Raw genomic sequence first — 57,671 nt, 5'->3', positions numbered from 1 at the left:
TCCAGCCCCACGGGGGCATGATCAGGTTGCCGTGGCTGTGGACCGTGATCATGACGCCCTTGGTCGTCACCGGCGCGGGGTCGGTGTCACCCGGGCCCCGCTGGTCGGGGAACAGCCGCGTGAACCACGCCTCGACCGCCTTGGTCTCCGGCTCCGAACCGGCCGCCGTGCCCTGGTAGGTCTCGCCGCACCGGCTGGTGCCCGCCTTGCCCCACTTGAACGTGGAGTTGCGGTTGAGGTCCACGCCGTAGGACGGTGCCGAGCACGACGCGCCGGTGTTGTTCGCGTTCTTGCGCTGCATCAGCGGCCGGTTGCCGCCGGACGCGACGATGTCCACGCCGTCGGGGTTGACGATCGGCACCACCCACAGCTCCGTGGTGTCCAGGATGGACGTCACCTCGGCGTCCGTGCCGTACCCCTGGGTGACGTGGTCGATCCACCGCCACGCGAGCTCGCCGGTGGCCAGCTCCCGCGCGTGGAGCTGCGCCATCAACGCGAACCGGGGCTTGGGTGAGTTGGGGTCCAGCGCGCAGTCACCGGCCTGCTTCTTGGTGATGCAGATGGCTTTGATGTCGTGCCCGCCCTGGCCGCGCGTCTTGCGCCAGCTATCGCCGATGTCATACACCCGCGTCAACGCCGGGTACGCCGCCGCGACGTCGTTCAGGTGCTTGTCGTGCTCGGCCACCGTCCGGTAGCCGCCGTAGAACGTCCGCACGCCGACGTCGGCGGTCCGGCCGGGCGTCAGCGGCTTGTACACCGTGTCGACCTTCTCCGGCCGGTAGCCGAGGGCGGCCAGCCGATCGGCGACGCGCGGGTCACCGACGACCTGGACAGCGCCGTCGACGCCGTGGTCGACGTCGAACCCGGCCGCTTGCAACGTGCGCTCATCCGCGCCGGGCACCTGCCAGTAGTACGGCGCGGTGTCCGGCTGCGCGGCCAACGAATCAGTCCCCAGCAGCAACAACGCCACTGTGACGAGACCTGTCCACACCTTCATCGACAAGACCTCCAGACGAGCCGGCGGCCGAGGCAGGGGGACAGCGGACCGCCGCGCCGAACGCGAGTATGGAGCACCGCACCGGTGATCAGAACCTACGAACGGTGGTCACCTGAACGCGAAGCGTAATTCTCGCGCCGGAGTCCGGCAACGTGGAGTGACGTCCGAGGCGTCGCGCCACCGGAGCTGACCGGGTGGTCGGCGAAGGTGGTCAGGGGCGGAATCCCGGCACTGCGGCATCCGGCCCGAGCGACCCCGCGCGCCGGAGCGGACCGGCCTGCGACCACCCCGTGAACCCGCCGCACCCGTCCTGATCAACCGACAGGTGTGGCGCACCCCGGTTCAGGGAAACCACCCCGTGTGAACACGAGGAAGCGTGCGACGCTGGAGGCGTTGGAGAGAAGGATGCCGCTGACCTGGCAAGGCATCCTCATGGTGCTCTGCGCCGTGGCGCTCCTGGGGATCGGCGTGTACGACCTGTCCGGTGGCGAGGCCGGCAATGGCGTCGTGCTGATCCTGTGCGGTGTCTTCAGCGTCCTGCTGGCGGTGTTCTTCTTTCGCGGTGCCCGCCGACTCCGGTCCCTGCGCGGCGACTGACCGCTGCGCTTCCGTCGAGGGTGAGCACAGTCCTACCGCCTGCTCAGGCGGATTCCGGGTTGAACAAACAGCCCTTCGACCGACCACCTGATCCCGCGCGGCTCACCGCCGTGGTGCGGGAATGGAAGTGGAGGGCCCGTTGAAGGTCGCGCTGGTGGTGGAACAGCCAGAAGTGTTCGACATCTCCGCGTCGGCGGCCGGTTTGGCCCGGCGCGGTCACGAGGTCGTCGTCTACACCCGGCCCGACGATCGCCGCACGCCCGACGGGGGTACCGCCTTCCGGGTCGTGCGCGGACCGGACCGGACCGACGACGACAACCACCTGGGCGGTTTCGCCGACTTCGTCACCGGACGATTGCGGGTGCTGCGGCCGGACGTGGTGCACGCCCACCACTGGACGTCCGGACTCGCCGCGCTGGCGGCTGTCAACGGCACCGCGGTGCCGGTGGTCCACTCGTTCCACTCGTTGGGCACGGTGACGCGCAGGCTCGGCCGCTGGGACGCGAGCCCGCCCGAGCGCGTGGACGCCGAGCGCCTCATCGGACGCCGTGCGGCGCACGTGATCGCGGCCTCCCAGGCCGAACTGCGCGAGCTGCTGGCGATGGGGGTCGCCCGCACGAAGGTGACCGTGGTACCGCACGCGGTCGACACCCGGAGGTTTCGCCCCCGGGGCACGGTCTCCGCGCGCCGCCTCGCCAGACGGGTGGTCGCCGTCGGCTCGTTGGTGCCGCACGAGGGACTGGGTGACGTCGTCACGGCGTTGAGCGCGCTGCCGGACACCGAACTGGTCATCGCCGGGCGCACGGACGCCGATCCCCGGCGGTGGCTGCGCGACCACGCGAAGGCGTGCGGTGTCCTGCACCGCGTGCGCTTCGCGGGCCCGGTGTCGCAGGCCGCGCTGCCCACCCTGCTGCGCTCGGCGGACGTCGTGGTGTGCGCACCGTGGGACAGCCTCGACTACACGGTGGCGCTGGAAGCGATGGCGTGCGGCACGGCGGTGGTCGCCACCGAGGTCGGTGGCCTCGCCGAGGCGGTCGTGGACGGCGTGGCCGGCCTCCTGGTCCCGCCGCGTGAGCCGAGGGCCCTGGCCAGGGCGCTCCGCACGCTGCTCGCCGACGACGCCCGCAGGTTCGCCCACGGCGTCGCGGGCGTCGATCGCGTCGAGTCCTGCTACTCGCCGGAACAGGAGATCGGGGAGGTCGAGCGGGTGCACCACCTCGTCACCGGGCGCACGCCGCCCGACCGCCCGGTCGTGCCGCGTCCCGCGTCGCCCCCGGCGGTGCGCCTCATGCGGAAGCTCAGCGCCCTGCCGGCCCAGAAGTAGGACCCGGTCGCGGCACCCGAGGGGACGTTCAGGCGACGCGGCGGGCGCGGTCGGAAGCGGGCCACACGTAGGGCAGGTCGGGCGGCACGTCGGGGAACTCCGGCCGGTAGTGCGCCGGATCTTTGCGCACCAGAGCCGACTGGTGGCTGCGGTGCAGTTCCTCGTCGCCCAGCCACGGCGGCAGTTCGCCCGCCCGACCCAACTCCGCTTGGCCGCGCACCTCGATCTCGCCCAACGCCCCGGTCAGGTCGGCGCGCAGCGTCACCGCGCAGGTGTCGGCGTGCCCGAGCGCGCACCACGCGCCGCAGATCTCCAGGCCGTACCGCACCAGCGCCTCCTCGTACCCGGCCCACATCCCCACGGCCGGGTGGTGCCGCCAGCCGTAGCCCGGCACGATCAGGCCGCGCAACACCTGGATCGCCTCGACCCGTTGCTTGCCCAGCCTCCGGTTGTCCAGCGTGCGGGCGGTCGCGGCGAAGTCGGCGTGCGGCAGGAACGTCTGCATGGCCCCCGGATACCCGGAGGGGCAGGCGTTGTAGACCTCACGCCAGGGTGATGTCACGGGGCGTGTGCGCCCTGGTAGCTCAGCCGCACCCACGCGGCAACGGCGAGAGGTTCCTCTGCTGGGTGCCCATGGGCGGCGGGTCGGGGGTGGCTCACACGTGAGGGTGAGTCCGTTAGGCCGATTGTGTCTTCTTTCCTCCTCCTGAACACTTCGTTGACCCAAGTGGGCGGCATTCAGCCAGGAGGAAATCTGTGGGATCGACATCCCGGGTGCTCGGTGGCCTGGCCACCGTGATCGCGCTCGTCGCGGGGACCGCCCCGGCGGCGTCGGCCGCACCGGAGAACGACTTCCGGCCCGCCGCCGTCGACTGGGCCCCGTGCCCCGAACTGCCCGAGGTCGAGTGCGGCACGCTGCGGCTGCCCGTCGACTGGTCCCGGCCACGCGGCGAGAAGTTCGACCTCGCGCTGGCCAGGCGCAAGGCCTCGGACCCGGCCAAGCGCATCGGCAGCCTGGTGATCCACCCCGGCGGCCCCGGCCCCTCCGGCGTGGAGTTCGCCTTCGCCGCGCCCTACTGGTTCAGCCCGCAGGTCCAGGAGCGGTTCGACATCGTCGGGTTCGACCCGCGCGGTGTGGGGCGCAGCAGCCCGATCACCTGTTCCGCCGACCTGCTGGCCCGCCGCCCCTCGACCTACCCCACCACCCAGGCCGGTTTCGCGGCGCTGGGCCGCTACAACCGCGACCTCGCCGCCGACTGCCGCGCGCGCAGCGGCCCGATCTACGACCACAGCGACTCCCTGGCGGTGGTCGAGGACGTCGACGCCATCCGACAGGCGCTGGGCGAGCGGAAGATCAGCTACTACGGCCTGTCCTACGGCACGCTGGTCGGCATGCAGTACGCCGAGCGCTACGGCCGCAACCTGCGCGCGATGGTCAACGACTCCAACCTCGACCACAGCCTCGACGCGCGGAGCTTCGTCGAGGGCACCGCGATCGCCGCCGAGGACTCGTTCCGCGAGTTCGTGGAGTGGTGCGGCACCACGCCGTCCTGTGCGCTGCACGGCCGGGACGTGGGGGCGTTCTGGGACGACCTGATCGCCCGCGCCGATCGCGGCGAGATCTCCGAGCCGGGCGACCCCTCGCGGCCGGTGTCGGCGAACCAGATCATCGACTACGCGCTGCTGTCCTTCTACGACCCGAGCTGGACCCAGCTCGCGCAGTGGCTGGTCGCCCGCGCCGAGACCGCGCCGACGACGACCCGGGCGGCCACGGCCGACGAGGTGGTCGCCGATCCGTTCCTGCCGGTGTTCTGCCAGGACTGGCAGATCCGCCCGCGCTCGCTGCGCGAGTACACCGGCCTGCTGCGCCGCGCCGACGAACTCGCGCCGCACATGTCCCGCGCCTTCCTCGGCCACCAGGTCACCCACGGCTGCGTCGGCCTGCCGGACGCGACCAACCCGCAGCAACGGCCGCGTCTGGACAACGCGCCGAAGATCCTGCTGCTCAACAACCTGCACGACCCGTCGACCGGCTACGGCTGGGCGAAGTCCCTGCACCGCCAGACCCGGGACAAGACCGTCCTGCTCACCTACGAGGGTTGGGGCCACGGCTCCTACATCCGCACCGACTGCGTGCGCGACACGGCGGACCGCTACCTGATCTCCCTGCGCACCCCCGCGAACGGCACCCGCTGCGCACCCGCCGAATCACCCGAGGTCCCCATCCCGACAGCGGCGAGGAGCGCGACGCCCCGGCCTGCGGCCACCGGCTGGTAGTTCCTCCACCACCGTGCGGTCACGGCGGCAGGGCGGTAGTCCGCTTCTGCCGCCGTGACCGCACGACCGGTGGGAAAGCGAGTCGTGCCACCGCACCCCCTTCGGCGTGGATCGGGTCATTCGTCCGTAATGCGGGTTAAGCGGGCTGGATTGCGCGTTACTGCGGCTTGTCTGGTTCGTATTCCAACGGAATTAAAATAAGAGGAGTACTCGATCGCGGACGCGCCGCATCGGCCGGTCGGCGGGCGATGCGAAGTTTTCGTCCTGGATAAATCGACTTATCCGGATTGCCCGGTTCGCGGGATGCGGGTTCGCCGGTTTTGTCGGGTATCGTTGCGTGTTGGTCCATTGCCGTGAAACGTTTGGCAATTCGTGGACAACTCGTCGCCTGCGCCGGATGCTGGGGTCGTCGCGGAGGTGTACGCAATGAGCGGACGAGTTGACGCGGTGACTTCGACGGAAACCCATTGCCCTTATTGTGCGTTGCAGTGCGGGATGGTCGTCGACGGCGACCGGCACAACGCACGGGTGCGGCCGAGGGCTTTTCCCGCCAGCGGCGGCGGCCTGTGCCAGAAGGGGTGGACGGCGGCGGCGGTGCTGACCACGCCGGGGCGGTTGACCACGCCGTGGGTGCGCGCCCGCGCGGACGCCGGGCAGGAGCCCGCCGGGTGGGACGACGCCCTGGACTTCGCGGCCGGGCGGCTGGCCGCCATCCGGGCCGAGCACGGGCCGGGCGCGATCGGGGTGCTCGGCGGCGGCGGGTTGACCAACGAGAAGGTCTACCTGCTGGGCAAGCTGGCCCGGGTCGCGCTGCGCACCCCGCACATCGACTACAACGGCCGGTTCTGCATGTCGGCCGCCGCAGCGGCGACGATCCGCGCGTTCGGCGCTGATCGCGGCCTGCCGTTCCCGCTCACCGACCTGGCCTCGGCGGACGCGGTGCTGCTCGTGGGGGCCAACGTGGCGGTCACCATGCCGCCGTTCGTCCAGCACCTCCGGCGCGCCGTGGACGCCGGCGGCCTGGTGGTGGTCGATCCCCGGCGCTCGGCCACGACGCAGCAGGCCGGCCTGCACCTCCGACCCCGGCCGGGAACCGACCTGGCGCTGGCGTCGGGTCTGCTGCACATCGCCGTGGCCGAGGGGTACCTCGACGAGACCTACGTGCGCGAGCGGACCTCCGGGTTCGACCAGGCGTGGCGGATCGCCGCGCGCTGGTGGCCGGAGCGGGTGGAGCGGGTCACCGGCGTCGCGGCGGCCGACCAGCGGTTGGCGGTGCGCCTGCTCGCCCAGGCGGCCAACGCCTACGTGCTCACCGCGCGCGGCACCGAGCAGCACTCCAACGGCACGGCGATGGTCTCGGCGTGGATCAACCTCGCGCTGGCGCTCGGCCTGCCCGGCACGCCGGGCTCCGGCTACGGCACCATCACCGGCCAGGGCAACGGCCAGGGCGGCCGGGAGCACGGGCAGAAGGCCGACCAGCTACCGGGCTACCGCAAGGTCGACGACCCCGCCGGCCGCCGGCACGTCGCCGAGGTGTGGGGCATCCCGGAACCCGAGCTGCCCGGCAAGGGGCGCTCGGCCTACGAGATCCTCGACGCCGCCGGCCGACCCGGCGGCATCCGGGCGCTGCTGGTGTTCGGCACCAACCCGGTCGTCTCCGCGCCGGGCGCGGGCCGGATCACCGAGCGGCTCGCCGCGCTGGACCTGCTGGTGGTGGCGGACTTCGTCGGTTCGGAGACCGCCGCGCTCGCCGACGTGGTGCTGCCGGTGACCCAGTGGGCCGAGGAGACCGGCACGATGACCAACCTCGAAGGACGGGTGCTGCTGCGCCAGCGCGCGGTGGACCCGCCGGACGGGGTGCGCGGCGACCTCGACGTGATCAGCGGTCTCGCGGTGCGCCTCGGGCAGGCACCGGGGGACTACCCGACCGACGCCGAAGCGGCCTTCGCGGAACTGGGCCGCGCCAGCGCGGGCGGGCCCGCCGACTACTCGGGCATCAGCCACCAACGGCTGCGCGCCGGGGAGAGCCTGTACTGGCCGTGCCCCGCACCCGGCCACCCCGGGACGCCCCGGATGTTCCTCGACGGCTTCCTCCACCCCGACCGGCGGGCCCGGTTCGCGGCGGTCGACCACCGGGAGCCGGCGGAGGTGCCCGGGGCGCGATTCCCGTTGTGGGCCACCACCGGGCGGTTGCTCCAGCACTACCAGACCGGGACCCAGACCCGCCGGATCGCGGAGCTCGACGACGCCGAACCGGAGGTGTTCGTCGAGGTCCACCCCGACACCGCCGCCCGGTTCGGGCTCGCCGACGACACCCTGGCGACGGTGACCTCCGCGCGGGGCAGCACCTCGGCGCGGGTGCGGTTCGTGCCGTCCATGAGGCTGGACACGGTCTTCCTGCCGTTCCACTTCCCGGGCGCGCAGCGGGCGAACCTGATCACCAACCCGGCGCTGGACCCGACCAGCCACATCCCCGGCTTCAAGGCGTGCGCGGTCCGGTTGGACCCGGTGCGGGAGGTGGCCCGGTGAGCGCGGCGGGTCCGTCGAGGACGGTGGAGGCCCGGCGGGTCGTCGTCGTGGGCTACGGCATGGCGGGCGCGCGCCTGGCCGAGGAGATCCGCGACCGCGATCCCGACGGCGTCCGGGTCGCGCTGACCGTGGTCGGCGCGGAACCGCACCCCGCCTACAACCGGGTGCTGCTGTCCAACGTCCTGGCCGGCGGTGTGGACGTGGACGCCGTCCGGCTGCACGAGCCCGACTGGGGCCACCGGAGCGGGGTCGACCTGCGGATCGGCACCGCCGCCGTGCGCGTCGACCGCGCGGCCCGGGTGGTGGAGCTCGCCGACGGCCAGGCGCTGCCCTACGACGCCCTGGTGCTCGCGACGGGCAGCGTCCCCCGGCTGCCGCCCGTGCCGGGGCTGTTCGGGCCGGACGGTGGGCTCTCCGACGGCGTGGCGGTGTTCCGCGACCTGGACGACTGCCTCCGGATACTCGCGGCGGCCCGCCCGGGAGCCCCGGTCGCCGTGCTCGGCGGCGGACTGCTGGGCCTGGAGGCGGCGCGCGGCCTGGTCGGCCGGGGCAACCTGGTCACCGTCGTGCACCCGCTGGGACACCCGATGGAACGGCAGCTCGACCCCGGCGCGGGCCGGGTGCTGGCGGACGCGCTCGGCCGGACGGGTGTGGAGTTCCGCTTCGGCCGGTCCGCTCGGGGTTACACCCCCGGCGTCGGGCTGGAGCTGGACGACGGCACGGCGGTACCGGCCGAACTGCTCGTCGTGGCGACCGGCGTGCGCCCCGAAGCGGGGCTGGCCCGCGCCTGCGGACTGGCGGTGGAGCAGGGGATCGTCGTCGACGACGCCCTGCGCACCACGGACCCGAGGATTCACGCGCTCGGCGACTGCGCGCAGCACCGGGGGACGGTCAACGGCCTGGTCCAGCCGGCGTGGGAGCAGGCCACGGTGCTGGCCGCGCTGCTGACCGGGGCCGACCCCGGCATCAGGTACCGGGGAACTCCCGTGGTCACCCGGCTCAAGGCTCGCGGCATCGACCTGACCTCGCTCGGCGAGGTGCACGTCGAGCCGGACGAACCGGGGGTCGAGGTGCTACGGGTGGAAGACCCCACGCGCGGCCGGTACGCCAAGATCGTGCTGCGGGACAACCTGGTCGTCGGTGCCGTGCTGCTCGGCGTCCCGGACGCCGCCGCCACCGTGACCCAGCTCTTCGACCAGGGGATGCCCGCGCCCGACGACCGCCTCGCACTGCTGCTCGGCCGCGCGCTGGTCACCGGGCCCACGGGGTCGACCGCCCCGGCGGACCTGCCCGGCACGACCCTCGTCTGCCGCTGCAACACCGTGCGGAAGGAGCAGTTGGTCACGGCCTGGAACACCGGGGCGCGGGCGGTCGGCGCGCTCGCCCTCGCCACGAGGGCGACGACCGGCTGCGGCACCTGCCTGGACGTGGTGACCGCGATCGCCGACTGGCTCGCCACCCGCAAACCCGCCCCGGACCTCGCGTCCTGACCGGACCGCGCGGGTCCGCCGGCCGGCGCGGTCCGGTCGATCCGGTGGTCCACGTCGCGGGGCCGAGGGGGAGCGCATTGTTTTCCCTTCGGCGGGAGGTCGCCGAAAGCGTCGGTTGTAGACCGTTGGACCGACCCCGGACGGAGTGCGATCCTCACCTCGGGTAGTGCGCGCCGGAAATCGATGATCCGGGTTCGACGCGCTGTTCCCGGTCGTGTCCGGCCACGGTGGACCGCGCGACGCGGCACCGTCCACTGTGGCCATACGGAGCGGTGAACGCCCCCTGGTAGGCTGATCTTCCGGGTGGGTGGCGTCGACCGGACAGCCGGCGGGTGCGGCGGTGCGCGTCACCGCAATTCGCGTGGTGAATTATTCGACGACCACGGGAATTCCCGGTAGCGGCCCCCCTTTCGAGTGAACGGATGCGCTTTCGGCGCGCCCGGCCGGCTACGGTCGGCGGTGTTGTCAGACAGGTACCGGGAAGGGTTGGTTCGGGTATGCGGGATGCTGCGGTCGAACGCGTGTCGGTGGTGTTCTCCCTGTTCGACGCGGACGGCAGCGGGAGCTTGACGGCCGCGGACTTCGAATTCATGGCGCGACGGGTCGTGGCGGTGGCCGACGGCTCCGACGCGGCGGCCACGCGGGCGATGACGGCGGCGTTCCGGCGCTTCTGGGAGACGCTGGCCGCCGAACTGGACGCCGACGGCGACGGGGCGGTCACCTGGGCGGAGTTCCGGTCCTGCGTGCTCTCGCCGGAGCGGTTCGACGCGACCGTGGCGCAGTTCGCCGACGCCCTGGTCGAACTGGGGGACCCGGACCGCGACGGGCTGATCGCGAGGCCCCGCTTCCGCGCGCTGATGACGGCCATCGGGTTCGAGGTGGCGAACGTCCACGCGCTGTTCGACGCGTTCGAGCCCTCCGACGAGGACCTGGTCGAGGTCGACACCTGGCGGCGGGCCATCGTCGACTTCTACTCCCCGGACCAGGCGGGCATTCCCGGCGACCTGCTGGTCGGCGAGAGGCCCCGCTGACGCCGCAGGGCGTGGCCGAAGCCGGCGCGGACGGTCGCCGGCGATCCGTGCGAGAGCTGTGCCCGAACCCGTGGAGCGCCCGCGCGCCGACGGGTTCGTTTCGACGTGGTGCCGGTCGGCCGAACCGACCGCGCACGGGTACCCGGGGAGTGGGAGTAGTGGAGTTGGACGGGATCGAGCACGGCGTGGGGGTGACGGCGTTGATGGTCGCCGCCGCACGGGCCATCGAGCACCACCGGCCCGACGCGCTGGCGCACGACGGGTTCGCCGAGCACTTCGTGCGGGCCGCCGAGGTGTCCCGGACGTGGCCGGTCCGCCCGCAGGACGTGCCCGACGGCGACGCCCACCCCGTGTGGGGGAGGCTGGCCCGCTACTTCGGGCTGCGGACCAGGGTCCTGGACGACTTCACCGAGGCGTCGGCCGACGCGGGCGCGCACCAGGTCGTGCTGCTGGGGGCGGGGCTGGACTCGCGCGCCTACCGGCTGCGCTGGCCGGCCGGCAGCACCGTGTTCGAAGTGGACCGGGCCGCCGTCCTGGAGTTCAAACAGGGCGTGCTCCGTGAGATGCGCGCCACACCGGAACCGGTGCGCACGCCGGTCGCGGCCGACCTGCGCCTGGACTGGGCTCGCGCCCTGCTCGACGCGGGCTTCGACCCGGCCCGTCCCACCACCTGGCTCGCCGAAGGGCTGCTGCTGTACCTGCCCGCCGCCGCCGAGGAGGCGCTGATCGCCCGGGTGGACCGGCTCAGCGCGCCGGGCAGCCGCTGCGCCTACGAGATCAAGTCGGTCCGGGAGGTGCGGGAGTTCACCGAGAGCCCCGTGTACCGGCTGGCCAAGGAGGAGATCGGGGTGGACCTGCTCGCCCTGTTCGACGACGACGCCCGGCCCGACTCGGCCGCCGCGCTCGCCGCGCGCGGCTGGACCACGACCACCCGCACGCCGTTCCACTACACGGCGCTGCACGGTCGGGGACCGCTCCCGCAACCGTGCGACGCCCTCGCCACCAACCTCTGGGTGTTCGCCGTCAAGGACGTCTGACAGACTCCGGCGCGGCCGGTGCCGACACCGCCACCCGCCGGCGACGGTGACCGGGCGGGGGAGAAGGCGGTGCGGAAACGGCGACACACGCCGGTGGCCAACCGGTACGAACCGAAAGGACACCGCGACGCCGTGACCAACCCCGAGCGGATCACCGACGGGCAGCTCGACAGCGGCTGGGCCGCCGCCGAGAACACCCGCATCCGCGCCGCCACCGCCGCCGACATCGACGCCATCGGACCACTGGCCGACCTCGCCGGCGCGCCGTTCGAACCGGAGCTGCAAGCCGGGATCGCCCGCGGTACCGCCGGCGGCGGACTGCGGATCTGCCTGCGCGACGGCCACCGCGCCTACACCGAGCACATGGCCGCCCGGTTCGCCGAGCACCAGCGCGACGACAACCCGATCCTCGCCTACCTGTCCGCCGCCCTCGTCCTGGTCGCCGAGCACCGCGACCACGGCGTGGTCGGCGCGCTGCTCGCCTACCCGCCGCTCACCGCTGCCTCGCAGATCATCGACCGGATGGCGGAGGTCGGTTTCGACGACCACGAGCAGTACAAGACGGTCCTCGGCATCGGCATGTTCCTCGTCCGGGTCAAGGTCGTCGCCGTCGCCGAGCACGCCCGGGGCGACAACCTCGGCGGCTCGATGCTCAAGATCGCGACCCGGATCTACGACCAGTGCAACTACGAGATCATCTACGGGGCGATGCCCGACGACCGGGGGCTGGACGTCTTCTACCGCCGCGCGGGGTTCACCGTGCACGGTCCGGCCGACGCGCTCGACCTGTTCGTGATGTTCGGTCGCGACACCAAGATCTGGCCGGGTGCCGGCGAGCGCCTCTTCTCCCGCCTGCGCCCCCACTGAGGCGGCCGTCGGTGGAACTTCGCCGAAGGTGTTCCCGCTGTCGTGCCCGCCGCCTACGATCCGCAGCGTGATCACCGGACCACCACTGCCCGACGACCTCCGGACGCTGTTCGCCGGGGGTGCCGACGCGGGCCGGACGCTGTCGGTCCCGCTGCCGCCCGGTCGCGCGGTCGCTCCCGAGGGGGGAGGCGGCGACCGGCCGGCGTTCTGGCTGGGCGACGGGCCCGCGCCCGAGGGCCTGTGGGCGCGGCTGCGCGCCGAGCACGCCAGGTCGGGGCTGTGGCCGTTGCTGCTCGACGCGCTGGACGACGAGGACGCGGCGTACCGGCCGTGGGGCAGCGGGGAGGTGGTGCCCGGCGGGATGTCCTCGCCCGCCGAGCACGATCCCGCCCGGCTGCTCGCGACCTGGTGGGCGGAGCACACCGAGGAGGACCCCGACGACCCGCTGACGCCGGCGGAGCGGGCCGCCGTGACCGCTCCCCACGGCCGCCGGTGGCCGGGGCTCGCACCCGCGCGCCCGGTACCCGCCGACCCCGGTCGCACCGCCGACGACCTGGCCGAGCACCTCCGGGCCGGGCACCCGTCGGTGCGGCTGGGCCTGGTCGCGGCGGATCGGGCCGCCGACACCGTGGCGGTCGTCGGGTGGACGGGGCCGGTGGACCACACCGGCGACACCGCCGAGCTCTCGGCGGTGCTGCGGAGCTGGGAGGAGCGCTTCGGCGCGCGGGTCGTCGCGGTCGGGTTCGACACGCTCGTGCTCGGCGTCGCCGCGCCGCCCGCCACGCGCGAGGAGGCCCTGGTGATCGCCGCCGAGCACTTCGCGTTCTGCCCGGACAACATCTGGCAGGACGACGGGCCGCAGGCGCTCCAGGACTACGCGGGCCGTCTCGTCGGTGACAACTCGTGGACGTTCTGGTGGGACCAGGGCCTGGGCGAGGGGTCACCGGAGCACGGCGAGGAGGGGACACTTCCGGGGTGACCCCGGATGTGCCCGCCTGGGGGCGCTCGTCCGGGCGGTCCTGCCGTCAGCGCCGCCTGCGGCGTCGGGCGAGCAGGTCGACGCCGAGGGGGAGCAGCAGGGTGAGGGCCAGCAGGGCCACCACGACGGCCATGGCGAGTCCCGCCGGGCTCTCGCACACCAGCCGTCCGGTGCTGCTGGTCATGCACCGGTCCGTCGCGATGATCGACTCGGCGAACGTCGGCACTGGTGCCTCCTCACGGCGGGGCCCTTTCCCACTCTGATGCCGTCCGGCGTTCGACGGTTCCACGAAGTCCGCGTATGCGGCGGGATCGCGCACCGGGCTTGAACGCCGGAGGACGGCACCGGCCCGGACGGTCCACAGAGGACTCCCGGCTGCCCGCCGTCAGGGCCCGCGTCCTACCCGGGCCAGGACGCCGCTCAGTCGGCGAGGAACCGCACCAGCAGGCCGGAGATCTCGTCCGCGTGGGTCCAGAGCAACCCGTGCGGCGCGCCCTCGATCTCGACGTACTCGGCGGCGGGCAGGCGCTTGGCGAACTCGCGGCCACAGGCGTCGACGGGCAGGATGCGGTCGGCGGTGCCGTGCACGATCAGCACGGGCACGCCGGTCTCGGCGACCTTGGCGACGTCGTCGCGGAAGTCGGTCAGCCAGCTCGGCACCACGGCCCAGGACGCCTTGGCCCCCGCGCCGGCGGCGACCGCGTAGCCGGTCCGCACGGCCGCTTCGCCGATCCGGGTGCCCAGGTTCTCGTCGAGGTTGTAGAAGTCGCCGTAGAACTGGTCGAACCAGGCGTAGCGGTCGGCCTTGGCGGCGGCCTGGATGCCGTCGAACACGCTCGCGTCCACGCCGGTGGGGTTGTCCTCGGTCTTGAGCAGGAAGGGTTCCAGCGAGGCCAGGAACACCGCCTTGGCCACGCGGGCGGCACCGTGGCGGGCGAGGTGGCGGCCCACCTCGCCGGTGCCCATGGAGAAGCCGACCAGCGCGACGTCGGTCAGGTCGAGCGCGGTGAGCACCTTGTCGAGGTCGTCGGTGAAGGTGTCGTAGTCGTAGCCGGTGCTGGGCTGGTCGGACTTGCCGAAGCCCCGCCGGTCGTAGGTGATCACGCGGTGGCCGGCGTCCAGCAACGCCTGCTCCTGCTTCTCCCAGGACGCGCCGGACAGCGGGTAGCCGTGGATGAGCACCACGGGTCGGCCGGTGCCGCGATCGGTGTAGTGCAGGGTGATGTCGGCGCTGTTCTCGCGTCCCACGGTGAGGTAAGGCATCTCTCGTCCTTTTCGGCGGTGGTCGGGTCGTCCTGCCGGCGACGCTATTACCGAACGATCGGTAAAGCAACGTGACGGGGTCGACACCACCCGGACGGGAAGCGTCCTTGTCAGTTGACCGTACGTTCGGTATTGATGGGGGATGGCGCGATCCCCGTCCCTGCGCGACGACGAGCTGAGCGACCGGCTGGCCGAGGTGTTCCGGAGCGCCGGCTACGGCGGTGCGTCGCTGGGAGCCCTGTCCGAGGCCGCCGGGCTGCGCCGGGCGAGCCTCTACCACCGCTTCCCGGACGGCAAGGTCCAGATGGCCGAGGCGGTGCTGGAGCGGGTGGAACGGCTCTTCGTCCACGCCCTGCGGCCCATGGGCGAGGAGCCGGACGTGCGGACCGGGATCACCCGGTCGGCGCTGCTGATCGGCGAGCTCTACGGCGGCGGCCTGCTGTCGTGCGTGATGGACAGCATGACGCTCGGCGGCGTGCCGGAGCCGGTGCGGCGGCGGGCGGCCGAGATCGCCGAGGTGTGGATCTCGACCATGGCCGACGCGGCGACCCGGGAGGGCCGGGCACCGGCCTCCGCGCGGGCGGCGGCCGAGGACGCCTTCGCGCTGATGGAGGGCGGCCTGGTGCACGGCCGGCTGTTCGGCGACAGCGGCCCGTTCCGGCGCGCGCTCACCCGCCTCCCGGACCTGCTGCTCGACCGGCGCACCGACTGACACCCCGCACCGCCCCCCGGCGCGCGGCCCGAGGCGTCCACGCCGGCGGACGGCCGCTCCGTCCGGCCCCGCGAGCGCGGAGCCGGACGGACGTCGGGGCCGCGCGGGCTAGCCCAGTTCCGCGCAGGTCTTCGCGTCCGGGTCCTGGGCCGCCTTCGGCACCCAGCGGACGTTCGCGAACGACGCCTGGAACGGGCCGTCGGTGAACACCAGGAACGGGATGTTGACCTTCTCCGCGTCCAGGCCCGCCGCCACCAGGCAGGAGACCGGGATCTTCACCGTCGACCGCTGACCCACCGGCAGGTCGGTGAACACCTTGGTGGTGTCCACCTCCGCGAGGCACGGCCACGAGCAGTGCGCGCCCAGGGCCGTCCGGTTGGTCGGCGGTTGGTGCACGACCACGTCGAACACCACGGCGGCGTCGGCGTTGGCGTAGCCGCGCAGGTCCGTGCCACCGGCCGGGTTCGCGAGGTAGATCTGGCCGGGACCGGTGCCCGTCCACGTGGTCTTGAGCCCGTCACCGGTCCCGTTCACGTCCGCCGGCGCGACGGAGATCGAGCTGTGCGCCGCCGTGCCGTCCGGGCCGATCTCGGTGCCGTCCCAGTTGTCCGGCGACGAGAGGTAGCCCCGGTGCGGCGCGACGTCCCCGCCCACGAACAGCTCCAGCTCCTCGGTCGCCGTGCCGCCGCCGTCGTCGTCGGCGCACCCGCCCACCGGCGAGGTCTCGTCGAGCTGCCCGATGGTGGTGCGCTGCCACGACTTCAGGCCGTAACCCGGCTTGAACAGCGGGTCGTAGCCCTCCTGCCCGGGGTGGAGCACGGTCTGGCAGGCGCTGCGCGGCCAGGAGTACGACAACTGCCCGGAGAAGCCCGGGTAGGTGTGCCGACCGCGCACCAGCAGGTCCGCGACACCGCCGCCCTCGGTGCCGGGCAGCCACGACGCCACGAACGCGTCCGAGCGGTTGAGCTCCTTGTTGACGTGCAACGGCCGGCCCGACAGGTAGACCGTCACGACCGGCGCGCCGCGACCGCGCACCTTGTCCAGCACGGCCAGGTCCTCCGGGTACAGCTTCGCCGCCTCCAGGGTGCGCCGGCCGAGGTCGCCGATGCCCTCGGCGTACGGGGTCTCGCCCAGCACCGCGACGACCGCGTCGAACCCGGCCGGGTCCACGTCGCCGGTTTCGCTGAACACCACGTTCGCCGCGCCCAGCGCTTCGCGCAGACCACCGAGCACGGTGGTGCCGCCGGGGAAGTCCGCGTTGGTGTTCCCGGTGCCCTGCCAGGACAACGTCCAGCCGCCGGTCTGGTTCTGGAGGCTGTCCGCGCTCTTGCCGACCACCAGCACCTTGGCCCGCGACTTCAACGGCAGCACGCCGCCGTCGTTCTTCAGCAGCACCTGGGATTCGCGCACCGCTTCACGCGCGACCTTGCGCGCCTGCAACGCCTTCGCGGACCCCGCGCCCGCCCGCGCGGAGGGCTTCTCGCCGTCCAGCACGCCCGCGCGCAGCTTGACGCGCAGGACCCGGGTCACCGCGTCGTCGATGCGCCCCAACGGGATCTGCCCGCCCTCGACCTGGGCGACGGTGTTGGCGATGAACGCCTTCCAGTCGGTCGGCACCATCACCACGTCGATGCCCGCGTTGATCGCCTGCGGGCACGAGTAGTTCGAGCACCCGGGCACCTGGCCGATGCCGTTCCAGTCGGACACGACGAGCCCGTCGAAGCCCAGCTTGCCCTTGAGGACGTCGTTCACGGCCGACTTGCTGCCGTGCAACCTGCCCTCGTCGATGCCCAGTTCCGCGTTGGTCCAACTGTTGTACGACACCATCACCGCTTGCGCGCCCGCCGCCAGCGCCCCGTAGAAGCCCTGGCCGTGCGTGTTGATCATCTCGGCGACCGAGGACGGGTTGACGCCCTGGTCCCGACCGCGCAGCGTGCCGCCGTCGCCGATGAAGTGCTTGGCGGTGGCCAGCACGTCCACCCGCCGGCGGTCCGAGCCCTGGATGCCCTTCACGGCCTCGTAGCCGTACGCGCGGGTGATGCGCGGGTCTTCCGAGTAGCCCTCGTACGTGCGTCCCCAGCGGTCGTCGCGCGGCACGGCCAGCGTCGGCGCGTAGGTCAAGTCCTGCCCCGTGGCGCGGAGTTGTGCCGCGGTGGCCTTGCCGATCTCGCGGACCAGGCACGGGTCGTGCGCCGCGCCCAGGCCGATGTTGTGCGGGAAGAGCGTTGTGCCGTAGACGTTGTTGCTGCCGTGCACCGCGTGGGTGCCCCAGATCAACGGCACGCGGGTGCGCGAGGTGGTGGACGCGGTCCAGAACGCGTCGGCGAGGTCGAGCCACGCCTCGGGCGGCGCGTGCTTGTCCATGCCCGGCGTCGAACCCGCGCCGTTGAGGACCGAGCCGATGCCGTACGCGCGCACCTCGTCGGGCGTGATCGCGTTGATCTCGGGCTGGGTCATCTGGCCGACCTTCTCGGCCAACGTCATCGTGCCGAGGAGCTTCTTGATCCTCCGCTCGTCGGCCGCGCTCGACCCGACCCGGCTGTCCACCTTCGGCCAGTCGGACAGCGTCGGCAACGTCTTCTCGATCCGGGCGCACCCGTTCTCGGTGCGCGGCTCACCCACCACCGGTTGCTTCGGCGCGGCTAGAGCACCACCGGTGGTGATGAGCCCGGCGGCGAGCACCGCGGCGAGCACGGCACCCAGGTGTCTGCGTGACATCGGCAAGTCCGTTCCTCGAAATGCGGCGGCACGGCCAGATCCTCACCCCTGCCCGAGGGGTGGTCAAGATCGGCTGGGAGCGTTCCCTCGCAGGGGTTAGGACGAATGGCGGCACGCCGGGGGCGCTGCGGACCCGTCTCGCCCCGGGCAGGGCGCGACAACGGTGTCGGCGAGGCGGATGTGCGCTGGTGGCGGGCGGTGGGAGCGCCGGAGCGCGCGCGTCTCCGCGTGCCGGGCGAACCTTCGGTTTCACGCCAGTGGGGTGATCGGCGCGATCAGCGACCACGGGCCACCGCTACGAGCGGATCACGGCCACGTGGCCCGGTCGTCCTCGGGCCGGCAGTTCGTCACGGCCCGGTTCGTGCGCTCACCGGCAAGGCGGGCGGTACCGGTTGACGTCGAGGCCGCGGAATTCGAGCTTGTTGGGGGTCTTGCCGACGAAGACCAGGCCGCGCGCCTCGCTCAACGCCGACGCGAACGTGTGCGCCGGCTTGCCCAGTTCGGGCAGCCAGGTCCACTTGTCCGGGGAGAAGCTGAAGAACTTGCGCACGGTCTTCCCGCGCGTCGAGGGCACCAGCGTGAGCCACTTGTCGCCGCCGCTCCACTGCGAGCCCGGACGGAGCTGGACGTAGAGGTCGTCGGTGGCGCTGTAGGTCAGCCAGAAGCCGGACGACCGGGTGAGGTCCGCCTGGGCTTCGAACTCGTTGCCGAGCCAGACGACGATCACGTGCCACTCGGCGCTGAGGAACGCCACCTTGGCCGCGTACCCGTGGCGCTCGCGCACCAGCAGGCTGCCGGTCGCCGGCACGGTCGTGCCCTCGCCCGAGGCGAGCCACTGCTGGTAGCGGTCGATCGACGGGGTCCGGCACTCGCAGCCGCGCCCGGACTGCCCACCGGACACCGCGCTCGCCGGCGCGACCTCCGCGTGGGCGACCGTGGTCGAACCGACGAGGGACAGCACCAGCGCGGCGATCACCGCCGCGAACGCCTTGACGAACGCGACCGGTGTACGACCGTGCCTGGAGCCTCCGCGCATTCCCGGAAGCTAGCACAGCGACCGGCGCGTCGGTGATCTCCCGCCGGGCCCCGCTTCGGGGTCACCGCCGGGGTGTCACGGGCTGTGGACGGTGAGGGTGGTCGGGCCGGTCACGCTCGGCACGCCGCCGGCCAGGCACTGGAGCAGGTTCGGGGTGACGAGGGTGATCACCTGTTCCGCGCCGGCCGGTGCGAACCCGCCGGCCGTGAGCACGCCGGTGTTGGTCACGACGACCTGGCCCGCGACGGCGTTGGAGGTGACGTTGTACTCGAACGTGCTCGGTGCCGTCGTCCCGCCCCAGGTGAACGTGCGCAGCGCCGAGCCCGAGTCGAACAGCGCCAGGCAGGACGCGGTGAGCGTGAACGTCTCGGCGTAGGTGGCGGTGCCGGCGGCGGCGTTCGTGCAGGTGGGGTAGACGCCGCTGACGGTGACGGTGGTCGGCCGCGCGGCGAGGGTCAGCGGCGGGTCGAAGGTGGTGACCTCGGTGCCCGCGCACACCTGGTCCACACCGGCCGCGTGGGCGGGCACGGCGACCAGTGTGGCGGCGGCGGCGAGCAGGACCGTTGCGGCGCAACGGAACAGGCGTGACGACGTCATGGGTTCGTCCTCTTCGGCGGTCGGCGGGTGCCGGCGGAAATCGGAGCGGCACCCCGTGGGTTCGCCGCCACCGCGCGGTCGTTAGCCGGTTCGACGACCTGTCACCCGTTCGGCGGCAGGAGTCGGTTCGCCGCCTACCCCCGAACCTCCGGGGGGTCGCCCGCCGGGTCGTCCGGCCCGGCGCGCAGTGCCGCGATCGCCTTCTCGAAGTCCTCCACGGAGGAGAACGAGCGGTACACGCTGGCGAAGCGGAGGTAGGCGACCTGGTCCAGCTCGCTGAGCGGCCCCAGGATGGACAGGCCCACCTCGTGGCTGGGGATCTCGGCGCAGCCGGTGGCGCGGATGGACTCCTCGACGCGCTGGGCGAGCAGGTGCAGGGCGTCGTCGTCCACCTGGCGGCCCTGGCACGCGCGGCGGACGCCGTCGACCACCTTGTCCCGGCTGAAGGGTTCGGTCGCGCCGGAGCGCTTGACCACGGCCAGCACGGCTTCCTCGACGGTGGTGAACCTGCGCCCGCAACCGGAGCAGGACCGCCGGCGGCGGATCACCTGGCCTTCGTCGACTTCGCGCGAGTCGACCACGCGGGAATCCGCGTTGCGGCAGAACGGGCAGCGCACTGCTGGTCGCCTTTCCACTCCGGTGTCGCGGCGGGATCGGGTGTGCCGGGCGCGGGGCCGGGGCGGCGGCCCCGGCCCCCGGGAGGATCAGTCCCAGTCGAGCGACGAGCCCGAGGCGTACTCGGTGACGCGCGTCTCGAAGAAGTTCTTCTCCTTCTTCAGGTCGATGGCCTCCGACATCCACGGGAACGGGTTGTCGGACGGGCCGAAGACCGGGGCCAGGCCGAGCTGCGCGCAGCGCCGGTTGGTGATGAAGTGCATGTACTGCTCGCACTGCTCGGCGTTGAGCCCGAGCAGGCCGTTGGGCATGGTGTCGCGGCCGTAGGCGATCTCCAGCTCGCACGCCTCGCCCAGCATGGTGCGGACCTCGGCCTGGAAGGCGTCGTTCCACAGGTGCGGGTTCTCGATCTTGATCTGGTTGATCGAGTCGATGCCGAAGTTCAGGTGGATCGACTCGTCGCGCAGGATGTACTGGTACTGCTCGGCGATGCCGATCATCTTGTTGCGCCGCCCGAACGACAGGATCTGGGCGAAGCCGGTGTAGAACCACATGCCCTCGAACACGACGTAGAACGCCACCAGGTCGCGCAGGAACGCCTGGTCGGTCTCCGGCGTGCCGGTGCGGAACTCGGGGTCTTCGAGGTGCTGGGTGTAGTTCAGCGCCCACGCGGCCTTGTCGGTGATCGACGGGACCTCGCGGTACATGTTGAACAGCTCGCCCTCGTCCAGGCCGAGCGATTCGCAGATGTACTGGAACGTGTGGGTGTGCACGGCCTCCTCGAACGCCTGGCGCAGCAGGTACTGGCGGCACTCGGGGTTGGTCAGGTGGCGGTACACGGCGAGCACGATGTTGTTCGCCACCAACGACTCCGAGGTGGCGAAGAAGCCGAGGTTGCGCTTGATCGCGTGCCGCTCGTCGTCGGTGAGGCCGGTGGGGGAGCGCCACAGGGCGATGTCGGCCTGCATGGAGACCTCGGTCGGCATCCAGTGGTTGGCGCAGCCGTCCAGGTACTTCTCCCACGCCCAGTGGTACTTCAGCGGCAGGAGCTGGTTGACGTCGGCGCGCGCGTTGATCATGGACTTGTCGTCCACGTGCACGCGGTCCGCGCCCCGGGCGATGGAACCGAGGCCGGAGGTGTCGGGGAGGTCGGTGGTCACTGGCAGGCCTCGCAGTCGGGGTCGGTGACGGAGCAGACGAGCGCGTCGTCCGACGTCGTGGTCGGGATCGACGGGGGCCCGGCCGGTGCGGGCGGCGCGGCGGGCGTCGGCGCGGGTGCGACGGCGGGCACGGGCGTCGGCGCGGGCGCGGAGCCCGGACGGACGGCGTTGAGCTTGCCGTCGGTGCCGCGCAACGTGGACTTCTCCACGCTGGTGGCCGCGGTGGACCGCAGGTAGTAGGTCGTCTTGAGACCCTTGTGCCAGGCCAGCCGGTACAGGTTGTCCAGCTTGCGGCCGTTGGGCGCGGCGATGTAGAGGTTGAGCGACTGCGCCTGGTCGATCCACTTCTGGCGGCGCGACCCGGCCTCGATCAGCCACTCGGACGGGACCTCGAACGCGGTGGCGTAGAGGGCCTTGAGCTCCTCGGGCACCCGGTCGATCGGCGCGAGCGAGCCGTCGAAGTACTTCAGGTCCGACACCATCGCCTCGTCCCACAGGCCCAGCGCCTTGAGGTCGTCGACCAGGAAGCGGTTGAGGACGGTGAAGTCGCCGGACATGTTCGACTTCACGTACAGGTTGCGGAACAGCGGCTCGATGGACTGGCCGACGCCGCAGATGTTGGAGATCGTCGCGGTCGGGGCGATCGCCATGGTGTTGGAGTTGCGCATCCCGCCGCGCACCCTGGTGCGCAGCGCGTCCCAGTCCAGGGTGGACGAGGTGTCCATGTCCAGCGCCCCGCCCCGGGCGTCGGCGAGCAGCGCGATCGAGTCGATCGGCAGCACGCCCCGGCTCCACAGCGAGCCCTCGAACGACTCGTAGCTGCCGCGCTCGCGGGCCAGGTCCGCCGACGCCGACAGCGCGTGGTAGCCGATGTGCTCCATGCTGCGGTCGGCGAACTCCACCGCCTCGGGCGAGCCGGGCACGAGCCGCAGGGTGAACAGCGCGTCGCTGAAACCCATCAGGCCCAGGCCGATCGGCCGGTGCCGCAGGTTGGACCGGCGGGCCTCGGGGATCGTGTAGAAGTTGATGTCGATCACGTTGTCCAACATGCGCACGGCGGTGTGGACGGTGCGGTGCAGCCGCTCGGCGTCCAGGCCCTGGGCCGTCACGTGGTTGGCCAGGTTGACCGAGCCGAGGTTGCACACCGCGACCTCGTCGGCGCTGGTGTTCAGGGTGATCTCGGTGCACAGGTTGGACGAGTGCACGACACCGGTGTGCTGCTGCGGGGAGCGCAGGTTGCACGGGTCCTTGAAGGTGATCCACGGGTGGCCGGTCTCGAACAGCATGGTCAGCATCCGCCGCCACAGGTCCGTCGCGCGGACGCGCTTGAACACGCGGATCTCGCCCCGGTCGGCCGCCTCCTCGTAGGCGCGGTAGCGGGTGGCGAAGTCCAGGCCGTAGGAGTCGTGCAGGTCCGGCGTCTCGTCCGGGGAGAACAGGGTCCACTCGGCGTCCGCCTCGACCCGGCGCAGGAACTCGTCGGGCACCCAGTTCGCGGTGTTCATGTCGTGCGTGCGCCGCCGGTCGTCGCCGGTGTTCTTGCGCAGGTCGAGGAACTCCTCGACGTCGACGTGCCAGGTCTCCAGGTACGCGCAGGCCGCGCCCTTGCGCTTGCCGCCCTGGTTCACCGCGACCGCCGTGTCGTTGGCGATCTTGAGGAACGGCACGACGCCCTGCGACTGGCCGTTGGTGCCCTTGATGTGCGCGCCCATGCCGCGCACCGGGGTCCAGTCGTTGCCCAGCCCGCCGGAGAACTTCGCCAGCAGCGCGTTGTTCTGGTAGCCCTGGAAGATGCTCGCCAGGTCGTCGTCGACCGTGGTCAGGAAGCACGACGAGAGCTGGGCCCGGGTGGTGCCCGAGTTGAACAGCGTCGGGGTGGAGCACATGAAGTCGAACGTGGAGAGCAGCTCGTAGAACTCGATCGCCCGCGCCTCGCGGTCGTCCTCGCGCAGCGCCAGGCCCATCGCGACCCGCATGAAGAACGCCTGGGGCAGCTCGTACCGGACGCCGTGGTCGTGCAGGAAGTAGCGGTCGTACAACGTCTGCATGCCCAGGAAGTCGAACTTCGCGTCGCGCTCCGGGCGGATCGCCGCCGCGATGCGCGCCACGTCGAACGACTCCAGCGCGGGGTCCAGCCGGTCCAGCTCGATGCCCAGCCGGACGTAGTCCGGGAAGTAGTCCAGGTAGGACATCTGCTCGCCGGTCGCCTCGACCGGGCGGCCCGCGACCCTGGTCAGCACCTCGCGGCGCAACTGGTCGAGCAGCAGGCGGGCGGCGACGAAGGAGTAGTTCGGCTCGGTCTCCACCAGCGTGCGCGCCGACATCACCAGCGCGACGGCCAGTTCGTCCACCGAGATGCCGTCGTAGAGCGCGCGCCGGACCTCGGAGAGCACCGGGTCCGCCGACACGTCGGCCAGGCCGGCGCACGCCTCGCCGACCACGACCGCGATCCGCGCCCAGTCCACCGGGACGAGGTCGCCGTCCGCGCCCTTGACCCGGAACTGCACCGGCGCGGGTACGACCTGCCGGGCCTTGGCGTGCTCGTCGCGGTACAGCACGTAGGCGCGCGCGACCTTGTGGTGGCCGCCGCGCATCAGCACCAGTTCGACCTGGTCCTGGATCTGCTCGATGTGCAGGGTGGTTTCCGGGCGGGCGTGCTTGAGCAGGGCGCTCTCCACCTGGGCGGTCAACTCCGCCACGAGCGGGTGCAGGTGGGACGCCGCCGCCGCGACGTCACCCTCCACCGCCAGGAACGCCTTGGTCATGGCCACCTGGATCTTGGTGGGGTCGAAGGCCGAGACGGTGCCGTCGCGGCGGATCACTCGAACCTGCGCGACACCGGTGCCCGTGGTTGTGGTCGACAAAGCCCTCTCCTCGCGAGCCTCAACGGCCCGGAGCACGCGGCGACCGCACAGAGCGCGCGCAACGGCGCGACCATCCGTGTCGGCCCGCCCACGAGGCCCCGGACACGCGCGCGCCGGCCGGCGCGCGCATCGACGGCAGGTCTTCGGACTCGCGGACACCCGGCTGTCCAGCCGGACCTACTGGCCGTCGCTTCCCGGGAGCACGCGCTCCCAGTGCTGTCTGACGGCGGTTGTTTCCGCTCACCGCTGCGGGGCAGTCCCGGATTCGCACCGGGTTCCCTCTTGCCTCCTCGGCCCTCGGGGAGGGCGTCGGAACCTTCGACGGGCGAGACACTACATGTTGTAGATCCGTTCGCAACCGGGCCCCACATGGGCGTGTCGCGGGGCGATGTGCATCGCGTGACACGCGTCTCCGGGCCCAGGTCGGCACCTCACCCGCGCCACGCCGCGGTCGGTGGGCCGCGCCGTCGTCGACCGCGAAACGGTTGCGCGGCAGGGAGTTGTGGAGAAGGCGGAACGCGGCTCGCCGGAAACCGGTGCCGGCCGGCGGGAAACGGCCGCATCGCCGACCTCGGAGGCAGCGGGGGGACCGGGCCGGGCTCCCGGACGACTCGGTGACATCCCGCACCGGCACCCGAAGGCGATCGCGGCGGCGGTTCCCGTTCCTCGGGAGAGGTCCCCGCGCTGCGCTACGCTCGCGGGTGCTGGTGGTTCGCCCTGGTCGATCGTCGGTCGGGGCGAGGCAAGAGGGAACCCGGTGGGAGTCCGGGACTGCCCCGCAGCGGTGAGCGGGAACGAAAGCCGTCAACCAAGCACTGCGCGTGAGCGTGGGAAGCGACGGCCGGTAGGCGTGAGGTGTGCGCCCGCGAGTCCGAAGACCTGCCACCCGCCCGCGCGCCCACCGGGTGCGCGGTGTCCGGTGACCTCTCGGGCGGGTCGCGGCGGACGCGGCCTCGCGCCGCCCGCGAAGCGCGCCCCGGGAAGCTCCGGCGTTCACGCACGCTCGCGAGGAGAGAGCTAGTGACCAGTGGAATCGGCACCACCGTCCTGGGCTACCCCCGGATCGGTCCCCGACGGGAGCTCAAGCGGGCCGTCGAGCGGTACTGGGCCGGGCGCATCGACCACGCGGCCCTCTCGGCCGTCGCGGCCGAACTGCGCGCGGCCACCTGGGCGGAACTGCGCGACGCCGGGCTGGACTCGGTACCGTCCAACACCTTCTCGTTCTACGACCACGTGCTGGACACGGCCTTCCTGGTCGGTGCGGTGCCACGGCGCTACCGGCGCGAGTCGGAGCTGGACAGCTACTTCGCGGCGGCGCGCGGCACCGACGAGCTGCCGCCGCTGGAGCTGACCAAGTGGTTCGACACCAACTACCACTACCTGGTGCCCGAGATCGACCCCGACACCGAGTTCCGGCTGGCCGGCGACAAGCCGCTGGCCGAGTACCGGGAGGCCCGCGAGCTGGGGATCACCACCCGGCCCGTGGTGCTGGGACCGGTGACGTTCCTGCTGCTGGCCAAGGGCGCGGACCCGCTGGCCCGGCTGGACGACCTGGTCGACGTCTACGTCGAGCTGCTGGTGGCCCTGTCCGCCGAGGGCGTCGCGTGGGTGCAACTGGACGAACCCGCGTTCGCCGCCGACCGCCCGCCGGCCGAACTGGCCGCGCTCGGCCGGGCCTACACCCGCCTGGCCGCGCTGCACTCCCGGCCGAAGCTGCTGGTCACCGGCTACTACGGCGCGCTCGGCCCGGCGCTGGAGGTGCTGGCGGGCACCGCCGTCGAGGCCATCGGCGTGGACCTCGTCGCGGGCACGGCGGCCGGCGTCGCGAGCGTGCCCGCGCTGCGCGCCAAGACCCTCGTGGCCGGTGTGGTCGACGGCCGCAACGTGTGGCGCACCGACCTGCGGGCCGCGCTGGCCACCGCCGCGTCGCTGCTCGGCTCGGCCGCCGAGGTCGTGCTCTCGACCTCCTCGACGCTGCTGCACGTGCCCTACGACCTGGCCGCCGAGACGGCGCTGGAACCGGAGGTGCGCGGGCGGCTGGCGTTCGCGCGGCAGAAGGTGCGCGAAGTCGTGCTGCTCGGCCAGGCGCTGCGGGACGGCGTGGACGGCGGGTGGGCGGACGTGGCCGACGAGCCGGTCGCCGCTCCCCGCCGGGACGAGACCGTGCGGGCGCGGCTGGCCGCGCTGGGGCCGGAGGACCGCGACCGCGCGCCGTACGCCGAACGCGCCGCCGCGCAGGACGCGCACCTCGACCTGCCCGCGCTGCCCACCACGACCATCGGTTCGTTCCCGCAGACGACCGAGATCCGCACCGCCCGCGCCGGGCTGCGGTCGGGGGAGCTGTCCCGCGACGAGTACGAGGAGCGGATGCGCGAGGAGATCGCGCGGGTGATCGCGTTGCAGGAGGACATCGGTCTGGACGTGCTGGTGCACGGCGAGCCCGAGCGCAACGACATGGTGCAGTACTTCGCCGAGCACCTCGACGGGTTCGCGGTCACCGACCTGGGCTGGGTGCAGTCCTACGGTTCCCGGTGCGTGCGCCCGCCGGTCCTGCACGGTGACGTGTCGCGGCCCGCGCCGATCACGGTGCCGTGGAGCTCCTACGCGCAGTCGCTGACCACGCGGCCGGTGAAGGGCATGCTGACCGGCCCGGTGACGATCCTGGCGTGGTCGTTCGTGCGCGACGACCAGCCGCTGGGCGAGACCGCCGACCAGGTGGCGCTCGCGCTGCGCGACGAGATCGCCGACCTGGAGGCGGCGGGCATCCGGGTCGTCCAGGTCGACGAACCCGCGCTGCGCGAGCTCCTGCCGCTGCGGCGGGCCGACCACGCGGCGTACCTGGAGTGGTCGGTCGGGTCGTTCCGGTTGGCCACCTCGGGCGCGGCGGCGGGGACCCAGGTGCACACCCACCTGTGCTACTCGGAGTTCGGCGAGGTCATCGACGCGATCGACGGCCTGGGCGCGGACGTGACCACCATCGAGGCCGCCCGGTCGGGGATGGAGGTCCTGGACGACCTGCGGTCGGCCGGGTTCGGCCGGGGCGTCGGGCCGGGCGTGTACGACATCCACTCGCCGCGCGTGCCCGGCGTGGACGAGGTGGCCGAGCTGGTCGCCGCCGCGGCGCGGGTCGTGCCGGGCGGGCGGTTGTGGATCAACCCGGACTGCGGGCTGAAGACGCGCGGCTACGCCGAGGTCGAGCCCGCGTTGCGCAACCTGGTCGAGGCCACCCGCCGGGTCCGGGAGACGTCGGCGTGACCTGATCGGGGCGGGTGTCCGGAGCAGTGCGCGGGCACCCGCCCCGACCGGCGCACCGGAGCGCGTGCGACGACGGTCAGCGCAGGGAGACCCACACCGCGCCGGCCGCCGTCCGACCGAGCTCGGCGCGAATCCCGTGCTCGACCGCGAGCACCGCGACGTCCTCCGAGTACGGCGCGGGTTCCAGCAGGCGCAGGTCCGCGTCCAGCACGATGCCGTGGTCGGCGAAGTACTTCAGCAACCCCGCGTCGGAGTCCGAGATGCGCGCCACCCGCACGAGGGCCCCGGCCGGCGCGTCGGGCAGCGCCACCGCGTCGGGGCGGTGGACGGTCCCGTCCGCCGCCGGGATCGGGTCGCCGTGGGGGTCGCGCACCGGGTCGCCCAGGAACGCGGCCATCCGCTCGACCAGCCGGTCGGAGACCGCGTGCTCCAGCACCTCGGCCTCGTCGTGGACCTCGTCCCAGCCGTAGCCGAGCGTCTGGACCAGGAACGTCTCGATCAGCCGGTGCCGCCGCACCATGGCGACCGCGTGCCCCCGGCCGCTGTCGGTGAGGTTCACGCTGCCGTAGCGGGCGTGCCGCAGGAGCCCCTGCTCGGTGAGCCTGCGGACGGCGTCGGACACCGTGGACGGCTTGAGTCCCATGCGCTGCGCCACGACCGACGTGGTCACCGGCGCGTCGGACCACTCCTGGAGGGCCCAGACGACCTTGAGGTAGTTCTGGGCGCTCTCCGGCAGTTCGGCCACCGACATGGGGCCAGGATATCCCGGGAGGTGCTCAACCCCCGCTCGCCTCGGCGCGGGCGCGGGCCGCGACGAGCCGGCGGCCGAGCACGCCGTGGCGCGGTGCGAAGAGGTAGACCAGCAGGAACACCGCGCCCTGCACGAGCACCACCATGCCGCCGGAGGCGGTGTCGAGGTGGTAGCTCAGGTACAGGCCGACCACCGCCGCGCCCACCGACACCGCCGGCGCGATGACCAGCATCCGCCCGAACCGGTCGGTGAGCAGGTAGGCGGTGGAGCCGGGGATGATCAGCATCGCCACCACCAGCACCACGCCCACGACCTGGAGCGCCACCACGCAGGTCAGCGCGAGCAGCCCGAGCAGCGCCGCACCCAGCAGCCTCGGGTTGAGGCCGATGGCGTGGGCGTGCACCGGGTCGAACGCGTAGAGGGTGAAGTCGCGGCGCTTGAGCAGCAGCAGGACCAGCGCGACCGCGCCCAGGACGGCGATCTGCGCCAGGTCGCCGCGGTCCACGCCGAGCAGGTTGCCGAACACGATGTGGTTGAGGTCGGTCTGGCTCGGCGTGACCGAGATCAGCACCAGGCCGAGCGCGAACAGGGTGGTGAACACGATCCCGATGGCCGCGTCCTCCTTGATCCGGCTGGTGTCGCGCACCAGGCCGATCAGGGCCACCGCCAGGAAGCCGAACACGACCGCGCCCAGGGCGAACGGCGCGCCCACCACGTGGGCCAGCACCACGCCGGGCAGCACGGCGTGCGACACCGCGTCGCCCATCAGCGACCAGCCGATCAGCACCAGCCAGCAGGACAGCACCGCGCACACGGCGGCGGCGATCACGGTCGCGGCCAGCGCCCGGACCATGAACCCGTAGCCCAGCGGTTCCAGGAACAGCTCGTAGAAGGTCATCGCACGCCCTCCCCGGCGGCGGGCACGTCGAGGCCGAACGCGCGCACCAGGTTCTCCGGCCGGAGCACCTCGTGCGGCGAGCCGTGCACCAGCACCCGGCGCATCAGCAACAGCGCCTCGTCGGCGAGCTCGGGCAGCGCGTGCAGGTCGTGCGTCGACACCAGCACGGTCGCCCCGTCGGCGGCCAGCTCCCGCAGGAGCCCGGTGATCGTGGCCTCGGAGCGCTTGTCCACGCCCGCGAAGGGCTCGTCGAGCAGCAGCACGCGGGCTTCCTGCGCGATGCCCCGCGCCACGAACGCGCGTTTGCGCTGCCCGCCGGACAGCGCGCCGATCTGCCGGTCGGCGAGGTCGGCCAACCCGACCCGCGCCAGCGCCCGGTCGACCGCCTCGTGGTCGGCCCGGCGCGGCCGGCGGGTGACGCCGAGCCGCCCGTAGCGGCCGGTCAGCACCACGTCCCGGACCGACAGCGGGAAGGCCCAGTCCACCGCCTCGCTCTGCGGCACGTAGGCCACCGCGCCGGACCTGCGCGCCCGCGCCGGGGCCTCGCCGTGCACCCGCACCTCGCCGCGGTCGGGCCGGACCAGGCCGGTGATCGTCTTGAACAGCGTCGACTTGCCCGAGCCGTTGACGCCGACCAGGCCGCACACCCGGCCGGGCGCGATCGCCAGCGTGACGCCGTCGAGGGCGACGACCTCCCCGTAGCGCACGACCACGTCGCGCACCTCGATCGCGGTCACCGGGCGCTCCCGGCCAGGGCGGTGGTGATGGTCCTGACGTCGTGCCGGACGAGGTCCAGGTAGGTCGGCACCGGTCCGTCCGGGCCGGACAGCGAGTCCACGTAGAGCACCCCGCCGAATGCCGCCCCGGTCGAGGAGACGACCTGGCGCATCGGCCCGTCGGACACGGTGGACTCGCAGAACACCGCCGGCACCCCGTTGGCCCGGACGAAGTCGATCGCCCCGGTGATCTGCTGCGGGGTGGCCTGCTGCTCGGCGTTGACCGCCCAGAGGTAGCGCTCGGTCAGGCCCGCGTCGCGGGCGAGGTAGGAGAACGCGCCCTCGCACGTCACCAGCGCCCGCCGGCCCTCCGGCACGTCGCGCAGCGCGGTCACCAGGTCGTCGTGCACGCGTTGCAGCTCGGTCCGGTAGCGCTCGCCGTTGGCGCGGAAGTCGGCGGCGTGCGCGGGCGCGAGGTCGCTGAAGGCCCGGACCAGGTTGTCGACGTAGACCTTGACGTTCAGCGGCGACATCCACGCGTGCGGGTTCGGCTGCCCGGCGTGGGCGTCCTCGGCGATCGGGACGGGGGAGATGCCGTCGCTGACGACCACGTGCGGCACGTCCACCTCGGCGACGAACCGGGCGAACCACGCTTCGAGGCCCAGGCCGTTGTCGACGACGAGGTCCGCCCGGGAGGCGCGCTTGACGTCGTCGGGGGTGGGCTCGTAGCCGTGCACCTCCGCGCCGGCCTTGGTGATCGACTCGACCGCGAGGTGCTCGCCGGCGACGTTCGCGGCGATGTCGGCCAGCACCGTGAAGGTCGTCAGGACCTTCGGCCGGTCGTCCGCCGCCGCGCCGCCCGCGCCCCCGCAGCCGGCGGTGAGCAGTGCGGCGGCGACGGCGGCCACGGCCACGCGAAGCGGTGTCGGCATGATCGGATCGTAGAGTTCGCCGGGCCGAACTCTCCTCCGGGGTCACCCTGAACTCCCAGCGGGTGTCACCCGTCCGGGCGAGAGGTGGGTGAGCGCCGCGTAGAGCGACTCGGCCGACAGGGTGTCGTCCACCGTCTCGTCGTCCACCGTCTCGTCCACCGTCTCGTCGACCGCCTGGTTCGCTCCGCCGGGCTCGCGCCGGGCGGACGGTTCCCGGAAGACCCCGCCCGGACGGTCCCCGGGTGGCCGCACCGGGCGGCGCGGGTGATCCTGGGTGGGACACCGGGGGAGGAGCGGCGTGCACCTCGACCTGACCGGGCGCACGGCGCTGGTCACGGGCTCCACGCAGGGCATCGGCGAGGCGATCGCCGCCGGCCGAGGCCGTCGCGCGCATCCGGGCCGGGGTGCCGGGCGCGGACCTGGTCGAGGCCCCCGGCGGCGTGGCAACGGCGGCCGGCGCGGCCGGCGCGGCCGGCGCTGGAGATCACCGACGACGAGTGGCGGCGCTACTTCGAGGTCGACGTGCTGTCCGCGGTCCGGCTGACGCGCGCGTACCTGCCCGGCATGCGGGAGCGCGGCTGGGGCGAGGTCCAGTACATCGCGAGCGACTCGGCCGTGGTGATCCCGGCCGAGATGATCCACTACGGGGTGTCCAAGACGGCGTTGCCGGGCGTGTCGCGCGGGTTCGCGAAGGAGGCGGCCGGGACGGGCGTGACGGTGAACTGCGTCATCGCCGGTCCCACGCACACCGGGGGTGTCGAGGACTTCGTCCACGAGCTGGTGGACCGGGACCTGCCGTGGGAGCAGGCGCAGCGCGAGTTCATGCGCCCGCACCGCCCGCAGTCCCTGCTGGGCCGGCTGATCGAACCGGAGGAGATCGCCGACCTGGTCGTCTACCTCGGCTCCCCGCAGGCGTCCGCGACGACCGGCGCGGCGGTCCGCGTGGACGGCGGCTACGTGGACTCCATCCTGCCGTGACGCCCGTCGGTCGCGGTGCCGCCGCTGGTCACCTGGTGAGCACCAGGACGATCGCGGTGACGAACAGGAGCGCGGAGGCCACGATCAACGCCTTGCGCCGCTTGGCCTCGTCCTCCGACTGCGACGTCGCGTACCGGATGACCACGATCACCTGGATCACGACGAGGACGACCCCGAGGAAAATCAGCACAAGGGGTTGAACGCGCCCCGTTCCGCACTGGTTCCGGTGGATTCCCCGCGTCACCCTTTCGCCACACCGCACCGCCGCACGCCGCTGCCCGGGGCCGTCCCGCAGCCGGTCCGGTCGGTGTGCGACCGCTCAGCTCAGGAAGTGGTCGAGGGTGACGGGCAGGTCCCGGACGCGGACACCCGTGGCGTGGTGCGCCGCGTTGACGATGGCGGCGGCGGTGCCGACGATGCCGATCTCGCCGACGCCCTTGGTGCCCATCGGGTTCGTGTGCGGGTCGTGCTCGTCCACCCAGTACGCCTCCACGCTCGGCACGTCGGCGTTGGTGGCGATGTGGTAGTCGGCGAAGTCGTGGTTGACCACGTGCCCGGACCGCTCGTCCAGGAGGCTGTGCTCGTGCAGGGCCATGGACAGGCCCATGGTCATGCCGCCGACGAGTTGCGAGCGGGCCAGGCGCGGGTTGACGACGCGGCCGACGGCGAACACGCCGAGCAGGCGGGGCACCCGCACCTCGCCGGTGTCGACGTGCACCCGGACCTCGGCGAACTGGGCACCGAAGGCGTGCATCGCCCACTTGTCCGAGTCGGGTGCCGCCGGTGCCGAGGCGGTCGTCTCGTCGCCCCCGGCGGGCCGGTCGCCGAACTCCTCGCGGAACGCCCGCGCGGCGGCCACCACCGCGGAACCCCACGACGTGATGCCGGACGACCCGCCCGCCACCGTCGCCTTGGGCAGCTTCGTGTCGCCGATGCGCAGCTCGACGTCCGCGAAGTCGACCCCGAGCGCGTCGGCGGCGATCTGCGCCAGGGACGTCCAGGTGCCCGTGCCGAGGTCGGCGGCACCGATCTCGACGCGGTAGCGCCCCGCCGCGGTGAAGCCGATCGTGGCCTGCGACCCGGGCGTGTGGTTGACCGGGTAGGTGGACGCGGCCACGCCGGTGCCGACGAGCCAGCCCGCCTCCTCGCGGACGCCGGGTGCCGGGTCGCGGTGCGCCCAGCCGAACCGGCGCGCACCCTCGCGCAGGCAGGCGGTCAGGTTGCGGGTGGAGAACGGCTTGCCGCTCTCCGGCTCGACCTCGGGTTCGTTGCGGATGCGGAGCTCGACCGGGTCGAGGCCGCAGGCGACGGCCAGTTCGTCGAGCGCGACCTCCGGGCCGAACATGCCGGGGCACTCGCCGGGCGCGCGCATCCACGAGGGCACGGGCACGTCGAGGGCGGCCAGCCGGTGGGTGGTGCGGCGGTGCGGTGCCGCGTACATGGTGCGGCTGGGCACGGCGGTCTGCTCGGCGAACTCCTTGATGCGCGAGGTCTGGCCGACGGCGTCCACCGCGATGGCGGTCAGCCGGCCGTCGGCGGCACCGCCCAGGCGGACCCGCTGGATGGTCGGGGTGCGGTAGCCCACCAGGGAGAACATCTGCTGCCGGGTGAGCGCCAGCTTCACGGGCGTGCCGGGCAGGGACCGCGCGGCCAGCGCGGCGAGGATGGTGTGGACGTGCGGCGTGCCCTTGGAGCCGAAGCCGCCGCCGACGTGCGGCGAGACGACGTGCACCCGTCCCGGCGGCAGGCCGAGCGTCGAGGCGACGGCCTCCCGCGTGGTGTGCACGCCCTGGGTGGACTCGTAGAGCACCAGGTCGTCGTCCGACCACAGCGCGGTGGTGGTGTGCGGTTCCATCGGGTTGTTGTGGTACCAGGCCGTGGTGTAGGTCTGGTCGACCTCGTGCGCCGCCCGCTCCAGCCCCTCGGCCACGTCCCCGCGCGCGGTGTCGGTCTCGAAGCCGCCGTTGACCTGCTCGGGCGCGTAGAGGTCGGCGCGGTCGGCGCTCAGGTGCACGTCGTGCGGCCGTTGCCCGACCTCCGCGCGGACGAGCGAGGCGGCGTGGCGGGCGATCTCGGGAGTGCGGGCGACGACGACGGCCAGCACCTGCCCCCGGAAGTCCACGTCGTGCGATTGCAGCGCGGCCAGCTCGGCGTCGTCGGTGTCGGCCAGGCGCGGTGCGTTGTCGGGGGTCAGGACGGTCAGCACGCCGTCGAGCGCCTCGGCCCGTCCGACGTCGATCGAGGTGAGCACCCCGCGAGCGACCTCGGCCTGCACCAGCCACGCGAACGCGGGCGAGGTGACCGGCTGGTCGCCCGCGTACCGCGCGGTGCCGGTGACCTTGGCGGGTCCGTCGACGCGGCGCGGCGTCGTGCCCAGCACGCGCGGTCGCACGAGGTCGGTCATCGTCGCTCCCCGGCCAGTTCGCGCAGTGCGGACACGATCGTGTTGCGGGCCAAGGGGATCTTGAAGGCGTTGCCGGACAGCGGCTCGGCTTCCGCCAGTTCGGCTTCCGCCGCCTCGCGGAACGCCGCCTCGGTCGCCGGCCGGCCGCGTAGCGCGTCCTCGGCCCGCCGCGCGCGCCACGGCTTGTGCGCCACCCCGCCCAGCGCGATGCGCACGTCGCGCACGGTGCCGTCGGCGATGTCCAGCACGGCCGCCACCGACACCAGCGCGAACGCGTACGACGCCCGGTCGCGCACCTTCCGGTACAGCGAGCGCGCACCCGCCGGCAGCGGCGGGAGGTCCACGGCGGTGATCAGGTCCGCAGGGGCGAGCACGGTGTCGCGGTGCGGTTCGTCCCCGGGCAGCCGGTGCAGCTCGACCAGCGCCACGGTCCGCTGCCCGCCCGGCCCGTGCACGAGCACCTCGGCGTCGAGCGCGGCCATCGCCACCGCCATGTCCGACGGGTGCACCGCCACGCACTCCGGTGACGCCCCGAGGATCGCGTGCTGGCGGGTGTGGCCGCCGATCGCGGAACACCCGCTGCCGGGCACGCGCTTGTTGCACGGCGTGGACAGGTCCTGGAAGTACGCGCAGCGCGTGCGCTGGAGCAGGTTGCCGCCGGTCGTCGCCAGGTTGCGCAACTGGCCGGACGCCCCGGACAGCAGCGCCCGCGACAGCACCGGGTAGTCCCGGCGCACGACCGGGTGCGCGGCCAGGTCGCTGTTGCGCACCGTCGCGCCCACCCGCAGGCCACCGCCCGGCAACCGCTCGACGCCGTCCAGCGGCAGCCGGCTGATGTCGACCAGCACCTCCGGCGCGGTGACGCCGAGCTTCATCCGGTCGACCAGGTTCGTGCCGCCCGCGAGGAACGCCACCGCCGTGCCACCGCCCGCCTCGGCCACCGCGCTCTCCACGTCGACCGCGCGCCGGTAGTCGAACGGGATCACCGGGCACCGTCCCGGACCGCGTCGACGATGTTCACGTACGCGCCGCAGCGGCACAGGTTGCCGCTCATCCGCTCGCGGACCTCCTCGGCCGACAGCTCGACCGGGCCGGTGAGGTCGGCGGTGACGGCGCTGGGGTGCCCGGCGCGGGCCTCGGCCAGCACGCCCACCGCCGAGCAGACCTGGCCGGGGGTGCAGAAACCGCACTGGAACGCGTCGCGCTCCAGGAACGCCTCCTGGACCGGGTGCGGTTCCCCGTCCTCGGCTAGACCGGCGGCCGTGGTGACCTCCGCGCCGTCGTGCGCGACGGCGAAGGACAGGCACGTCACCACGCGCCGCCCGTCCAGCAGGACCGTGCAGGCCCCGCACTGCCCGTGGTCGCAGCCCTTCTTCGGCGCGGTCACCCCGAGGCCCTCGCGCAGCGCGTCGAGCAGCGTCGTGCGGTTGTCCACCCGCAATTGCCGGACCTGCCCGTCGACGCGCAGTTCGACGTCCCCGTTCACGAGCGGTCGCCCCGGCTCGGCGGCGGCCTCTCGCCCGGATCGGGCGGCGGCGGTCGGTCGGGCAGGGTGGGTGGCGGCGGTTCGGGCACCGGCGGCACCGGCGGTCGCGTGGCCGGAGAGGGCTCCGACCCCGGCTGCCGGGGGTACGGCTCCGGGTCGGGCGGCGTACGGCCCGGCGGGGTCGGCTCCACCATCGCGCTGCTCCTGCTCCGTCTGGGGGATGGGCTGGCAGGCTCGGATACCCGTTCGCGAGCGGTCCACGCGCGGTCGGCGGTGCCCGGTCAGGTGATGCGCGCTCACCCGGTCGGGGCGGTGGGCTCGCGCCACGTCTCGCGGTGGGCCCGCCGAACGGGTGCGGACACTCAGGGGGCAGACGGCGCGGTCGTGCTGCGATATCCTGGAGCGCAACGGTTTTGGCTCATCCCCGAGCGGGCCGGGCGGGTGACCTGCGGCGGAGGCACTGGGGCCGCGTGGGTCCGGGGAACCGCCCACCTGGTCGCGGATCTGTCCGGCTCGGCGTCCCCGCGTTCATTCCGCCCCGGCCGGGGCCACCGATCCCCGGTGGCAAGGAGATGTGCGTATGAGCTTCCCCGCGACCGGTCCGCCGGCGGTGCCCGACGCCGGCGGGCGATTACCGGAAGGTCGTCGCGCGCTCCGGCCGGAGAGCGGCGGACCACCGGTGGTCGTCGTGCTCCCGGACACCGGGGGTGCGGGCTGATGGCGAGCTGGCAGGCGCTCCGCACGACCGGCGCGGCCGACGTGCTCACCCGCACGCACGCCCTGCTCCGGCCCGCGATGTCCGCCGCGCTCGACCGCCTCGACGACCGGCTGCGCCGCATCGCCGGCTACCACCTGGGCCTGTGGGACGGCGACGGCACGCCCGCCGCCGCCGACACCCACGTCGGCAAGGGTGCCCGGCCGGCCCTGACGGTCCTGAGCGCGGAGGCGGTGGGCGCGCCGGCCGACCAGGCCCTGCTCGCCGCCGTGGCCGTGGAACTGGTGCACAGCTTCACCGGCCTGCACGACGACATCATCGACGGCGACGAGCTCCGCCGTGACCGGGCCGCGACGTGGACCGTGTTCGGCACCCCGCACGCCCTGCTCACCGGTGACGCCCTGCTGGTCCTGGCGGGCACGCTCCTGTGCGGCGGACCGGAACACCGGGTCGGCGCGGCGATGTCCGCGCTGTGGACCGCCGTGCACGAGCTGGTCGACAACGAGAGCAAGGACTCGTTCTACCCGGACCGGATCGACGTCCCGCCCGAGGTCGCCGCCGCCACCACGATCGGCAAGACCGCGCCGTTGAGCCGGTGCGCGTGCGAGCTGGGCGCGCTCTACGGCGACGCCCCGCCCGCGCGGCGCGCTTCGTTGCGGGACTTCGGGTGGCACGCCGGCGCGGCGTGGGCGCTGCACGACGACATCAACGGGATCGTCGCCCCGGCCGAGGTGACGGGCAAACCCGCCCACTCCGACCTGCGCAACCGCAAGACGACACCCCCGGTCGCCGCCGCGCTCACCCGGAGCACCGAACCGGCCGCGACCGCCCGGCTCGTCGAGCTCTACACGCGGCCCGGCGAGCTCGCCGAGGCGGACCTCGCCGAAGCCGCCGCCCTCGTCGAGCGGGCCGGCGGCCTGGACTGGACCCGGCGCGAGGCCGACCGGCACCTGGCCGCCGCCCGATCCTGCCTGGAGGCCGCCGACCCCCTCGACCCGGCGGGCACCGCGCTCCGCTCGCTGACCGGCCTGTTCGCCCCCACCACCCCGACGGCGGGCACCGGAGGGGAGGACCGCCCGCGCCGGGCCGACCACCACGCCGCGAGCCGCCGCTGAACACCGCGTCAGGAGGCCGAACCCATGCCGCATGACGTCGAGTTCGACATCCCGTTCCCGCGCACCCCGCCGGCCGACCCCACCGACACCGAGGCGGACCTCGCCGCGTGGCTGCTGGACCTCGGCCTGCTGCGCACCCCGGCCGAGGCCGAGTACTTCGCCGGCATGCGGGTCGGCGAGTACTCGGCGCTGCTGTTCCCCCGGGGGACCGGTGCGGACCTGGCGCTGGTGGCGCAGGTCATCGGGATCATGACCGTCGTCAACGACCAGGTCGACCACGTGACCGGCCAGCGGACCGGTCGCGGCCTCGCGATGTGCGACGACCTGGTGACCCTCATGCGCCAGGAACACCCCCGCAGCCCCCGGACGCCGGCGGGCGTCGCGTGGTGCCGGATCTGGCCGCGACTGGCGTGGGGGATGTCGCCGGGCTGGCGCGACCGGACCCGCCGCGATTCGGCCCGGTTCTACGACGCCTACCGGCAACCCGACTTCCGGCGCACCGTCGCGCAGTACGTCGAGCGCCGGGAGATCACCTCGGCGCTCGCGGTGCAGCTCGGGCTGGCCGAGCGCAGCGGCCACTTCGAGGTGCCGGAGTCCGCCCGCGAGGCGGACCTGGTCACCGCGCTGTACCGGGACACCGTCAAGATCATGATGTTCCCCAACGACGTGTTCTCCCTGGAGCGGGAGGAAGCCCGCCACGAGGTGGACAACCTCGTGCTGGTGATGGAGCACGGTACCGGCCGGCCGAGGGGCGAGGTGATCGCCGAGATCCAGGACCTGGTCCGCGAGGCGGGCGAGCACTTCGTGCGCCTGGAGGCCCGTGTGCCCGACCTGGCGGCGGCGCTGCGGCTGGACACCTCCGAGTTCGACGCGCTGAACCGCTACGTGCGCGCGATGCGCGACATCGCGATCGGCCTGCACGCCTACCACACCGGCCACACCACCCGCTTCGACCCACGGGCCGCCGCACACGCCCGGACCTCCGGCTACGAAGAGGTCCGGCACGTGTGACGGCGACCGCCCTGTTCAGGGGTGGCCGTGTCCGGTGACCGGATTCAGCCGACCACCTGGATCACGGACCACCGCGGATCAGCCGCACGCTCCGGACGGTGACGTCGGCAGACCCTCCGTTGTGCACCCGGAAGTCCATACCGCCCGGCTGTGCGCCGCGGAAAGAGGCGTCCGTCAGGGTGAAGATCGCGGTCTTCACCGCACCGGAACCCGTGTTGGTGACCGCCGGGGTGGACGCGATCGCGGCGTTCGCCGTGCTGTACTGCACGTTCCACCTCGCGGTTCCCGTGTCGCGATAGGTGACGGCGATCCTGAACGTGCGCTCGGTCGTCGGCGCGAAACGGGGGTCCACGTCGAAGTAGATGTGATCGTTGCCGCTCGCGTGGTCGGTTCGCCGCGCGAAGTAGGTCACGGCGGGCTGGGTGGACCCGCCCTCGCCGACCTTGCAGAAGCCGTACTGGTCCGGGGCCCAGGTGTGCTGGTCGGTCGGAGTCGTGCGTCCGCCCGACTCGACGTCGCGTTGCAGGAGGAACTTCTCGTAGTTGTGGTAGCGGCGGGTGCCGTTGTAGCAGCCGTCGTAGGACATGTGCAGCGTGGCCCACGCGTCGGGCGATTCGTTCACCGGGTAGCCGACGCTCTGCCGGAAGTAGTCGCGCAGCGCCGCGAACTGCGGGTGCGCCGCATCGTGGGTGCCGGTGCGCAACTCGTGCGGGAAGACCGCCCAGTTGTGGCCCTTGCGCAGCATGTTCAACACCGCGAGGCGGTAGTAGTCGTAGTCGCCGAACACACCGGCGAGATTCGCGATCTCGAATTCGTTGCCGTAGAAGGACATGCCCGCGCGGCCCATCTCGTGGACCGTCTTGGCCGTCAGGTAGTAGTGGGATTGCCCAGGCTGCGCGCCGACGGGCGTGGGTTGGACGGCCACGGTGTCCTGGCCGATGAGCGGCTGGGTGAGCTGGGCGGTGAGGCTCTCGCCGTTCCCCTCGCGCAATTGCGTGCCCAGGGTCCGCAACGCGTAGTCGGACACCCACTTCGGCGCACCGGGCGTGGTGTCGCCGGGGAGGTTCCACTCGCCGGCGCTCGTCCAGACGACCTTCTTCACGCCGACTGCGGTCGCCCAGGCGTCGATGATGTCCTTCGCGTAGGTGCGGAGGATCTCCGGGGTCAACCCCTTGGCGACGGCATCGCGGTAGACGGTCGACGGCATCCAGAACTCGCCGGCGCTGAACGTCGTCGCGTACGCGTACTTCACCCGTTCATCGGTTTTGTAGCGCCCGAACATCTCCTTGATGAACCGCAGCACCTCGCGGCGCGGGCACGTGTCCCACAGCGCCAGCCCCCATGCGGCCGAGCCGTTGTTGACGACCTTGACCGGGGTGCCGGCGGCTGCGCACTTCGCGATCACCCACTGCGGCGCGTGCGGGCTCCCGGCCTGGTCGACGGTGCCGAGGATCGTCCAGACGAGTGCCGTCCGGCCCGCCTCGCCGAGCTGGTCCAGGCTGTAGGAGTAGGTGCCCGTCGTGCTCTCGATCCGGTCCCACCGGTAGACCCCTTCGGACGGGTTCAGGTCGCGCCAGTACGCGCCCACCCAGTGCAGGTCCGTGGTGGGGCTCCAGTTGACCGCCGGTCCCCAGATCTGGTTGAGGCCGCCGTGGGGGCTCTTGGCCGGATAGCGGGACGGCAGCGCCCAGTACTCGCCGTCGCGCACCTCCACCGTCGGCGGCAGTGGTCCGGGCGTGCCCGTCGTCCACGTCTGGTTGGGATTCCCCGTGCAGTCGAAAACGGCGGCGAGCGCGCCATCGGTCAGGTCGCTGCGCCTGATGTCGAGGCACCGGCCGCTCGGCGCGTGCACGAAGCGGTACCGGTCGGCCGTGCCGGTGCCCTGCTTGGTCCACCGTTGCGCCGTCGAGCCGGTGCAGGTCCTCTGCTCCAGCCCGGTCGAGTTGGCGGTGCCGCCCCCGACCGGTTGGACGCACTTGCCGCTGTGCTGCGCGACGAGCTGGATCTGTCCGCCACCCGCGTCGCGCGCCGTCCAGCTCTGGTTGGACGAGCCGGTGCACGTCCACTGCTCGACCACCGCACCGTCCTGGACCGCCTGCGGGCCGCCGCGCACGTCCAGGCACTTGCCGGAGTGCTGCGCGACGATCGTCGTGGTCGAAGCGGCGGCACCGGCCGACCCGGGTGGGCCGGCCAGTGCCGCCGTCGAGCCGGCCAGCACGGCGAATGCGGCGGCCGGGGCGAGAAATAATCGTCGTCTCATCCGGAATCCTTCCAAGACCGCGAGGGGGTGGCTGCCGCCGGACCCGGCGACAGGAACCGCACCCCGGCTACCCGAGGCGGAGATCCACTACGCCCGCGCGGTGGCGGCTCGGTGACCGGAAGGCGTGCACCGTGTCCGGGGGCGGCGCTCACGGCCGTTGCGGGAAGGGACTGTCCTCGATCAGGTTGTAGCGGTACGGCAAGAACCTCGTGTCGTTGTCGAAGTACGGGTACGGCACCTTGCGGTGCACCGTGTGCGGCGGGGTCTGCTCGTAGGCCCAGTAGGTGTCGTGATCGTGGCCGGCCCACCGGTCGAAGATCGCGACGTGGCCGTTCGCACCTCCGGAGCCCGGACCGCCGTTCATCATGACGTCGCCCGCCCGCAGCTCGTCCTTCTCGATGCGGTGTGCCACGTCGGGGAGGCTCACCGTCGTCATCGAGCTGTCGAGGTTCCACGCCATGGACACGTAGCCGGAGCAGTCGGTGCGCCGGCCCTCGTGCCATGCGCCCATGCTGTACGGGACGGGCGGGTCGAGCCAGTCCTTCGCCCGCGCGATCACCTCGCGCCGGGTGATCGGAGCCGCCCTGGTCGCGTCGTTCGAGGTGGCGGCCCGCTCCGGGCCCTGACCGCCGTAGAGCGGCTCCGCGTGGGCGGTCGGGCTCACCAGGGTCAGCGCCGTCACCGCGCCGATCGCGGCTGCCAGCAGTCTCGTCATGGTCGTTGCCCCCTTCCGGGTCGGACTGGGTATTCCCGACTTCGATCGCGGAAAGCGGACGACCCGGGGATTCACGCGAAAGAGGAGGGACGCGGTCTCCAGGGGGTGACCCGGCGCGCGCCCCGGGGACGACCGGACCACGTCGGCGTCGGAGTGCCGCCGCCCGCCGCAAAATCCGTTGCCGGCCGGTCCGCCGGCTGACCATCATGGCGGGCATGGACCAGTGAGCACCGGACCGCGCGCGGGATGAAGACGGATTCGAGTTTCTCGCCGTCTGATTCCGCCGTGCCTCGCGAAGCCCGTACGACACCTGTGCTGCGGGCTTCCCTCACACGACGTGATGTGCCACGTCATGCCCGGCCGGGCGCTCCCCATCGCGGGCACCGGCCGTACGCCCCTGGTCCCGGGAGGCGGGTCGCGCTGCCGCGAAGCGCTGCCTGACGCCTCCTTCACAGCCCTGGAGTCCGGCAAAATCATGAACGATCTTCGGAGTACCCGTGTGCCCGCTGGAGGCGGCGGGTCCGCCTGCGACCGGAAGTCGCTGTGGGTGGTCAAGGAGCTCGGGTTGCCCGCCATCGTCAAGGCGTGCGTGGCGTGCAGGTCCACGCGGCACCGCCCGACCGGCAAGTTCCGGGTCAACGCGAACGGCAAGCTCCTCGACGTCTGGATGCTGATCGGCTGCGAGCGGTGCGGTCGCACGTCGAAGATCCCGGTCCACGAGCGCGTCCACGTGCGGTCACTGGACCACGGGCGGCTGCTGGGGTTCGAGACCAACGATCCGTCGGTGGTGCGCGGACTGGTCGTGGACGCGGCATCGGCCGGCAGGGCCGCGTACCGGCTCGACTGGAGCGGGACGTGGGAACTGGAAACCGACCTGCCGTTCCACGACCTCGGGCACGACGACCCCGCGCCGGTCGAGGTCGTCGTCAGGTTCGAGCTGCCGGCACCCGTCCGGGTCGAGAAGCTGCTCATGGCCGGGTTCGGCCTGAGCCGCCCGGCGGCGCGGGGCATGGTCGGGTCCGGGCGCATCCGCCTGCCCCTGGCCCTCGACGCGAAGGTCCACGAGGACTTCGGCTTCGTCGTCGACGCCACCCCGGTCGGCGGCCTGGCCGAGGATCGGGAGGCCCGATCGTAGAAGACCGGTCCGGGAGGCCGCCCGTTCACCGGGCGGGCGGCCGGTCCTCGACGACCAGGCGTTCTTCCAGCCGCTGGGCTTCGGAGCCCCGGCCCTGGTCCCGGTACATCGACAGGGCGCGTTCCCACGCCTCGACCGCCAGGTCGCGCGCGCCCGCGTCGAAGCGCGCCTCGCCGAGGCGCTCCAGGAGTTCCGCCTCCTCGTAGGTGAAGCTCTTCTCCCGCCAGATCTCCAGCGCCAGCGTGTAGTACTCGGCCGCGCGGGCGTGGTCGCCGGTCCGGTGGGCGATGTAGCCGAGGCTGTCCAGGCTGTTGCCCTCGGTGTCCTGGTCGTGGATCTCCCGGCTGCGGGCCAGGGCCGCCTCGCACTGCGCGCGGGCCTGGTCGAACTGGCCCAGTTGCGAGTGGTACCAGCCGACGGTGTTGTGGGCGTCGGCCTGCCAGCCGGGGTGGTCGACGTACCGCACCAGCTCCAGCGTGCGCAGCGCGTGGTCCAGGGCGGTCCGGTGATCCCCGATCTCGGCGTGCGCCACGGCCAGCCCCCGGTTCGCCACCACCTGGCCCTCGACGTCGCCGTCGGCCTCCGCCATGGCCAAGGCGATGTGCAGGTGCTTGATCCCCAGGCCCTCGCGGTCGGTGTTGCGGTACGCGTCGCCGAGGTGGCGGTGGGACTCCGCCAGCGTCGCGGTGTCCCCGAGCAGCGCGGCGGCCTCGACCGCCTGCTGCCACAGCAGGACCAGCGCGTGCATGTGCCCGCGCCGGCGGTGGAAGCTGGTCATCGTCCACGCGATGTGCACGACGTCCCGGTGCCGGCCGCTCGCGGCGGCGGCGAGCTGGGTGGCCACCAGGCACGGGTGTTCGGCCTCGAACCACGCCACGACCGACGCGTTGTCCACGCTGTCGTCTTCGGGCACGTCCACGGCGATCGGCACGCGGTGCGGGTCCAGGACGCGGTCCCGGCGGAACGCGTTGGTCACGTAGTAGTCGATCAAGGTGCTCAGCGCCGCCGCGCGCTCGTCCTCGGACAACGCCGCGCGGCCCCGCTCGGCCGCGTCGAGCCGCACCAGGTCGTGCATCCGGTACCGGCCGGGCACGGACTCGCCCACCAGGTGCGCGTTGACCAGCTCGCGGAGCAGGGCCGCCGTGCGGTCCGGCGACAGGGCGCGCGCGGCGGCGAAGGACAGGTCGGGACCCGGGGCCAGGGCGATCAGCTCGGCCAGCCGCGCGGCGTCCGGGCTGAGCGCGCGGTAGGACACCGAGAACACCGCGCGCAGGTTGAGCCCGGCGTCTCCGGTGTCCAGCACGTCCAGCGCGCCCGCCTGGTCGCGCAGGTCGGTGGCGAGGCGGGCCAGGGACGAGGTCGGCGTGACGGCGGCGTGCGCGGCGACGATGCTCAGCGCCAGGGGCAGGCCGGCGCAGTGCCGCACCAGCTCGGCCGCCGCCTCGGGCTCGGCGGCGAGCCGGTCCTCGCCCAGCCTGCGGCGCAGCAGCTCGCGCGCCTCGGCGTCGTCCAGCACGTCGAGGGTGACCGGGTGCGCGCCGTGCGCGGTGACCAGACCGGTCAGCGGCTGCCGGGTGGTGATCAGCGTGGTGCAGGTGGGGCCGCTCGGCAGCAGGTCGGCCACCTGCGCCGAGTCGGCCGCGTTGTCCAGCAGCACCAGCAGCCGGCGGTCCGCGACCAGGCTGCGGTACAGCCCGGCCTGGGCCTGCACGTCCGGGGGGATCTCCTGCTCGGTGACGCCGAGCGCGGCGAGGAAGCCGCGCAGCGCGGCGGTGGGTGCGAGCGGCGCGGAGCTCGGGTCGAAGCCGCGCAGGTTCGCGTAGAGCTGGCCGTCGGGGAAGCGGTGGGCGTGCTGGTGGGCCCAGTGCAGCGCGAGCCAGGTCTTGCCGATCCCGCCGGACCCGCCGATCGCCGAGATCACCACCGTGGGGCCGGCCGCGGCGAGGCGCTCGGTCAGCCCGGCCACCTCGCGGGCCCGGCCGGTGAAGGCCAGGGGCGGCGGCGGCAGTTGGCGCGGCCGGGACGCGGTCCGGGACGCGGGCGACGGCGCGAGCACGGTCGCGTCGGCGTTGAGGACGGCCTCGTGCAGCGCGCGCAGGGGCGGGGCCGGGTCGGTGCCCAGCTCGTCGGCCAGGCGCGCGCGGAACCGGTCGTAGTGGGCGAGCGCGTCGGCCGCGCGGCCGTCCCGGTAGAGGGCGAGGATGAGCTGGCCCGCGACCCGCTCGTCCAGCGGGTGGTCGGCGGCGCGGTCGAGCAGCTCGCCGAGCACGCCGGCGTGCCGGCCCCGGCGCAGTTGGACGTCGACGAGGTCCGCTTCGGCCGCGTGCCGCTGGTGGTGCAGGACGTGCCGCACGCCCACCGCCCACGGCGTCTCCAGGTCCCGCAGCGGATCGTCCCGCCACAGGCCCAACCCCTCGGTGAACAGCGCGGCGGCCGTGTCGTCGTCGCTGTCGCGCGCCCGTTCCAGCAGGTCCCGGAAGCGCACCAGGTCGATCGCGGCGGACTCGGTGGTCAGGGCGTAGCCGCCGGCCCGCCGGACGATCGACGCCTCGTCCGGCGGCAGCGCCTGGCGCAGGCGGGTCAGGTAGGTGGACAGCGTGCCGCGCGCGGTCTGCGGCGGTTGGTGGCCCCAGACCCGGTCGAGTAGCTGGTCCGCGGTGACCGGCGCGTTCACGTCCACCGCGAGCGCGGCGAGCACGCTGCGCTGACGGGCATGCCCGATGTCGAGCACCCGGTCCGCCGAGCGCACCTGGACCGGACCGAGCAGGCAGAACTCCAGCACGACATCTCCCCCCGAGAGCCCCAGGGCGTTGATTCTGCCGGGTGGGCGGTGCGGGGGAGAACGCGGATTCAACATTCCCTCAAGATCGACTTCCGACGATGCGCCCGATCCAACCCCACGAACTCGTGAAGGCGGAACCCTATGGTCGGGCAGCGGGCCGTTCCCCTGGTCGCAGTACTCCTGGCGGTGGTCGGTGCCGTGTCGGCGGTCCACCCGCCGGCCGGGAGAGCCGAGCCGCCACCGGCGGCGGCGACACCCGAGGCGGAAGCGCGCGCCACCGGTCAGCGGGTCGAGGTCCCGGAGCGGACCTCGCCCACCACCCGGGTGTTCGCGAACCCCGACGGCAGCCACACCCTGGAGCAGCACCCCGTCCCGGTGCGCGGTCGCCGGGACGGCAGGTGGGTGCCGATCGACACCACCCTGCGGTTCTCCGACGCGGTGCGCCCCGCCGCCGGCGCGGTCGACGTCGCGTTCTCACCGGGCGGCACCGGGCCGCTGGTCACCCTCGTCGAGGGCGACCGGCGGGTCGAGCTGAGCTGGCCGGAACCCCTGCCCCGGCCCGAGCTGGCCGGGGACCTCGCCACCTACCGCGACGTGCTGCCCGGTGTGGACCTGCGGATGCGGGCGCTGCGGCACGGCTACGCCAAGGTGTTCGTCGTCAAGGACCGCGCGGCGGCCCGCGATCCCGCGCTCCGCTCGCTCTCGTTCGGGCTCAAGACCCGTGGCGTGGCGCTCAAGCGCGACGGCGTGGGCGCGGTGGTCGCGGAGGACCCGTCCGGCGCGGACGTGTTCCACGCCGGGACCCCGAAGATGTGGGACGGCAAGCGCGTCGAGCAGGCCGTGCCGGTGGAGGTCGGTCCGGACCGGATCACCCTCACGCCCGACCAGGGGCTGCTCACCGGCGCGGACACCACCTACCCGGTGGAGATCGACCCGGACATGGGCGCGGGCCGGGCGGCGTGGGCGCTGGTCTACGGCACCCCGGACCGCTACCGGGGCCAGTCCTACTGGTTCGGCGACAGCGACCGGACCGCCAAGGTCGGCTACAGCGCCTGGGAGTCGCCGGTCGTGCTGGCCCGCAGCTACTTCCAGTTCGACACCTCCTCGCTGATCGGCAAGCACGTCCTGGGCGCGGAGTTCAACGCGTTCGAGACCTACGCGCCCTCGTGCGAGGCGCGCCCGGTCGGCCTGCACGAGACGGGGGCCGTCCACGCGGGCACGACCTGGAACACCCAGCCGTGGATCGGGCAGGAGCTCGGCCGGCACCACGTCGCCGCCGGGTACAGCTCCTCGTGCCCGGCCAAGTGGCTGGGCTTCGACGTCACCGGCGCGGTGGTCAACGCCGTCACCACCCGGACGCCCACCACGACGCTGATGCTCAAGGCGGTCGACGAGGGCGACTCCAAGTCGTGGAAGAAGTTCAACCCCGACAACCCCTCGATCGTCGTCCGCTACAACAGCCTCCCGAACGTGCCCGGCACGCCGACCGTCGACGGCCGGGCCTGCGCGGTGGTGCCGGGCCAGCCGCACCTGTCGACCACCGGGCCCCGGTTGACCGCGACCGGGTCCGACCCGGACGGCGGCGGCCTGAAGGTCAAGTTCGAGTGGTACGTGCGCAACGGCGCGAAGAAGGGCGAGGCCACGACGCTCTCCCAGTCCTCCGGCACGACCTTCGGCGTCACCCTCGCCCCGGGCACCTACGCCCACGGCGACACGCTCGCCTGGCGCGCCGCCGCCTACGACGACGTCGACTGGGGCGGCTGGTCGGGGTGGTGCGAGGCGACCATCGACACGACCCGGCCGGACAAGGCCCCGCTGGTGTCCTCCACCGACTACCCGGAGAACGGCGTCGGCGGCGGGGTCGGGCGCACCGGCTCGTTCACGCTGTCCGCCGAGGGTGTCGCGGACGTCGTCGCGTTCGAGTACGACCTGCACGACCAGCCCAAGCGCCGGGTCGCGGCCACCGACGGCACCGCGACCGCCCTGGTCACCCCGCCGAACGACGCCTGGCTCGACCTCTACGCGCGCAGCGTCGACCGCGCGGGCAACCTGAGCGACCTGCGCCGCTACCACTTCCGCGCCGGGGCGGGCACGCCCGCCGTGGGCCAGTGGCGGCTCGACGGCTACTGGCCCACCTTCGACGCGCCGGACGGGTCGGGTCGCGGCAACAACGGGACGATCGTGTCCTCGGTCGCCGGCGCGCGCGGCGGGGCCTGGACCGCCGGCCGCCAGGACGACGCGCTGCACCTGGACGGCAGGGGCAACGTGGCCACGACCGGTCCGGCGACCCGCACCGACTCGACCTTCACCGTCGCCGCCTGGGTGCGCACCGACCTGGTGGAGCCCGGCGGCCCGTGGCGCACCGCCGTCAGCCAGGACGGCACCGTGATGAGCGGGTTCTTCCTCCAGCTCAACCCCGACGGCAGGTGGAACTTCATGATGCCGGCGGCCGACGCGGACACCACGCGGTTGGTCGCGGCGTCCGACACCCCTGCGGTCGTCGGGCGGTGGACCCACCTGGCGGGTGTGTTCGACCGCGCGACCGGGACGGTGTCGCTGCACGTGGACGGCGTCCGGCAGGCGCGGACCGCCAAGCAGAGCACGCCGTGGCACGCGGGCGGCGCGGTGCAGATCGGTCGCGCCCTGGCCTCGCGCGCCAAGGTCGACCACTTCCGCGGCTCGATCGACGACGTGCGGGTCTACGACCGGCTGCTGTCCGACCGCGAGCTGCACGACCTGGCCGGCCACCCGACGGCGGAGGAGGGCTTCTGGCAGTTGGACGAGAAGTCCGGTGCCACAGCGGGCGACGCCTCCGGCAACCAGCGCGTGGGCACCCTGCGCGGTGGTGCGTCCTGGAGCGACCTGTCCGTGGTCGGCGGCGGGTCCGTGCGGCTCGACGGCGTGAGCGGGCAGGTGGAGACCGGTGCGCACGCGGTGCGCACGGACAGCAGTTTCACCGTGTCCGCCCACGTGCGGCTGGAGAACGCGAACGGGAACTGGCAGACCGCCGTGAGCCAGGACGGCGCGAAGGCGTCCGGGTTCGCGCTGCGCTACCGGCCCGACCGCAAGGTGTGGTCCTTCGCGGTGTCGGCGGGTGACGCCGACGTCCCGGTGATGCTCGGCGCGGACTCGCCCGAAGCGGCGAGGACGGGGGAGTGGACGCAACTGACCGGCGTCTACGACCACGCGGACCGCCAAGTGCGGCTCTACGTCAACAGCGCGCTCGTGGCGGTCACCCCGATCCCGCCCGACGTCACGCTGTCCGACATCCCCGGCGACCTGGTGATCGGGCGCGCCAAGCTGCACAGCCGGGGCGACCGGTTCTGGGGCGGCGAGGTCGACCAGGTCCGCGTGCACACCGGCGTGCGCACCGAGGACCAGGTCGTGGACGACACCCGCGATCCGCAACCGCCGCCGCCGACGCTGAAGAACGGGCAGTTCGCCCGCTGGGTCGGCCACGGCGCGGCGCACGTGACGACGCTGGGCGGCGCACCGCGCGGCTACCACTTCGAGGCACCGCTGGGCTTCCCGGCACCTCGGGGCGCGGCCGGCACGCGGGTGCTGCACTCGTGCCTCGTCGGCGAGGACGAGTTCACCTCCGTCGACGCCGCGTGCGAGGGCGAACGGGTGGTCGGCGAGCTGGGCACGGTCTACGCGACGGCACCCGCCGACGTGCCGACCCTGACCCTGCACCGCTGCTCGGTGACGACGACCGGCGAGAGGTTCGTGTCGCCGCACGCCGACTGCGAGGGCCAGCGCACCGTTTCGGTGCTGGGCCACAGCCTCGCCGAAGCCCACCTGACCCGGTACCGGGAGCTGGACGCGAGCGGCGAGCACCGCTCCGGCGCGCACCAGGTGGCCGCGACCTACCGGGCCGAGGCGTCGCTCGGCGTGATCGCGAGCACCGCCCAGCCCGGCACGACGGGGCTGTACGTGTGCCGCCGGGACCGCGACTACTTCCTGTCCGCGCAGGGCGATTGCGAGGGCGGCCAGGTCGTGGAGTGGACCGGGGCGGTGTGGCCCGCGCCGACGGCGACGGCGGACGTCCCGCTGCTGCGCTGCAAGGCCAACGGTACGAACGAGCTGTTCGAGACGCTCGACCCCGGCTGCGAGGGCGGCACGCGAGACCGCGTGCTCGGCCACGTGAAGCGGCAGGTGTAGGCCATGATGAGGGATGGGGGAACCCCGATGAGGGGCAGATCGCCGCGGCGCTGGTGGGCCGCGATCGTCGGCGGGACGCTCGGTGCGGCGCTGGTCGTGGTCGTGCCGCAGCACGCGGCGGCGGCCGTGACGCCGAAGGCCGCGCAACAGCTCAAGTCCGTCGAGGGCGGCACCGTGCCGGTCACCCCGCCGGCGGTGAACGCGGCCGAGGAGGTGCGCGGGACGCCGGTGGTCCAGTGGCCGCACGGCTCGTTCACCGTCCCGGTGGGCGGTGCGCGGGCCGCGCGGGCGGGTGCGCTCCCGCTGTGGGTCGAGGGCGAGGGCGCTCCCGGTTCGGTGCGGGTGGAGGTGCTGCGCCAGGCCGAGTCCACCGGCCGGGGTGTCGCGGGCCTGGTCGTGGCGGTCGGCCGCGCGGACGGCGTCCCGGCGTCCGCGCCGGTGTCGCTCTCGGTGGACTACCGGGGTTTCCGGCACGCCTACGGCGGCGACTGGGGTTCTCGGCTCAGGTTCGTCCCGCTCGACGGCGCGCCGGAACCGGCGAACACCCGCAACGACACCGCCGCCGGCACGCTGTCCGCCGACGTCCCGGTCTCCGCGACCCGCACCACCTACGCGGTGACCGCCGACCCGGGCGGGCCGTCGGGCGACTACGCGGCCACCTCGCTGGGGCAGACCGGCGAGTGGACGGTCTCCGAGCAGAGCGGCTCGTTCTCCTGGAACTACGACCTGCGGGTGCCGCCCGTGCCCGGTGGTCTCGTCCCGCCGCTGGAGGTGTCCTACAACTCGGCCGCCGTGGACGGCCGGGTCGCGACCGCGAACAGCCAGACGTCGTGGGTCGGCGAGGGCTGGGACCTCTCGCCCGGGTACGTCGAGCGGCGGTATAAGGGCTGCGCGACGGACCTCGGCGGCAACCAGGGGCAGACCAGGACCGGCGACCTGTGCTGGGCCTCGGACAACGCGACGCTGTCGCTGCCCGGCCGCAGCGGTGAGCTGGTCGAGGACGCCACCGGCCGCTGGCACCTCAAGAACGACGACGGCAGCCGCGTCGAGCGGTTCTCCGACGCCGGCGGCTCCGACAACGGCGACGACAACCGCGAGTACTGGCGGCTCACCACGACCGACGGCACGCAGTACACCTTCGGGCTCCACGAGCTGCCCGACGGGCGCGCCGCCACCAAGTCGGTCTGGACGGTCCCGGTCGCGGGCAACAACGCGGGCGAGCCGTGCCACCAGGCGGCGTACGGCGACTCGTTCTGCCGGCAGGCCTACCGCTGGAACCTCGACCACGTCGTGGACCGGCACGGCAACTCGATGAGCTACACCTACGAGCCGGAGACCAACAAGTACGGCCGCGACCTGGCCAAGGCCACCGACTCCTACGTGCGCGGCGGCACGCTGCGCCGGATCGACTACGGCACCAGGCCCGGCGTCGCCGGCGACGCGCCCGCCCGGGTGCTCTTCGACGTCGTCGACCGGTGCGCGCCGGGCGCGAACTGCGCGGCCAGGACGCCCGCGTCGTGGCCGGACGTGCCGTGGGACCAGGACTGCGGCGGCGAGACGTGCGCGGGCAAGTACTCGCCCACGTTCTGGTCGACCAAGCGGCTGTCCGCCGTCACCACCCAGATCCGGTCCGGCGGCGAGTACCGCGCGGTGGAGCGCTGGGCGTTCGACCAGAGCTACCCCGTCACCGGCGACAACACCAGTCCCGCCTTGTGGCTCAAGGGGATCGGCCACACCGGGCTGGTCGGGGGCGAGGCGACCACCCCGGCGGTGACGTTCACCGCCGACCCGGACAACAAGGCCAACCGGGTCAACGGCGCGCTGGACGGCCTGCCGCCGGGCAACAAGAACCGCGTCCGCGCCGTCCACACCGACTCCGGCGGCCAGATCGACGTGAACTACGCGCCGGTCGACTGCACGGCCGGCGCGCTGCCCGCACCGGACACCAACGCGCGGCGCTGCTTCCCGGTGCGGTGGGCCCCGGACAAGGCGATGCCGGTCGACGACTGGTACCACCGCTACGTCGTGGCGTCGGTCGGCCTCGTCGACCGGGTCGGCGGCGCGCCCACCCAGTTCACCGCCTACGAGTACGAGGGCGGCGCGGCGTGGGCCTACCGCGACGACCCGTTCGTCGAGGAGAAGCACCGGTCGTGGACCGACTGGCGCGGCTACGAGAAGGTGGTGGTGCGCAAGGGCGACCCGGACAACCCGGCGGACCGCACCCGGAGCACGACCCGGTACCGGTACTTCCGGGGCATGAACGGCGACCGGCTCAAGGCCGGCGGCACCAAGGCGGTGACCGTGGCCGGGATCGCGGACGACCCGCCGCTGCACGGGTTCCTCCGCGAGCGGACCACCTACGACGGCGGTGCCGAGGTGACGGGCACCGTGCACGACCCCAAGGTGGTGCAGACCGCCGCGCAAGGACCGCTCAAGGCGGCCATCGTGCGCACGGCGGCGACGTTCGGGCGGACCGCGCTGGAGTCCGGCGGGCCGCGCCGCACCGAGACCCGCCTGTCCTACGACGACGTCGGGCTGCGCACGGAGTCGAGCGACCTCGGCGACGTCGCCGACCCCGACGACGACCGGTGCACCACCACGACCTACACCCGCAACCCGGGGACGTGGCTGCTCTCGTTGCCCGGCCGGGAGGTCACGGTCGGCGTCAGGTGCGGGACCGCCGCCGTGTGGCCGCGTGACCTGATCGGCGACCAGCGGTTCCACTACGACGGCCGCGCGTTCGGCGAGGCACCCACCACGGGCGACACCACCAGGGTCGAGGCCATGTCGTCGGTCGGCGGCACGATCGGGTACGCCACCCGGCAGCGCGGCACGTTCGACCGGTACGGCCGCCCGCTGGACAGCTACGACGCCCTGGACCGCAAGACCACCAAGGCGTACTCGCCGGCCACCGGACCGGTCACCGCCACCGCCGAGACCAACGCCCTCGGCCACACCACCGTCAACACGCTCGACCCCGCGTGGGGCGCGGTGGTGGCCACCGCCGACGCCAACGGCAACCGGTCCGACTTCCGGTTCGACCCGCTGGGCCGGCTCGTCGAGGCGTGGGCACCCGGCCGCTCCAAGGCCGGCGGGCAGGGTCCGTCGGTCCGCTTCGAGTACGGCCTGCGCACCGACGGGCCGACCTGGATCAGCACCCAGCGCCTCAAGGCGAACTCCAACTACAGCACCAGCCTCACCCTGTTCGACGGGTTCCTGCGGGAACGCCAGACCCAGGAGCCGAGCCCGCAGGGCGGACGGGTGCTCACCGACACCCTCTACGGCACCCGCGGCCTGGTGACCGCGACGAACTCGCCCTACTACAACGCCTCGGCGCTCGACAAGAGCCTCTTCGCCCCGCTGGACAACCAGATCCCCAACCAGACCACCACCACCTACGACGGCGCGGAGCGCAAGACCGAGGAGACCTACGAGAAGCTGAACGAGCCGCAGTGGTCCACCACCACCGCGTACGGCGGCGACCACGTGACGGTCACCCCGCCGCGCGGCAGCACGCCGTCGGCCACCTACACCGACGCGCGCGGCAACGTGACCGAGGTGCGGCAGTTGCCCGACACCGGTCCCGTCTCGACCAAGCGGACCTACACCAAGTCGGGCCTGCTGAGCACGATCACCGACCACGTCGGCAACGTGTGGACCTACGGCTACGACCTGTCCGGCAACCGGGTCCGCACCGCCGACCCCGACAAGGGCACCGCGACGACCACCTACGACGCGACCGGCCGGCCGGTGTCCGAAACGGACGCGCGCGGGCAGACCACCGTCACCGCCTACGACGCGTTGGGCCGGAAAACGGAGCTGCGCAAGGACTCCGCGACCGGCGCGGTGCTGGCGAGCTGGTCCTACGACGCGGTGAAGAAGGGCCGACTCGACACCACCACCCGGTTCGTCGGCGATGACGCCTACGTCCAGCGCGTCACGTCGTTCGACGCGTCCTACCGGCCGGTGGACACCGCCGTCACCATCCCCGACAGCGAAGGCGGCCTCAAGGGCACCTACACCACCCGCACCACCTACCTCGCCGACGGCACCATCGGCTCGACCCGGCTGCCCGCGCTGGGCAGCGCGCTGCCCGAGGAGACGGTGGTCTACAGCTACGACCCGCTCGGCCTGCCGACGAAGGTCAGGGCGGGCACGGCCACGTACGTCGGCAACGCGGTCTACACCGCGCTGGGCGAGCTCACCCAGTTGCAGCTCGGCCCGGACGGCAGGCGCGCCTGGCTCACGACCTACTTCGAGGAGGGCACCCGGCGGGTGCAGAACTCCGTGGTCGAGCGGGAGACCGCGTCGGCGGTCCAGGCCGACCAGACCTCCTACGGCTACGACCCGGCGGGCAACGTCACGACCCAGGACACCACCACGGCGGGCAGCGCGCCCGACCGCCAGTGCCTGACCTACGACGGGCTGAGCCGGCTGACCGAGGCGTGGACGAGCACGGCGGCGTGCGCCGCACCGGGAGCCGCGCCCGGCGGTCCCGCGCCCTACTGGAACTCCTACCGGTCCGACGCCCTGGGCCGCCGGACGTCACTCGTGCGCCACGGCGTCGGCGGCGCGCCGGACACCACCGTCACCACGACCTACCCGGAGGTGGGCCAACCCCAGCCGCACGCCCCGAAGACGACCAGCGCCGGTGCCCACACCTACGACCGGACCGGCAACACGACGTCCCGCCCCGGTGGGCAGACCTTCACCTGGGACAGCGAAGGGCACCTGTCGACCGCGACCGCCGGGGACGTGACCACCACCTACGTCACCACCCCGGACAACGTCCGGCTGCTGGCCAAGCGGCCGGACTCGACCACCCTCCACCTGGCGGGCGGCGAACTGCGGCTGGACAAGGCGACCGGCGAGCTGACCGGAACCCGCTACTACGCGCACGGCGGCCAGATCGTCGCCTCGCGCACCGGCTCGGCGACCGCCTACCTGGTCTCCGACCGGCAGGGCAGCGGCACGCTGTCGTTGGACGCGGCCACGTTGGCGCACACCAAACGCCGGCTGGACCCGTACGGCGTGGTCCGCGGCCCGGCACCGGCGTGGCCGACCTCGCACGGCTACGTGGGCGGCGTGCACGACTCGTCGACCGGGCTGACCCGCCTGGGCGCGCGCGACTACGACCCGGCCGCCGGGGCGTTCCTGTCGGTGGACCCGGTGCTGGACGACGGCGACCCGCGCCACCTGGACGCCTACGGCTACTCGTTCGGCAACCCGGTGGCCTTCAGCGACCCCGAGGGCACGCAGCCGATCTGCAACAAGTTCGGCGACTGCCGGGTGGGCGTGGACACGACCAGGGGCAACCCGGAGGCGTGGCAGCGGGAGCAGACCCGCATGGAGGAGACCCACCGCCGGTGGCAGATCGAGCAGGAGCGCCGCAACCGGCCCGGTCCGGCGGTGGACAGGGGCGGCAACGTCCAGGTCGGCCGCAAGGGCAAGTCGATCAACCAGCAGGAGGTCGCGGAGCGCGAGCGCCAACTGGCCGCCGCGAAGACGAACACGGCGAAGAAGGAAGCCGGTTTCCTGGAGCACGTCAACTACTCGCGGTGCATCGACATCCCGGTCAACATCATCCTGACCATCACGGGGTGCGGCGGTGCCGACACCAAGGGGGTCTTCGGCAACATCGGTTTCAGCTCCAAGATCCCCCTGCGGCCCAGCGACATCCCCAAGTCCATCAAGGCGTTGACGGAGTTCAAGCCGCCGCAGATCTCCGACAAGATCAGTTTCACGCCGCAGGAGGTGGGTTTCAGCACCGCCCAGTCGGTGACGCTGCCGGTCTCGGTGCGGGAGGTGGGTCTGAAGGTCGGGCTGGACGACAGCGGCACGCAGCTCAAGTCGATCTCGATGGTCTGGCCGGTGACGAGCAAGGGGAGCTGGTCCAAGTCCGTCACCTACACCGACTACATCTGGACCTGGTGAGGTCGGGTCCCGCCTAGTCGTGAACCCCGTGGTCCCCGTGCGCGCTCCGGTGCGTGCGGGGACCACGCGCGTTGGAGCGGGTGAACCCGCGCGCGGCGGGGCCGGTCGTGGCCGCCGGGCGTCGGACGCGGGTGGCGACCGTGGTGGCCACGCCGGCCAGGACGAGCAGGAGGCCGAAGACCAGGTGGCCGATCCAGCGGTCGGTGGCCCCCGTGGCGGCCAGCACCGGTTCGGCGGGACGGCCGCCGGGCGACTCGGCCGGGGGGTTCGGACGGGGCCCCGCCGCCGCCTTGGCCGGTGCCGAGTAGGCAGGTGCCGAGGCCGTGCCCGTGATCGGCGTCGTGGCCGTCGCGTCGACCGTGGTCGGCGTGGTGGTCGCGGGTGCTGCGGCGGTCGTGGTGGTCGGGACGACGGTCGTGGTGGGTGCCTGGAAGGGGGTGGTGGTCGCCGCGACCGTGGTGGTCGTGGGCGGGTCGCCCTTGTCCGGGCCCGGGGACCCTGCGTGCGCAGGTTCGGTGGCGGGGGCCGGTTCGGTGGCGGGAGCCGGGTCGGCGGTGACCGGGGCCGGCGGTGCGTCGTGATCGGACCCGGGCGACATCCACCCCGGTCGGGTCGCGGACCAGCCGACGCCCGGTTCCGACGGCGTGGCGGGCGGTCCGGCGACCACCGGCGCGGCGGCGGCCGTCCCGGTCCACAGCACGGCGGTCAACCCGACCGCGACCGTCGCGGTGGTCAGGGCCGAGACGAGAAGAGTGTTCCGGCCGGTCGAGTGGTTTCGATCGTCGTTCATGGACCCTGGGTACCGGCGCGTATCGGGCCGTGCACTGCGAAAAGACGATGTTGCCCTGGAAGGGGGAACTCCGGCCATCGGGGACATCGCATCGTCACCTCGCGGGTGCGCCGCGACACGGTCGGCGCGTCCCGCACGACGTACCTCGTTCGTCACACGTTCGAGATCGGACGGTTGGGCCGCCGCCGTCGCGGGTATCTCGAACGAGCGTTCGAGCAGAGGAGATGTCGTGGACCGCACACCGGAGAAGGACCCGCAGGACTGGACGACCGGCGACGAGCCCATGACCGGGCCGCAGGAGTCCTATTTGCACACCCTGGCGCAGGAGGCCGGCGAGCAGGTGCCCGACGGCCTGACCAAGGTCGAGGCGTCGCAGCTCATCGACCGGCTCCAGCAGAAGACCGGGCGCGGCGCGTAGCCGGTCGTCACGGCCGGAAGAACGCGGCCAGCTCGGCGGCCAGGGCCTCGGGGGCGTCCTCCGCGACGTGGTGCCCCGAGTCGATTCCGTGGCCGCGCACGTCGTCGGCCCACGCGCGCCAGATCGCGAGCGGGTCGCCGTAGAGGTCTTCCAGGTCGTCGCCCAACGACCACAGGACGAGGGTCGGGCAGCGCAGCCGCACGCCCGCCGCCCGATCCGCCTCCTCGTCCGCGCGGTCCACGGTCAGCCCGGCCCGGTAGTCCTCCAGCATGGCCCGCACGACGTCCGGGTCGCCGGTGGCCGCGCGGAACTCGTCGTGGTTCTCGCGCCCCATCCGGTCCGGGTCGCCCGCGTACCAGGCGACCGGGTCGGCGTTGATCACGCGTTCCGGCGTGCCGGGCTGGGCGAAGAAGAACCAGTGCCACCACTGGGTGGCGAACTTCGCGGTGATGCGGGACAGGTGCTCGCTGATCGGCAGGCAGTCCAGCAGCGCGGCCCGCTCGACCACCTCGGGGTGGTCCAGTGCCAACCGCAGCGCGACGGCCCCGCCCCGGTCGTGCCCGACGAGCCGGAAACGACTGTGCCCCAGCGCTTCCATCACAGCGACGAGGTCACCCGCGACGACCCGCTTGGAGTGGGCGCGGTGATCGGGCGTGGGCGCGGGTCCCCGGGACCGGCCGTACCCGCGCAGGTCCGGGCACACCACCGTGAACCCGTCGGCCACCAGCAGGGGCGCGACCCGGTGCCAGGTGGCCGACGTCCTGGGGTGGCCGTGCAGCAACAGGACCGGTGGTCCTTCGCCGCCGTGCCGCACGAAAATCGTCGCCTCGCCGACCGGGATCTCTTCTTCCGCGAATCCTTCGAACATCTTCCGAGCCTCACACACCGGCGCGGGGATCGCGACCACCTCGGCGTGGGCAGGCGGAAAACGTCGGAAAACCGCGACGGCACAAGGCCATCGCGGTTCTCCGACGTTCGTGGCGGTTCGTTCCGGCGGGGGTCAGCGGATCTTGAGGCGTTCGGCCAACTGGTACAACGACTGCCACAGCGCGGTCGCGGCATCGCCCAGCAGCGAACTCCCGGCGGGTGCGCCGCGCGTGATGTCCAGTCCCGCGTCGGATG

General features: G+C 73.0%; 42 protein-coding genes, 1 pseudogene and 2 riboswitches (2 of these 45 running past the window's edge). Of the genes and pseudogenes, 19 read left to right on the top strand and 24 right to left on the bottom strand.

The genetic code is table 11. The annotated features are described in order from the left end of the window. Window positions 1-997, bottom strand: partial view of a M14 family zinc carboxypeptidase gene (locus AB0G01_RS28270; RefSeq protein WP_360951342.1) — the 5' portion only. The gene continues 287 nt to the left of window position 1, outside the view; 997 of the gene's 1,284 nt are visible here — the first part of the coding sequence; it begins with the start codon at window positions 995-997; the stop codon falls past the left edge of the window. A 360-nt stretch (window positions 998-1,357) separates the two neighbouring features. Here AB0G01_RS28270 and AB0G01_RS28265 point away from each other — a divergent pair, with 360 nt between their 5' ends. Together AB0G01_RS28265 and AB0G01_RS28260 are read left to right on the top strand one after the other, a co-directional pair. Next, window positions 1,358-1,594, top strand: coding sequence for a hypothetical protein (locus tag AB0G01_RS28265; protein WP_360951339.1), 237 nt, complete (start codon window positions 1,358-1,360; stop codon window positions 1,592-1,594). A 121-nt stretch (window positions 1,595-1,715) separates the two neighbouring features. Then, window positions 1,716-2,918, top strand: a complete 1,203-nt coding sequence (locus tag AB0G01_RS28260) for a glycosyltransferase (RefSeq protein ID WP_360951336.1) — start codon at window positions 1,716-1,718, stop codon at window positions 2,916-2,918. Between the two features lie 28 nt (window positions 2,919-2,946). Here the strand turns inward: AB0G01_RS28260 and AB0G01_RS28255 are convergent, their stop codons facing one another. Beyond that, complete coding sequence (locus AB0G01_RS28255; RefSeq protein WP_360951333.1) at window positions 2,947-3,423, bottom strand: MSMEG_6728 family protein; 477 nt, start codon at window positions 3,421-3,423, stop codon at window positions 2,947-2,949. A 251-nt stretch (window positions 3,424-3,674) separates the two neighbouring features. On the opposite strand from AB0G01_RS28255, the gene AB0G01_RS28250 reads away from it, so the two are divergent. The 7 genes from AB0G01_RS28250 (at window position 3,675) to AB0G01_RS28220 (ending at window position 13,128) form a co-directional block, all read left to right on the top strand. Then, the gene (locus AB0G01_RS28250) at window positions 3,675-5,195 is read left to right on the top strand and encodes an alpha/beta hydrolase (protein ID WP_360951330.1); all 1,521 of its coding nucleotides are present in this window, start codon (window positions 3,675-3,677) and stop codon (window positions 5,193-5,195) included. A 426-nt stretch (window positions 5,196-5,621) separates the two neighbouring features. Beyond that, the gene (locus AB0G01_RS28245) at window positions 5,622-7,724 is read left to right on the top strand and encodes a molybdopterin oxidoreductase family protein (RefSeq protein WP_360951327.1); all 2,103 of its coding nucleotides are present in this window, start codon (window positions 5,622-5,624) and stop codon (window positions 7,722-7,724) included. Window positions 7,725-7,747: 23 nt separating this feature from the next. Further along, window positions 7,748-9,214, top strand: coding sequence for an FAD-dependent oxidoreductase (locus tag AB0G01_RS28240; protein WP_360951622.1), 1,467 nt, complete (start codon window positions 7,748-7,750; stop codon window positions 9,212-9,214). Between the two features lie 497 nt (window positions 9,215-9,711). Beyond that, window positions 9,712-10,245, top strand: coding sequence for an EF-hand domain-containing protein (locus AB0G01_RS28235; RefSeq protein WP_360951324.1), 534 nt, complete (start codon window positions 9,712-9,714; stop codon window positions 10,243-10,245). Window positions 10,246-10,403: 158 nt separating this feature from the next. Then, the gene (locus AB0G01_RS28230; RefSeq protein WP_360951321.1) at window positions 10,404-11,282 is read left to right on the top strand and encodes an SAM-dependent methyltransferase; all 879 of its coding nucleotides are present in this window, start codon (window positions 10,404-10,406) and stop codon (window positions 11,280-11,282) included. A 69-nt stretch (window positions 11,283-11,351) separates the two neighbouring features. Further along, the gene (locus AB0G01_RS28225; protein WP_360951318.1) at window positions 11,352-12,149 is read left to right on the top strand and encodes a hypothetical protein; all 798 of its coding nucleotides are present in this window, start codon (window positions 11,352-11,354) and stop codon (window positions 12,147-12,149) included. Between the two features lie 67 nt (window positions 12,150-12,216). Then, a complete protein-coding gene (locus tag AB0G01_RS28220) occupies window positions 12,217-13,128 on the top strand; it encodes a DUF4253 domain-containing protein (RefSeq protein WP_360951315.1) in 912 nt (303 codons plus the stop codon). Between the two features lie 46 nt (window positions 13,129-13,174). Here AB0G01_RS28220 and AB0G01_RS28215 read toward each other — a convergent pair whose 3' ends face one another. Then, window positions 13,175-13,354, bottom strand: a complete 180-nt coding sequence (locus AB0G01_RS28215) for a hypothetical protein (protein WP_360951312.1) — start codon at window positions 13,352-13,354, stop codon at window positions 13,175-13,177. A gap of 194 nt (window positions 13,355-13,548) precedes the next feature. Beyond that, a complete protein-coding gene (locus AB0G01_RS28210) occupies window positions 13,549-14,391 on the bottom strand; it encodes an alpha/beta hydrolase (protein ID WP_360951309.1) in 843 nt (280 codons plus the stop codon). 142 nt (window positions 14,392-14,533) lie between these two features. On the opposite strand from AB0G01_RS28210, the gene AB0G01_RS28205 reads away from it, so the two are divergent. After that, window positions 14,534-15,103, top strand: coding sequence for a TetR/AcrR family transcriptional regulator (locus tag AB0G01_RS28205; RefSeq protein ID WP_360951306.1), 570 nt, complete (start codon window positions 14,534-14,536; stop codon window positions 15,101-15,103). Window positions 15,104-15,211: 108 nt separating this feature from the next. Here the strand turns inward: AB0G01_RS28205 and AB0G01_RS28200 are convergent, their stop codons facing one another. The 6 genes from AB0G01_RS28200 to AB0G01_RS28175 all read right to left on the bottom strand — a co-directional run bounded on the left by AB0G01_RS28200 (window position 15,212) and on the right by AB0G01_RS28175 (window position 24,093). Continuing rightward, entirely contained in the window at window positions 15,212-17,821 is a 2,610-nt protein-coding gene (locus AB0G01_RS28200; RefSeq protein ID WP_360951303.1) for an exo 1,3/1,4-beta-D-glucan glucohydrolase, read from the bottom strand. 367 nt (window positions 17,822-18,188) lie between these two features. After that, on the bottom strand, window positions 18,189-18,857 hold the full coding sequence (locus AB0G01_RS28195) for a hypothetical protein (protein WP_360951300.1): 669 nt from the start codon (window positions 18,855-18,857) through the stop codon (window positions 18,189-18,191). Between the two features lie 75 nt (window positions 18,858-18,932). After that, window positions 18,933-19,454 carry a hypothetical protein gene (locus AB0G01_RS28190; protein WP_360951297.1) on the bottom strand — a complete coding sequence of 174 codons (522 nt, stop codon included), beginning with the start codon at window positions 19,452-19,454 and terminating at the stop codon, window positions 18,933-18,935. Between the two features lie 134 nt (window positions 19,455-19,588). Next, window positions 19,589-20,071 carry a transcriptional regulator NrdR gene (gene nrdR / locus AB0G01_RS28185; RefSeq protein ID WP_360951294.1) on the bottom strand — a complete coding sequence of 161 codons (483 nt, stop codon included), beginning with the start codon at window positions 20,069-20,071 and terminating at the stop codon, window positions 19,589-19,591. Between the two features lie 87 nt (window positions 20,072-20,158). Then, the gene (locus tag AB0G01_RS28180; protein WP_360951291.1) at window positions 20,159-21,229 is read right to left on the bottom strand and encodes a ribonucleotide-diphosphate reductase subunit beta; all 1,071 of its coding nucleotides are present in this window, start codon (window positions 21,227-21,229) and stop codon (window positions 20,159-20,161) included. Beyond that, window positions 21,226-24,093, bottom strand: a complete 2,868-nt coding sequence (locus AB0G01_RS28175) for a ribonucleoside-diphosphate reductase subunit alpha (RefSeq protein ID WP_360951288.1) — start codon at window positions 24,091-24,093, stop codon at window positions 21,226-21,228. The genes AB0G01_RS28180 and AB0G01_RS28175 overlap by 4 nt, the downstream gene beginning before the upstream one ends. A gap of 116 nt (window positions 24,094-24,209) precedes the next feature. Continuing rightward, window positions 24,210-24,428, bottom strand: a riboswitch (cobalamin riboswitch). A gap of 356 nt (window positions 24,429-24,784) precedes the next feature. Then, a riboswitch (cobalamin riboswitch) is annotated at window positions 24,785-24,995 on the top strand. 118 nt (window positions 24,996-25,113) lie between these two features. Between AB0G01_RS28175 and metE the strand changes: the two genes are divergently transcribed. Next, window positions 25,114-27,348 (top strand): 5-methyltetrahydropteroyltriglutamate--homocysteine S-methyltransferase, encoded by a 2,235-nt coding sequence (metE, locus tag AB0G01_RS28170; protein WP_360951285.1) that lies wholly within the window; start codon window positions 25,114-25,116, stop codon window positions 27,346-27,348. Window positions 27,349-27,424: 76 nt separating this feature from the next. Here the strand turns inward: metE and AB0G01_RS28165 are convergent, their stop codons facing one another. Genes AB0G01_RS28165 through AB0G01_RS28150 form a run of 4 tightly spaced genes read right to left on the bottom strand, consistent with a single transcriptional unit; the run spans window position 27,425 to window position 30,645 of the window. Then, the gene (locus tag AB0G01_RS28165) at window positions 27,425-28,099 is read right to left on the bottom strand and encodes a metal-dependent transcriptional regulator (RefSeq protein WP_360951282.1); all 675 of its coding nucleotides are present in this window, start codon (window positions 28,097-28,099) and stop codon (window positions 27,425-27,427) included. 25 nt (window positions 28,100-28,124) lie between these two features. Beyond that, a complete protein-coding gene (locus AB0G01_RS28160) occupies window positions 28,125-28,997 on the bottom strand; it encodes a metal ABC transporter permease (protein WP_360951279.1) in 873 nt (290 codons plus the stop codon). Beyond that, window positions 28,994-29,734 carry a metal ABC transporter ATP-binding protein gene (locus AB0G01_RS28155; RefSeq protein WP_360951276.1) on the bottom strand — a complete coding sequence of 247 codons (741 nt, stop codon included), beginning with the start codon at window positions 29,732-29,734 and terminating at the stop codon, window positions 28,994-28,996. Before AB0G01_RS28155 ends, AB0G01_RS28160 begins: the two co-directional genes overlap by 4 nt. Continuing rightward, window positions 29,731-30,645 (bottom strand): metal ABC transporter substrate-binding protein, encoded by a 915-nt coding sequence (locus AB0G01_RS28150; protein WP_360951273.1) that lies wholly within the window; start codon window positions 30,643-30,645, stop codon window positions 29,731-29,733. The genes AB0G01_RS28155 and AB0G01_RS28150 overlap by 4 nt, the downstream gene beginning before the upstream one ends. A 298-nt stretch (window positions 30,646-30,943) precedes the next feature. On the opposite strand from AB0G01_RS28150, the pseudogene AB0G01_RS28145 reads away from it, so the two are divergent. Next, window positions 30,944-31,623, top strand: a pseudogene (locus tag AB0G01_RS28145) (SDR family oxidoreductase). A gap of 28 nt (window positions 31,624-31,651) precedes the next feature. Here AB0G01_RS28145 and AB0G01_RS28140 read toward each other — a convergent pair. From AB0G01_RS28140 to AB0G01_RS28125, 4 genes are all read right to left on the bottom strand, one after another. Beyond that, window positions 31,652-31,813: a hypothetical protein gene (locus tag AB0G01_RS28140; protein ID WP_360951270.1), complete on the bottom strand. Its 162-nt coding sequence runs from the start codon at window positions 31,811-31,813 to the stop codon at window positions 31,652-31,654. Window positions 31,814-31,942: 129 nt separating this feature from the next. Then, entirely contained in the window at window positions 31,943-34,027 is a 2,085-nt protein-coding gene (locus AB0G01_RS28135; RefSeq protein WP_360951267.1) for a xanthine dehydrogenase family protein molybdopterin-binding subunit, read from the bottom strand. Beyond that, the gene (locus AB0G01_RS28130) at window positions 34,024-35,013 is read right to left on the bottom strand and encodes a xanthine dehydrogenase family protein subunit M (protein ID WP_360951264.1); all 990 of its coding nucleotides are present in this window, start codon (window positions 35,011-35,013) and stop codon (window positions 34,024-34,026) included. Before AB0G01_RS28130 ends, AB0G01_RS28135 begins: the two co-directional genes overlap by 4 nt. Next, a complete protein-coding gene (locus AB0G01_RS28125; protein WP_360951261.1) occupies window positions 35,010-35,513 on the bottom strand; it encodes a 2Fe-2S iron-sulfur cluster-binding protein in 504 nt (167 codons plus the stop codon). The genes AB0G01_RS28130 and AB0G01_RS28125 overlap by 4 nt, the downstream gene beginning before the upstream one ends. A 580-nt stretch (window positions 35,514-36,093) precedes the next feature. Between AB0G01_RS28125 and AB0G01_RS28120 the strand changes: the two genes are divergently transcribed. The 3 genes from AB0G01_RS28120 to AB0G01_RS28110 are packed head-to-tail and all read left to right on the top strand — an operon-like array spanning window position 36,094 to window position 38,354. Continuing rightward, entirely contained in the window at window positions 36,094-36,231 is a 138-nt protein-coding gene (locus AB0G01_RS28120) for a hypothetical protein (protein WP_360951258.1), read from the top strand. Beyond that, window positions 36,231-37,343, top strand: coding sequence for a polyprenyl synthetase family protein (locus AB0G01_RS28115; RefSeq protein WP_360951255.1), 1,113 nt, complete (start codon window positions 36,231-36,233; stop codon window positions 37,341-37,343). Before AB0G01_RS28120 ends, AB0G01_RS28115 begins: the two co-directional genes overlap by 1 nt. Window positions 37,344-37,367: 24 nt before the next feature. Beyond that, complete coding sequence (locus AB0G01_RS28110) at window positions 37,368-38,354, top strand: hypothetical protein (RefSeq protein ID WP_360951252.1); 987 nt, start codon at window positions 37,368-37,370, stop codon at window positions 38,352-38,354. Between the two features lie 61 nt (window positions 38,355-38,415). On the opposite strand, the gene AB0G01_RS28105 is transcribed toward AB0G01_RS28110, so the two are convergent. Both AB0G01_RS28105 and AB0G01_RS28100 read right to left on the bottom strand, forming a co-directional pair. Beyond that, window positions 38,416-40,614, bottom strand: a complete 2,199-nt coding sequence (locus AB0G01_RS28105; RefSeq protein WP_360951249.1) for an RICIN domain-containing protein — start codon at window positions 40,612-40,614, stop codon at window positions 38,416-38,418. A 148-nt stretch (window positions 40,615-40,762) separates the two neighbouring features. Beyond that, a complete protein-coding gene (locus AB0G01_RS28100; protein WP_360951246.1) occupies window positions 40,763-41,329 on the bottom strand; it encodes an NlpC/P60 family protein in 567 nt (188 codons plus the stop codon). A 499-nt stretch (window positions 41,330-41,828) separates the two neighbouring features. Between AB0G01_RS28100 and AB0G01_RS28095 the strand changes: the two genes are divergently transcribed. Continuing rightward, a complete protein-coding gene (locus AB0G01_RS28095) occupies window positions 41,829-42,464 on the top strand; it encodes a DUF1062 domain-containing protein (RefSeq protein WP_360951244.1) in 636 nt (211 codons plus the stop codon). Between the two features lie 25 nt (window positions 42,465-42,489). On the opposite strand, the gene AB0G01_RS28090 is transcribed toward AB0G01_RS28095, so the two are convergent. Beyond that, window positions 42,490-45,246 (bottom strand): BTAD domain-containing putative transcriptional regulator, encoded by a 2,757-nt coding sequence (locus AB0G01_RS28090; protein WP_360951242.1) that lies wholly within the window; start codon window positions 45,244-45,246, stop codon window positions 42,490-42,492. A gap of 141 nt (window positions 45,247-45,387) precedes the next feature. On the opposite strand from AB0G01_RS28090, the gene AB0G01_RS28085 reads away from it, so the two are divergent. Both AB0G01_RS28085 and AB0G01_RS28080 read left to right on the top strand, forming a co-directional pair. Then, window positions 45,388-49,407 carry a LamG-like jellyroll fold domain-containing protein gene (locus tag AB0G01_RS28085; RefSeq protein ID WP_360951239.1) on the top strand — a complete coding sequence of 1,340 codons (4,020 nt, stop codon included), beginning with the start codon at window positions 45,388-45,390 and terminating at the stop codon, window positions 49,405-49,407. Window positions 49,408-49,434: 27 nt separating this feature from the next. Beyond that, window positions 49,435-55,341, top strand: a complete 5,907-nt coding sequence (locus AB0G01_RS28080; RefSeq protein ID WP_360951236.1) for an RHS repeat-associated core domain-containing protein — start codon at window positions 49,435-49,437, stop codon at window positions 55,339-55,341. Between the two features lie 13 nt (window positions 55,342-55,354). On the opposite strand, the gene AB0G01_RS28075 is transcribed toward AB0G01_RS28080, so the two are convergent. Then, the gene (locus tag AB0G01_RS28075; RefSeq protein WP_360951233.1) at window positions 55,355-56,131 is read right to left on the bottom strand and encodes a hypothetical protein; all 777 of its coding nucleotides are present in this window, start codon (window positions 56,129-56,131) and stop codon (window positions 55,355-55,357) included. Between the two features lie 229 nt (window positions 56,132-56,360). On the opposite strand from AB0G01_RS28075, the gene AB0G01_RS28070 reads away from it, so the two are divergent. Beyond that, complete coding sequence (locus tag AB0G01_RS28070) at window positions 56,361-56,549, top strand: DUF3072 domain-containing protein (protein WP_360951230.1); 189 nt, start codon at window positions 56,361-56,363, stop codon at window positions 56,547-56,549. 7 nt (window positions 56,550-56,556) lie between these two features. Here the strand turns inward: AB0G01_RS28070 and AB0G01_RS28065 are convergent, their stop codons facing one another. Further along, window positions 56,557-57,417 carry an alpha/beta hydrolase gene (locus AB0G01_RS28065; RefSeq protein ID WP_360951227.1) on the bottom strand — a complete coding sequence of 287 codons (861 nt, stop codon included), beginning with the start codon at window positions 57,415-57,417 and terminating at the stop codon, window positions 56,557-56,559. A 132-nt stretch (window positions 57,418-57,549) separates the two neighbouring features. Further along, a protein-coding gene (locus AB0G01_RS28060; protein WP_360951224.1) for a hypothetical protein crosses the window boundary here: on the bottom strand, window positions 57,550-57,671 show its 3' end. It continues 391 nt past the right edge of the window; only the last 122 of its 513 coding nucleotides appear in the window; its start codon lies beyond the right edge, outside the window; it ends in the stop codon at window positions 57,550-57,552.

Source organism: Actinosynnema sp. NPDC023587 (assembly GCF_040640215.1).
Lineage (GTDB): Bacteria > Actinomycetota > Actinomycetes > Mycobacteriales > Pseudonocardiaceae > Actinosynnema.
The sequence above is the reverse complement of the archived record's forward strand: the minus strand, read 5'-3'. Positions and strand labels throughout refer to the sequence as shown.

What these genes read in the sequence shown, in the direction of transcription:
- AB0G01_RS28235 (WP_360951324.1), top strand. Translation starts at nt 9,712, where the DNA reads ATGCGGGATGCTGCGGTCGAACGCGTGTCGGTGGTGTTCTCCCTGTTC.
- AB0G01_RS28115 (WP_360951255.1), top strand. Translation starts at nt 36,231, where the DNA reads ATGGCGAGCTGGCAGGCGCTCCGCACGACCGGCGCGGCCGACGTGCTC.
- AB0G01_RS28205 (WP_360951306.1), top strand. Translation starts at nt 14,534, where the DNA reads ATGGCGCGATCCCCGTCCCTGCGCGACGACGAGCTGAGCGACCGGCTG.
- AB0G01_RS28195 (WP_360951300.1), bottom strand. Translation starts at nt 18,857, where the DNA reads ATGCGCGGAGGCTCCAGGCACGGTCGTACACCGGTCGCGTTCGTCAAG.
- AB0G01_RS28255 (WP_360951333.1), bottom strand. Translation starts at nt 3,423, where the DNA reads ATGCAGACGTTCCTGCCGCACGCCGACTTCGCCGCGACCGCCCGCACG.
- AB0G01_RS28085 (WP_360951239.1), top strand. Translation starts at nt 45,388, where the DNA reads ATGGTCGGGCAGCGGGCCGTTCCCCTGGTCGCAGTACTCCTGGCGGTG.
- AB0G01_RS28110 (WP_360951252.1), top strand. Translation starts at nt 37,368, where the DNA reads ATGCCGCATGACGTCGAGTTCGACATCCCGTTCCCGCGCACCCCGCCG.
- AB0G01_RS28135 (WP_360951267.1), bottom strand. Translation starts at nt 34,027, where the DNA reads ATGACCGACCTCGTGCGACCGCGCGTGCTGGGCACGACGCCGCGCCGC.
- AB0G01_RS28160 (WP_360951279.1), bottom strand. Translation starts at nt 28,997, where the DNA reads ATGACCTTCTACGAGCTGTTCCTGGAACCGCTGGGCTACGGGTTCATG.
- AB0G01_RS28150 (WP_360951273.1), bottom strand. Translation starts at nt 30,645, where the DNA reads ATGCCGACACCGCTTCGCGTGGCCGTGGCCGCCGTCGCCGCCGCACTG.
- AB0G01_RS28075 (WP_360951233.1), bottom strand. Translation starts at nt 56,131, where the DNA reads ATGAACGACGATCGAAACCACTCGACCGGCCGGAACACTCTTCTCGTC.
- AB0G01_RS28200 (WP_360951303.1), bottom strand. Translation starts at nt 17,821, where the DNA reads ATGTCACGCAGACACCTGGGTGCCGTGCTCGCCGCGGTGCTCGCCGCC.
- AB0G01_RS28245 (WP_360951327.1), top strand. Translation starts at nt 5,622, where the DNA reads ATGAGCGGACGAGTTGACGCGGTGACTTCGACGGAAACCCATTGCCCT.
- AB0G01_RS28210 (WP_360951309.1), bottom strand. Translation starts at nt 14,391, where the DNA reads ATGCCTTACCTCACCGTGGGACGCGAGAACAGCGCCGACATCACCCTG.
- AB0G01_RS28105 (WP_360951249.1), bottom strand. Translation starts at nt 40,614, where the DNA reads ATGAGACGACGATTATTTCTCGCCCCGGCCGCCGCATTCGCCGTGCTG.
- AB0G01_RS28190 (WP_360951297.1), bottom strand. Translation starts at nt 19,454, where the DNA reads ATGACGTCGTCACGCCTGTTCCGTTGCGCCGCAACGGTCCTGCTCGCC.
- AB0G01_RS28080 (WP_360951236.1), top strand. Translation starts at nt 49,435, where the DNA reads ATGAGGGGCAGATCGCCGCGGCGCTGGTGGGCCGCGATCGTCGGCGGG.
- AB0G01_RS28260 (WP_360951336.1), top strand. Translation starts at nt 1,716, where the DNA reads ATGGAAGTGGAGGGCCCGTTGAAGGTCGCGCTGGTGGTGGAACAGCCA.
- AB0G01_RS28065 (WP_360951227.1), bottom strand. Translation starts at nt 57,417, where the DNA reads ATGTTCGAAGGATTCGCGGAAGAAGAGATCCCGGTCGGCGAGGCGACG.
- AB0G01_RS28100 (WP_360951246.1), bottom strand. Translation starts at nt 41,329, where the DNA reads ATGACGAGACTGCTGGCAGCCGCGATCGGCGCGGTGACGGCGCTGACC.
- AB0G01_RS28165 (WP_360951282.1), bottom strand. Translation starts at nt 28,099, where the DNA reads ATGTCGGTGGCCGAACTGCCGGAGAGCGCCCAGAACTACCTCAAGGTC.
- AB0G01_RS28120 (WP_360951258.1), top strand. Translation starts at nt 36,094, where the DNA reads ATGAGCTTCCCCGCGACCGGTCCGCCGGCGGTGCCCGACGCCGGCGGG.